The sequence below is a fragment of the endosymbiont of Acanthamoeba sp. UWC8 genome (assembly GCF_000730245.1).
In the GTDB taxonomy this organism is placed as follows: domain Bacteria; phylum Pseudomonadota; class Alphaproteobacteria; order Rickettsiales; family Midichloriaceae; genus Jidaibacter.
Map to the genome: position 1 here is coordinate 1,153,432 of NZ_CP004403.1, position 57,671 is coordinate 1,211,102.

Below are 57,671 nucleotides of genomic sequence, written 5' to 3' on the forward strand. Positions count from 1 at the left end.
ATATGGAAATATATAAAGATTCTAAAGCTAATCAATCCACGCAACATTCTACTAATTCCAGATAAATGATAAAAGGCATCGGCTGCGATATAGTTTCAATAAATAGAATAAAAAAGTTAGTCGATACATGGGGTGATAAGTTCCTTTGCCGTATTTTCACCCTCTCTGAACTTGAGTGTGCGAATAAAAGAAAATATGGGTATTATGCATATCTTGCCAAAAGATTTGCAGCTAAAGAGGCTATATCCAAAGCTTTAAAGACAGGTATAGGCTCTGCGCTCAGCTTTAAGGAATGTGAGATATTGAATGATGAAAAGGGCGCTCCTTTAGTTAATTTTTTAAGAAATGACTTAAATTTTAAAGTGCATCTATCCCTTTCCGATGAAAAAGAATACGCACAAGCCTTTGTAATTATTGTATAACAACTTTTGTATCCTCTGAATATTAACTAATTGTTAATTTATACCTGCTATATTTTTAAATAAGCGCAATACTTATTAGCAATATGAAAAATTATAGCGAAACGGAGAGTTACAGTTTAATTATAAAAGCTATTAAAGGTGAACTAAAGGAAAAAGAATTCGAAAAGTTTAATAACCTTTGCAAAGGCATTCCCTTATATAATTTTTATACATTTGCTATGTCAGTTACCGATTTAATGAGCGATAAGGCTTTGCATTTATTAATTGAAGGCATTATTAAAGAGGTTGAAATATTTGAAAAGTTCCCGCTTCATAGCAATGAGCGCTTAAAAGCATTAATGTCCGAAGAAGCTAAACGCTATAATTATAAAGTTATATTTGACGAGCAACACTCTACCTTTTCGGCTCCGCATATCCCCAAAACCGTACCAAATGCAATATTAGCACATTTTAAAACTATATTAGATGCTAATTTTGAAAAGATAAAAATTTCACTGGAGGATGGATCTATATTTAATTACGTTACAGGCTCTATAGCATCTGTCTTAAACGGATTATATTTAGAATATAACGAAAAGTTTTCTAAAGGTTTCGGTAATTTAATTTTGCAAATAGCTGCTCGTGATGCTCAGGTTAAATACAAGGTAAGATTACAAGGAAGCAGCCGCAAACACATAATGTCAAAACTCGGCCTGGATAGTGAAGGCAAAATAATTCCAAATAAAAAAAAGATAAAGCTACTTTTAGATAACACCCCAAAATGCAGCGAAGATTTAATCGAAGGAAAAGTTAATCAAATTATCGAACTATTTTTAGCTAAAAAAATTAAGCTTGCTCCTGTTAAATCTTCTTTATCCATATCTCAATTTTTTTAAACCTTTTTAACTATTCTCTAAATAGAATTAAAAATATAAGAATTACAAATCCTTCTTAAAAGTAAGATATTATTATAACCTTACAGTAAATTCAGCTTTGGTTTTAACTTTGATTTCTTCTAAGGTAACCCCGGGTGCTATTAAGGTAAGATACATTTGCTGCTCTTCGAACTCGAAAACCCCGAGGTTAGTCACCACCTTATCCACACAACCTATACCCGTAAGCGGGAATGTACATTGCTTAAGCAGTTTAGGTTCACCGGTCTTTGTTACATGATCCATAATCACAATAATTCTTTGCACTCCGGCAACCAAGTCCATTGCTCCACCCATACCTTTTACGGTTTGATTAGGAATAATCCAGTTAGCTAAATCTCCCGCTTCCGAGACCTGTAATGCTCCAAGTATTGCAACATTTATATGCCCTCCCCTAATCATCGCAAATGATTCGGCACTACTAAAGTATGAACTCTGCGGTAGCTCGGTGATTGTTTGCTTTCCGGCATTTATAAGGTCGGCATCAACCGTTTCCTTGGTCGGGAATGCTCCCATACCGAGAATCCCGTTTTCACTTTGCAAAGTTATCTGCATACTAGGAGGAATATAATTAGCAACTAAAGTTGGAAGTCCAATACCTAAGTTTACATAATAGCCATCCTTCAATTCTGAATTTGCTACGATTTTACAAATATCTTCATCAGTCCAAGCCATTATATCCTCAACTTGCTTTTTCACTTAATGTTAAACTCTCTATGCGTTTTTCAAACTTTCCTTCAACAATTCTCTTTACATATATACCGGGTGTATGAACATGATCAGGATCAATTTTTCCTACCTCAACTAATTGCTCAACCTCAGCTACCGTATATTTAGCGGCTGTTGCCATCATAGGGTGGAAATTTCTGGTAGTTTTTCTATAAACCAGGTTACCTTCAGTATCACCAATATAAGCTTTAACTAAGGCTAAATCTGCGGTTATCCCTCTTTCCATTATATATTTTTTACCATCAAATTCCCGCGTTTCCTTGCCTTCCGCAACAACAGTACCTACACCTGTTCTCGTATAAAATGCCGGTATACCGGCACCCCCTGCCCTAATTCTTTCCGCTAAAGTTCCTTGGGGTGTAAGCTCTAACTCCAATTCTCCAGCAATGTATTTTTGCTGTATTCTTTTATTCCCAGCAACATATGAAGCAATTAGTTTTTTCACTTGATTTTTTTCCAGTAAAATACCTAAGCCGAAATCATCTACCCCGCAATTATTACTTATAATAGTTAAACCTTTGATTTCCATTTCCTTAATTACTCGGATTGCATTTTCGGGTATTCCGCATAACCCGAAACCGCCGACCATGATAGTCATCCCGTCAAAGACGATATCTTCTAAAGCTGTGCTTATATTCTTATATACTTTATTCATATTTAAGATTTAAGTTTATTTATATTAAGTCTATATAATGTTTTACAAATATGTCAAATTTTATACTAGCCTATTAGGATATAACAAATTAGTTAATTAATTATATTGTTTTATAATACACAGTTGATTAACATAAAATAAAATAAGTTAAGGGGAACAAAAAATGAGGGCGTTTAATATAGTAGCTGCAGCTACCATAGGGCACATATTGGAATTTTATGACTTTACCATTTATGCAGTTTTTAGCGTTAAAATCGGAGAATTATTTTTTCCGAATAGCTCTCCTTTAATTCAAATACTTTCAAGTCTTGGAATATTTGCCGTCGGGTTTTTAATGCGCCCCCTGGGAGGGCTTATTTTCGGGCATATCGGAGATAAGCTCGGCAGAAGAACTGCTCTTACCGTATCGGTCGTAATCATGGCAGCTGCGACTTTCTTAATCGGTTTAATGCCTGATTATCAAACTATAGGTATACTGGCACCGATACTGTTAATATTATGTAGGCTCGTACAAGGCATATGCGTTGGCGGTGAAGGCGCCGGCGCTTCCATTTTTATTATGGAACACTTAAATAAAATTAAACTGGGTTTAATCGGCGGGATCGTTAATGCTGCCCTGACTTTAGGTATATTACTTGCTATAGTAACCGGGATTGTTTTAAATAATATATTCGGGGTAGAAAGCTCCGCATGGAGATATGCCTTTATACTCGGTGGTGTGTTAGGAATTGCAGGTTTATATATTAGACTTAAGGTTGAGGAAACTCCGGCATTTGAAAAAATTCTAAGCGAAAATAAAGTAGTAGAGCTTCCGATTAAAGCTGCATTAAAAACTAATCTAAAAAATGTTATTTTTACTATAGCTTTAGGTGCAATAACCAGCACTGCCGCTTATTCGGTGATGACCTTTTTAAATATTTTTCTTCATAAAATTGTGGGATATGATACCAATACGGCATTATATTACAGTGCATTTGCAAACTTAAGTTTAGTTATACTGTTGCCGCTTATGGGCGTTTTTTCCGATAGGTTCGGTTACGGAAAAACTATGGCGTATTCATGTGTATTAATGATGCTGTTTTCCATCCCTATTTATCAAATGATTGCAAGCGGGGTCATGATTACTACCCTATTCGGTATTCTTACCCTTTCAACTTTAGTTGCGATGAACTATGCACCGCTTTATCCGGTAATGATAAATCTATTCCCGCCTGAGCAAAGATATTCAGGTATTGCATTTAGCCTTAATATAGGTATAGCTATATTCGGCGGCACAAGCACAATGGTATGTTTATATTTAGTTGAGAAAACTCAAATAATATACGCCGGAGCATTCTTTCTGGATGGGGTGTGTGCACTATTCCTTACTACTCTTTACTTAACTAAAAAGGATAAATTTAAGAAATATTTCTTCCCGCGTAAAATTAAAAATTTGGAATTTTTAATAAATACGGAAAACCGGCAGAGCTCTTTATAAAAATGGACTAAAACAAATTAAAACTTTTTAATTTTAAATTTCTTTTTATTGGTTATAATGTTCTGTTAATAGCTAAAATAAGACTTATAATGTTAAGAGTTATATTATTGTTATGCGCTTTACTTCCTTTCAATTTATATGCGCAAGAAGCAAAGCTGGTCGAAACCATAATTGCAAAAAAGCAAGCTTTTACCTCGCAAGTTAGCCTGATCGGCACTATAACTTCAAAGCAGGAAACGGTATTTACCGCTAAGTATAACGGAATCTTAACTGAGATATACTTGAGTGACGGCGCTACCGCTAAAAAGGGTACTATAATCGCCGAGCTGGAAAATGAGGATACTTTAAATAATTACCAACTTGCAACTCAATCGGAGAAAATAGCTAGGGAACAATATGATCGTGCTTTAAAACTTCATACCCAAGGCTATTTAAAACGAGAAGAATTTGAAGATAAAAAGCAAAAATGGCACCTTGAAAAGCAAAACTTAACTAAAGCTAAAAAGCAATTAGAGGATAGCTACCTTAGAGCTCCCTTTGACGGCAAACTTGGAATATTTAAAGCTAAACAAGGTTCTCACTTAAAATCAGGGAGCGAGATAGTAGCTTTTTATAACCCCAATCAAATGCAGATTGAATTAAATATTCCTGAAAATTTAGCAGCTAAAATTAGTACTAATACTGAAGTCTTAGTATCGGGTAAAAAATTTAAAATTAGCTCAATTGAATATATTGTAAATAAAGAAACTCGAATGGTTGATGCTAAAATTGATTTAGACGAGGGAGATAATAATTTAAATTTTATGATTGGTAATATTGTTGAAGTTTCTATTATAATGAATAAAAAAGAAGAAGCTTTAATTATACCAAAAAATAGCTATTTTTATAAAAGAAGGAAAAAGTTATCTATTTAAAGTTAAGGAAGCTAAGGCTTTATCTTTTGAAGTAAAATTTGGAGAACAAACTGATAAGATGGTAGAAATAATTGAGGGTCTGGAGGAAGGGGATAGTGTTATCTTATACGGCCAAAGCAATATCCAAGACGGCAACCCTGTTGAAGTGTACAGCAAATGAAACTACCGGTTTTTTTTATTAAGAGACCTGTTTTTGCTACAATTATAAATATTTTAATTGTAATTATCGGGTTATTGGCCTTTAAAAATATCAGCCTACGTGAATATCCCGATATAACTACTCCTGAAATAACTATTAGAATTCCTTACCCTAATGCAAGTGCTGAAGTAGTTGAATCGGAAATAGCTTTTACTGCGGAAAATGAACTCGCAGGTATTAACGGCTTAACTAAGATTAAATCATCTTCTACTTACGGAGAAGCTAAAATATCTCTAAAATTCTCCGAAGAAGTTGAGTTCAGCAAAGCCCTTTCCGATGTTAGAGAGAAAGTTGCAACCATGCGAAGCATGTTACCTAAAGATATAAAAGAACCTCAAATTTATGAAAATAACGACGATGACGATCCTTTTTATTATATCTCAATTACTAACCCCAATAAGAGCTCGGAAGAACTAATACATTTTGCTTTTCTCAACATACAAAATAATCTAATCGGCATTCCGGGCGTAGCTGATGCTCAAATTTGGGGTGCTTCTTATTCAATGCAAATCACCCTAAACCGTAATAAATTATATTTATATAAAATTAATGTATCTGATATACTTGATAAGCTGAAATTATATGCGACCAACCTTCCGGCCGGAAAAATTAATGATTCGATTCCGATTACATTAGATATTTCATGCCTTAATGAGCAAGATTTCAGCAATATTGTTATTAAAAATCAGGGCTCAACTAACATTACCCTAAAAGACATTGCAGATATAAAGTTAAAAGGAAAAGAGGACTTTAGGATTAGAATAAACGGCAAGCCCGGAATTATGATAGCAGTTAAGAAAACTATAAATTCCAACCCCCTTAAAGTTTCCGAGCAGCTAACTAAAAAATTAGAAAAGATCCGCCAAACTCTCCCTGCCGATTATGCAATAACTTCGGAATATGATAAAAGTGATTTTATTCGCTTTTCCTTAAGTAATGTAAAAAACTCTATTATAGAAGCAGTTATTCTTGTTGTGCTTATTATATTCCTTTTCCTAAGAAATATAAGAGCAGCATTAATCCCGCTTATTACCATCCCGATATGCTTAGCAGGATGTGTTGCTATTTTGGATATGTTGGGGTTTTCTTTGAACACTTTAACTTTACTTGCAATGGTGCTTTCTATCGGCTTAGTAGTGGATGATGCAATTGTCATTCTAGAAAATATATATAAATATATTGAGGCGGGAAAATCTCCTCTTAAAGCTGCGAAAGAGGGAAGTAAAGAGATCGGATTTGCGGTTGTTGCAATGACTTTTACTTTAAGTAGCGTGTTTATACCGCTTGCCTTTATGCAAGGAAGTATCGGAAAACTATTTATTGAATTTGCAGTAGCGCTTGCAGGAAGTGTTGTGATTTCCGGAATAGTTGCACTCACTCTTTCTCCTATGCTGGCAGCAAAAGTTTTAAAACCCGGCAGTCATAATATTCTACCTAAGATTGATCTTATAATTTATCAAATTGAGACTAAATACCAAACTCTATTATCAAAAATTTTACCTAAGAAAATATTATTATCAATTACACTTGTTCTATTAATAGTAGGAAGTGCAATCATATATAACTTTATTCCGAAAGAAATGGCACCTAAGGAAGACCGAGGAATAGTGGGAGCATTCATACAAAAATTATCCGGCATTTCTTTAAATGAATTTGATGATTATAGCATTCGTGTAGAAAGAGCTTCAGATAGTATTAGCGAAATAAATAAGAAAGTTGCTTTTATTTCTAAGCATGGCAGCCAAATTGTAAATGTGCTCAACGATTGGTCGAAGCGGAAGCGTTCCGCAAAAGAAGTAAAAGAAGAATATCAGGAAAAAGCAAAATTAATACCTTCGGTGCAAACCTCCGTTTGGAGCGAAGATAGTAACTTACCGGGCATGGAATCCGATAATCGCGGAGAAATAAATTTTATTGTTAAAACAACGCTTAGCTACCTAGAGTTAATAAAAACACTTGATGGCATGGTTAATACCTTAAAGAAGAACCCTCTTTTTAAAGAAGCAACTCATAACCTGGAATTAAATAATATAGGCTATGATTTAAGATTTGATAAGTATAAATTTTCTCAACTTAATATTTTACCTCAACACATATCTGATTTGTTAGCTGTTTCTTTTGACGATAAATATGTTCAAAACTTTTTAAAAGACGGTATTTCTTATAATGTTAATTTGTCTTCAGATTATAAACCGAAAAATATCAATGAGATTTATATATTTAATAATAATATACCGGTTTCTATCGGAGGCTTTTCCGAGCTTAAATTAAGCGCTAAAGCGAATGAGTTAAGGCATCATAATCAAATGCGTGCAGCTAAAATCAATATCGAATTAAAGCCTGAGGTTAATTTTGACCAAGCATATAAAGAAATTAATAACTTTATACATAATATTAATGAGCCGGGCATTATTATTGATTTAGGTGAAAAGCTAGAAAGATTCCGGCATACTTATTTACAAATGTTATTCCTTATAGCGCTTGCCATATTTTTTATTTATGCGGTTTTGGCAATTCAATTTGAAAGCTTTATCGATCCCTTGATTATCATCTTTACCGTACCCCTCGGTTGCTTTGGAGCGCTGTTATTTACTAAGCTTAGCGGCAACAGTATAAATATTTTCAGTCAAATTGGGATTATTACTCTAATCGGTTTAATTTCAAAGCATGGTATTATGATTGTTGAGTTTGCCAATAATATTGTAAAAGAGAGAAATGCTTCCTGTATGGATGCAGTAATTGAAGCTTCAAAACTACGCTTAAGACCTATAATGATGACAACTTTTGCAATGGTTTTCGGTTCATTCCCGTTAATTTTATCCTTTGGAGCAGGCGCTGAAGCAAGAAATGCAATCGGTTATGTTCTAGTCGGCGGTTTAACCATAGGAACAATATTTACCCTAATTATAATTCCTTTCATGTATATTGCTTTAAAAGCCTTAAATAAAAAAAACTTAACCATTACTTAAATTCAGGTATTTTAGCAAAGCAATCATCCAATATTTCTTTACCGGAAGAATATTCTTTAACCGCTTTGTTTAAAACCATATATTTTTTTATATTGTCCATTGCTTTTAAATAAGGCAACGGTGAAACCAGAAAATTTAAGCTTTTATACCCTATAATAGAATTCCTGACCATCATATAGTTCTGAGCATCACTAACCTCATCTTGATAAGGTTCACCTTTCTTAAGTATCATATTTATATGCATGCTCTTGGGAATAATTATTGTATTTACCACCTCAAATCCTGCTCTCCTTGCTAACATTTTTATTGTATGGAGATTAAAATTATAAAAGTATTTAAACCGAAATCTATGGTATGGGGCAATATGCCTTGCATCAATATTAGGTACCTCAAGGTTCAAAATTCCGTCATCCTTTAAAAAACTCCAATACTTTTTTAGTACCTCTAAAGGATTTAGACATAAATTCAAAATGTGATATGCGGTTATAATGTTAAAAGTTTCCTTGGGCATTTTAATATTATCTAAAAAATGCCTTTCTATATTAATTTTAAGCTCATTTCTAGCATATTGAATAAGATAATTGTTATGTTCAACACCGATGGCATTGCTTCCTTTCTGCTCGAGTAAATAAACAAATTCCCCGATGCATGCGCTGCTATCTAAAACATTTATACCTTTTTTTAAATAATGTTTTATACGGTTATAGCGATAAATTGCTCTTAAAGCTGAACGATAAATTCTTCTTAGTTTCGGAATAAAAATTTCACCGGAATATCTCTCACTTTTTTGCTCATAGTAAAGTTCTAACCCTTCAAGGGTAGGGACGGGATTGCTATAAATTAACCCGCATTCACGGCACAGTACTTTAAAACTTTTATAATTCTCATAATCTTTACTTGTTATTAATTCATGATCAGATGAGTTACATAAGTTGCAAGTAAGTTCTAGCTTTTTATATTTGTGGTTATTATGTTTTAAATTATGCGCTCTATTCATATATTTAAGATAATTTAAAATAATTTTAACATTACCTTAAAATTTTAAATTAGTTATTTCAATATATAAATTGATTAAATATTAAAAACATTCCTAAGTTATTGCTTAGCGAGTAAAGCTTGATAAACTTCCAAGGTCTTATTGCACATAGTCTGTAAAGTAAAATTTTTCTTTACATTATTTAAAGCCTTAGAAGTTATTTCATTATATTTATCTTGGGATAGCTTTAGAGCAGATAATACTACTTTACTTGCTTCTTTTTCATTATCACTTGGAATATGAAACCCTGTGGATTTATCAACAATACTCTCTTCGGTTGCACCGCCTTCTTTGGTTGCAATGATAATTTTACCCATACTTTGAGCTTCAATGATAGTCCTGCCGAATGCTTCAGGTTTTAAGGAAGCAGATATTACAAAATCCGCTAACATGTATAGAGCAGGCATATCTTTAACTTCACCAGTAATTATAACCTTATCTTTTAAGCCATATTTGCTAATACATAACCTGACCTCTTTTAAGTATTCCTTATGCCTGCTTTCAGAAGCACCCACCATTAAACATAAGAAGTTTTCTTCCTGAAGTAGCTTAAAAATTTTAAGTAAATATAAATGCCCTTTCCAACGAGTAAACCTTGCCGGCATAATAATAATCTTTTTATTTTTAAAAAAATTATTACTAAGTTTTAAGTTTTGTTTTAAAGAAAATAATCTCTGCTCATTAACAAGAGAAGGAGAAAAATATGCTTGATCTACACCCCTATTTATAATAATCAACTTATCGTTTAAAATATTATAAGTTTTAAGTATATGATTATAAATAAATTTAGAAATAGCTATAACTTTATCGCCCTTGAGCATTATTGAGTTATAATATTTTTTAATATAATTGTCAGCATTATACGTACCATGGAAAGTGGTGACAAATTTAGCTCCAGTCAACTTACAGGCAAAATAACAGCTCCATGCCGGAGCCCTTGATCTTGCATGCACTATGTTAATAGCATTTTCCTTAATAACTTTTTTAAGTCTAAAAATATTTAATATTATATTAAGCGGATTTTTACTATGAACAGGTAAAATTATATGCTTAGCTCCCATGTGCTTTAAGTCATTTATCATCCTTCCTCCACCCCATGAGCAGACAAAAGCTTGGTAATTATTCTTAATTAAGGCACTTGCTATTTCCAAGGTGCCGCGCTCTACTCCCCCTGAAATAAGATTCGGTAAAACTTGTAGCACCCTGGGAATGTTCTCCATTTGTATCACTCTAAGTCAATTAAGATAAATCTGGTTCCATTGCCTTTATTAATTAATATCATTGCTTTTTTGTGGCCTAAAGACTTAATATTATTTATTTCATTTTCAAAATCTTTGATAGTAGTAATCTTCTTATTACCAACCTGTTGAATAAGATCTCCAGCACTAATCCCACTTTCGATTGCAGGGGAATTACGATTAATCCCTAAAACTATGATTCCACTCAAAGCAGGCTCGATTTTAAACTTGTTCCTCAAAGCGTTGTTTAAGTCGGCAACTCTTATTCCGAGCATAACCTGACCGATTTTCTCCGTATTTCCTTGCTTGGCTTCCGAATCTTCAGCTTCCTCACCTAGCGGATCACTTGTAGGCTTTTCAATAATAGTGTTAAGTACTTCATATTTACCGTTTCTAAATACCTGTATACTAACATGCTTATTAATAGGAGTCTCTGAAACCATTCTAGGTAATTTATGTATATTCTTCACTTCTTTACCGTCAAATCTGGAAATAATATCTCCGACTCTAACCCCGGCTTTGTCTGCGGGGCTATCCTTAACAACTTCAGCAACCAATGCTCCTTTAATTTTTTGTAACCCCATTGATTTCGCAACATATTCATCGACTGGTTGGATTAAAACCCCAAGCCAACCGCGGCTTATTTCACCTTTATTTCTTAATTGATCAATTATCGGCTCAACAATTGCAGAAGGCATAGCAAAGCCAATCCCTATATTACCCCCTGTTGTAGAAAGGATAAGAGTATTAACCCCGATTACTTCACCTTTCATATTAAACATAGGCCCACCCGAGTTACCTCGGTTTATTGAGGCGTCGGTTTGAATAAGATCGTCATATTGTGAACCGTTTAAATATCTTGCTTTAGCTGAAATGATACCTGCTGTAACAGTCCCTCCCAGCCCGAAAGGATTACCGATTGCTATAACATAATCCCCGACTTTTGATTCATTCGAATTACCGAATTTTACAAACGGAAGAGGGTCTTTAGTATTAATTTTAAGTAAAGCTAAATCTGTTTTTGGATCCTTGCCCAAAACCTTAGCTTTATATCTTTCAGGACTTTCATCACCCAGCATCACTTCAATTTCATCAGCATCTGCTATATTATGATAATTGGTTACAATATAACCTTGCGGATCAATGATAAAACCGGATCCTAAAGACCTTATTTTTCTAGTTTTACGCGAATTAGGATCAGGTTCGAAAAATTCGAATAAATCCTGCGGATTTTCAGGAAGGTCGTTTAAAGAAAAACTTTTATTTCTCATATCAATTTTTTGGGTTGTGGAGATATTTACAACCGCGGGTATTGCCTTTTCAACGATATCGGCAAAAGAAGCAGGCGGCTGCGCAGCCGCAGCAATTTCTCCTACACTTAAAACTATTATAAATATAAACGCAATATATCTCATCATAATAAAAAATTATCCTTTTGTTTTAAGTTTACCTAAAAATTAATTTATAACAAAATTTTATCTTTTTCAAAAGCGTATTTTAGTTTAATAGGTAAGATATGCCTTTTATAAATTAAAAAATATGTCCAAAAAAAATAGTTTAAATTCTGCTTCTCCATTGGAGCCTAAATCAAAAAATATTAAAAGCTTAAAATACTTAATTAAATATATTAAGCCTTATAAGTACCAAGTATTTTTAATGATAATAGCCTTAATTCTCACCTCATCATCAGTATTAATTATAGGTAGAAGCTTACAATATGTCATTGATTCAGGTTTAAGTCAACACAACCCTGCCATGTTGGATAGAGCCTTGATTTATTTGATTTGTACAATAGTGGTACTTGCATTTTCCACTGCTGCGAGATACTACCTCATCACCTTAGTCGGGGAAAAAGCGATCGCTGATATCAGGCGCGATATTTACCATCAAATCCTAAGATTATCACCAAGTTTTTATGAAAGTAATAAGTCAGGAGAAATTCTATCTCGTATGACTACTGATACCACCCTACTTCAAACAGTAATCGGTACCAGTTTATCAATGGCAATGCGTAACTTTTTGATGCTGATTGGCGGGGTGATATTATTAATTACCACTAGCCCTAAACTTGCCGGAATGATGGGGTTAGTTATTCCGCTAGTTATTTTACCAATAGTATTTTTCGGTAAGAAAATGCGCATTTATTCTAAGCTTTCTCAAGATAAAGTTGCAGAAGTCTCAGCTCATACCGAAGAGACGATAAACGGCATAAAAACCATCCAGGCTTATACGCATGAAGAGGCTGAAAAAGTAATTTTTAAGAATAAATTAGGTGAAGTTATAGATACCTCCTTAAAACGGATAAAAAGCAGAGCATTCCTTATTTCAATAGTTATCAGTTTAGTATTCGGTTCAATCGGATTGATTCTATGGGTAGGCGGGCACCAGGTTCTTGATGGGACGCTTACCCCGGGGGAACTTTCCTCTTTTATATTTTTAGCTGTAGTTGCAGCTGGTGCATTCGGTGCTTTAGCGGAAACTATGGGAGATTTACAAAAAGCAGCCGGTGCTACCGAACGCTTAGTAGAATTTTTAGGTATTGCTCCTGAAATAATCAACTCTAAAGATGTAATTCTTTTAAACAACTTTACCGGAGCAATTAAAGTTGAAGACCTTACGTTTTATTATCCTTCTAAGAAAAGCAAAGCAAGCTTAGAGAATATTTCACTTACAATAGCCCCGAATAAGGTAACTGCAATTGTCGGCGAATCCGGTGCAGGCAAGTCAACTATATTTCAGTTATTGCTCAGGTTCTATGACACTGAGAGAGATAAAATTCTGCTCGATGGCACTGATATAAAAGATATTCAACTTGAGAACCTAAGACTACAGTTCGCTTATGTTTCTCAGGATCCTTTAATTTTTTCTACCTCAGCATATGAAAATATACTTTACGGTAACCCCAAAGCCTCCTATGAAGAAGTCATAAATGCAAGTAAAGCTGCTGCTGCATTAGAATTTATAGAAAAGCTTCCCAACGGATTTGATACTTATTTAGGCGAGAAAGGCGTGAGGCTTTCGGGCGGGCAAAAACAACGGATTGCTATAGCCAGAGCTTTCCTTAAAAACCCGAAAGTATTGCTGCTTGATGAAGCAACCTCCTCGCTTGACAGTAAAAATGAGAAATTAGTTCAGCAAGCTTTAGAAAATATTATGCAAAACAGGACTACAATTATCATTGCTCATAGACTTTCAACAGTAAGAAATGCAAACACAATATATGTACTTAAGGAAGGCAAACTTGTTGAGCATGGAACTCATGATGAGCTCATCAATACTAATGGAGAATATAATAGGTTGGTAAGAATACAACTAACAAACACGGAGTAAAATGCCTAACCCTTTACTGTTAAACTTGTTTTGGGAAGTAAGGAAACTTAAAAACATTGGTTCTAAGAGAGCTGAGGCTTACCATAGATTGGGGCTTCAAAATATTCGTGATTTAATTTTTTATTTTCCTTATCAAATAATTGATAGACGTTATTCTCCTGCCCTATCTGAAGTTTTAAACGGCAGTATAATTACAGTAGAAGTCACGGTTGAAGAACATAAATTTAATATTTCACGTAACAAAAGAACTCCTCAGAAAATTATTTGCTCAAATGAGAGCGGCAAGCTTACCGTAATTTACTTTAATGCCAACCTGAATCACCTAAAAGAGACCTTTGGGATCGGCAGAACAATTTTGGTTAGCGGCAAAGTCGAGTACAATAATGGAGAGCTGCAAATGGTTCACCCCGATATAGTAGCTAACCCGACGGAGGTAGATAGGGTAAAAATCTTAGAACCGGTTTATCATTCTACATATGGTCTTAACTCAAGATTCTTAAATTTAACAATACAAAATACCCTAAAATTTATTCCTACCCTTCCCGAGTGGCTGCCTCAGGGTTTACTTGATAAACACGGATGGATTTCCTGGCTTAGTTCATTACAACATGCGCATTATCCCGAACATGAAGATGAAGTTACCGGAGATAGTAAATATAAGCAACGTTTAGCTTTTGATGAACTACTTGCTACTCAGCTTGCATTAAGCCTGGCAAGGAAGCATTACCAAAAGCAAAGTAAGCCGAAATTAAACTTTCATGGAGTACTAACTGATAAGCTTTACAAACAGCTTCCCTTTGACCTCACGGATGGACAAAAACAAGCGATAAAGGAAATCGAAAGTGACCAAAAATCACCATACCGGATGGCACGTTTAGTTCTAGGTGATGTCGGGTGCGGAAAAACCTTAGTCGCACTATGTGCAATGCTTAATTGTGTAGAAGGCGGGAAGCAAGCTGCGCTTATGGCTCCTACCGAAGTTCTGGCCAAACAGCATTTTGTAAAATTAACTGAGCTTTGTGAGAAGCTCGGATTAAAAGTTGAATTATTAATCAGTAAAATGCCTGCATCCAAACGCAAAGAGGTATTAGAGAGCATTGCAAGCCACACAGCTCATATTGTTATCGGAACCCATGCATTGTTTCAAGAGAATGTACAATTTGCCGCCCTAGGTCTCTCAGTAATAGATGAGCAGCAAAGATTCGGAGTAGAACAAAGAGCTTCCTTAAGTAAAAAAGGTATAGCACCAGATTTTTTAATGATGTCGGCAACTCCTATCCCGCGTACGTTATGCATGGTTAATTACGGTGATCTCGATCTCTCAATCATTAAAGATAAACCCGCCATGCGGGAACCTATTCAAACTTCGGTAATTTCATCAAATAAAATACCCGAGCTTTTAGAAAGAATAAAAGATGCGGTAGAGAGCGGAGAGAAGATATATTGGATATGTCCGCTTATTGAAGAATCCGAGTCTTTGGACCTTTCTTATATAGAAGATAGATTTTCTATTTTGGATGAATTATTACCTAAAAAAACAGGAATTATTCACGGTAAGATGCAGGGCATAGAACGTGATAAAACTATGCTTGAGTTTTTAGAGGGTAAAATTAGCGTACTAGTTGCAACTACCGTGATTGAAGTAGGCGTTGATGTTAGTGATGCAACTATCATGGTGATAGAAAATGCTGAAAGATTCGGCTTATCACAATTACATCAGTTAAGAGGGAGAATTGGCAGAGGAAATAAGAAATCACATTGTATTTTAGTATACAAATACCCGGCGACCCAAACCGCCAAACAACGGCTCAATATTATGAAAGAATCTAATGACGGATTCGTAATTGCCGAGGAAGATTTAAAAATCCGAGGCAGCGGTGAAATTTTAGGTACTAAGCAAAGCGGCTTGCCTTCGTTTAAAACCTGTAATTTAAACTATCACTATAATTTAATTCCTGAAGCTAATGCATTAGCACGAAAAGTAGCTGAAGATGACCCTGATCTTAAACATCCGGCAAATCAAAAACTTAAACTGCTCCTTAAGCTTTATGAGCAGGACAAAAGCGTTAATTATATTAAGAATAATTAACCTATAAACATTATTACTTTACGGGAAAGTCAAAATGATCTTCGGGCTTTCTTTGAAATGGTTCATTTCTTAAAGAATAATGCCACCATTCTTTAGAGTAATTCTCAAAGCCGCACTTTTCCATTATAGAGCATAATAATAAACGATTTTTTTTTGCTTCAAAAGAAATGTCGGGGTTTTGAGTACCAGATAATTTATCGATAAAATCCACCCTGGTACCCATATCTAATTCCTCTTTTCCTTCTAAAGTAATGATGGTTAAATCCACCGTACTACCCCTGCTGTGCGCTGAGTATTTGGCAACATAGCCCAACTCGAAGAAATCTTTTTTATCAACTTGCGGATAAAATTTTTCTTTCATTTTCTGGTCATTCACATCTTGCGACCATTCATAAAAATCCAAACAAGCTTGCGCCGGGCGATAGATATCATATACTTTAAGCCCAAGACCAAACTTATTTAACTCTTCTTGAACCATTTTTAAAGCAAGCGCTGCTTGGTATGTACTAATAGCTACTTCTTTTTCATATCCCTTTACTACTCTACCTGTGAAATTATCCTCCTTAGCATACATTATGTATTGCTCAATTGATGGATCTATATCATTAAGGTAAACAAAGCCTTTCGGGAGGGAATCATTAGAAAATTGTAGGTTAGAGAGCATACACCCCTTTATTATTACTTATATTCTACAACTATTATAAAAATATATAACAAAGCAATAAGAAATATATCTTTCTTACGTTGAGAAATCTCCTTTATAACATTAAGCAGAAATAATACTAACAGATACGCCAATAAATAAGGTATGTTAAGCCATACTCCTGATAATAAAATAAATCTTAAAGAGTAGTATTCAGCTACTTTTTTCCCATCCAATTTAGAAGTAATAAATGCATATATAAAGTATGCAAATAAGAACGAAGTAAGCCAGCCAAATATAGTTGCTTCATTTAACGTGCGGAATATAGAGCCTAAGATACCAACCATAAATAGAGTCTTATCAGCATCGGTTTTTACTTTATCAATTAAGAAGTATGATAAAATAAGCCCGGCTCCGGAAAATAATAATAAAATATATTTTTCTGAAAAGCCTGAAGTTAAAAAATATAAAATAAAAGCAAGTATAGATATAGAGACTTCGAGAATAGTATATTCAAAATTTATTTTGACATCACAGTAGTTACATCTGCCGCGTGTAGAAACCCAACTTAACACAGGAAGATACTCATAAAATTTTAAAGTATGCCCGCAGGTTGAGCAATGCGGTACTTTACCGAGTTTCGGATTATATCCATGTATCGGGATTTTCCTCGGAAGCCTAAAAAGCACTGTACTTGCAAAATTACCCAGTAATACGCCGATAATTAATGCAAATATATAATTTAGAATCATTTAGCTTTACGCTTTAGTTTTTGATTAGATAAAATAATAGAAGCTATAATAATTGTTGCCCCGATAATCATATGTGCTTTTAGTTGCTCCCCAAGCACAACTACACCTAAGAACATAGCACTTATAGGCACTGCATAAGTTATAAACGATACTCGTGTCGGCGTCCAATTTTTAAGTAAATAATAAAGTAGTACCAGTGAGATGGTACTTGCCACTATTCCCATCCAAATTATTGCAATGATTGTACTATTTTCCTGAGGAAAATTTATCTCAGTTTGATTTGAGAGTAAAATTATCCAAAATAAAATTGCAGAAGTTGTACTTGAAATTACTGCCAGGGTGATAAAGTTTTCTTCTTTAAAATAGATTTTTGTATATACACCTTGAGCTGCATAACAAAGTGCCGCCCCAATTATAGCAATCTCCGGCAATACATTTCCCATATCGCTACCCCCATTAAGCTTATTAGCAAAAATAAGTAAAGCACCCATAAACCCGGTTATTACACTTAATATTAACTTTGTATTAAGCTCTTTATCAGGTAAAAATATTACACTAAGTATTACAGTAAATATCGGAGTTAAGGAATTTAAAATCCCAGCTACACTTGAACTAATATAACCTATCGCCCAGGCAGATAGAATAAAGGGTAAAAAATTTCCTATAACCCCGGAAAAAGCAATTTTGGTAAAAAGATTAAAATTTTTTGGAAGCTTAGCTCTAAATATTGGCATGATGAACCATAAGCAGATAGAAGCTACCGTAACTCTATAAGTAACAAGCTCAAGTACAGTTAGCTCTCTTAAGGCTACTTTAGTCCAAAAGAAAGAAGTGCCGAATCCTAAGAACGAAATAATAAAAAAGGCTCCCCATTCTTTATAAAAATTACTGATTCGGAAGCCCTTCATAAAATATATCCGGTATTAATTATTAATTATCGGCAAATTTCCATTTCGCTGAAAAAGAAACTAATTTCGTTCTTTGCATTTTCTAAAGAATCGGAACCGTGCACAGAGTTTGCTTCGATACTTTCGGCGAAATCTTTTCTGATTGTACCGTCTGCGGCATCTTTAGGATTGGTTGCTCCCATTATTTCTCTATTTTTAGCAACCGCATTTTCCCCTTCCAGTACTTGTGCAACGACCGCTCCTGAAATCATGAAACTTACCAACTCACCGTAAAAAGGCCTATCTTTATGTATAATGTAAAATTGCTTAGCTTGCTCTTCGGTTAGCTGCAATCTTTTTTGTGCAACAATCTTTAAACCGGCTTTTTCAAAGCGCTCATTAATGGCGCCTGTTAAGTTTCTTCTAGTAGCATCAGGCTTAATAATTGACAAAGTTCTTTCTAAACCCATAATTTTCCTCAAATTTGAAATAAGGAACGTGATTATATGCTATACTATAAAGTTTTCAAGAGGTTTTCTCCTGATACACGGGTTTGCCCCTCCGGCCTCATCATTTGCCACACACGGGCTTTTTAAATCATTCCTGGTCGGATCTACCGCCGCACAAGAAGAAAGCACCATCCCGAGCATCGTTAAAAAAATCATTTGTTTAATTTTCATTTTTCCCTCACTTATCTAAACCATATCCTGCATGTAAAGCCCTTACCGCCAATTCTTTATATTCAGCATGAACAAGCACGCTAATTTTAATTTCAGAAGTTGATATTACTAATATATTTATACCTCTATCCGCTAAAATTTGAAACATCTTTTGTGCAACGCCCGAATGAGATTTCATTCCAATGCCGATTATTGAAATTTTAGCGACGTTGTCATCAACAATAATATCACGGCAGTTTATCTTCTTATTAGTCTCGATTGAATCCAAAGCCTTGTCAAGATCATTTTTAGCAATGGTGATAGTGAGGTCGGTTTTACCTCTACTGCCAATATTCTGCACAATTAAATCAACATTTACATTCTTTTCTTCCATAGAATTAAACAGCTGAGAAGCTGACCCCGGGACATCCGACATAGCTTTTAAAGTAATACTTGCAATATCACCCTTACAGGTGATTCCTGTAACCATATGCTTCTCAACAATTTGGTCTTCTCCCACGATCATGGTTCCTACTCCGTCATCAAAACTTGATAAAACTTGCATTTTTAAGTTAAATTTCATAGCGATTTCCACGCATCTTGAATGCAATACTTTCGCGCCTGAAGATGCCATCTCCAACATTTCATCAAAAGCAACCTGCTTTAATTTTCTGGCTTTCGGCACTATTCTGGGATCTACGGTATAAACCCCGTCTACATCAGTATAAATATCACACCTATCAGCCTTGAGTGCTGCTGCAATTGCGGCAGCAGTTGTATCGGAGCCTCCGCGCCCCAAAGTTATCACGCGCCCTTCGTAAACGCCTTGAAAACCCGCTATTACAGGTATTTCATCCTCTTCCAAACACTTCATCAATTGTTTAATTTCTATATGGGTTATTTTTGCATTTGAAAATATCCCGTCGGTAAATATCGGCACCTGCCATCCCAACCACGAACGTGCTTTAAGACCTGCATTTATTAACGCAAGAGCAAGCAATCCGCATGATATTTGCTCTCCTGCTGCAATAATAGAGTCATACTCAGCTAATTCCTCATTAGTTTTCATGCGAGACAAAAAAAGAGCGTCATTTACTAAATTATCAGTAACGCCGGTCATTGCCGATGCCACCACTACTATCTTATTACCCTGCTCTCTTTCCTTTTGAATAATTTTAACAACATTCTTTATTCGCTCAAGAGTTCCGACAGAGGTGCCGCCGAATTTTTGTACAACTAGCGTCATATAGATTTTAATTATTCTTCGGAATTGCTTTCTGAATTCAACATCTTCATACCCATTACATGATAGCCGCTATCAACGTGAATAACTTCACCGGTAACCCCGCTTGATAAGTCGCTTAGCAAATATACTGCAGTCCCGCCGACATCTTCCAAAGTAGTGTTTCTTTTAAGCGGGGTATTATCCTCACTCCATTTTAAGAAGCTTCTAAAATCTCCGATCCCGGAAGCTGCCAATGTCTTCACCGGCCCGGAAGAAATTGCATTCACTCTGATGTTTTTCTCGCCCAGGTCGGCCGCAATATACTTTACGCTTGCTTCCAGCGCGGCTTTTGCTACTCCCATAACGTTATAATTAGGAATAACTTTTTCGGCTCCGTAATAAGTAAGTGTTATTATGCTTCCACCGTCTTTCATTAGCTCTGCTGCACGCTTTGCGGTCGCTATGAATGAATAACAGGAAATATTCATTGTATGTAGGAAATTTTCTAAAGAGGTATCGACATATCTGCCTTTAAGCTCATCTTTATTAGAGTAAGCAATTGAGTGCACTAAAAAATCTAGCTTACCCCATTTTTCTTTAATAAATTTAAATGCTGCATCTATAGAGTTCATATCTGAAACATCACAAGCAATAAGGGTATCCGAACTGACTGATTCCGCAAGCGGCGAAATCCTTTTCTCTAAAGCTTCTCCTTGGTAAGAAAATGCAAGTTCAGCACCTTGCAAGTAAGAAGCATGAGAAATTCCCCAAGCCAATGACTTATTATTTGCCACTCCCATAATCAAACCTTTTTTGCCCTTTAAAAGCTCACCCTTCGGCAAACCTTGCACTGTAATTGCTTCAGACATATTATCCTCAAAATTTTATAAACAACTATTTACTTACTGAACAATTTGCCAAGTACCGTCCGGATTACGGCATGCCTTACCGTATGCCTCTTGAATTTTATTCCCTACCTTAACGGTTTGGGTATATTCTCTGCAATACTTTCCATGTTCTTCATAAGTTTTTGCCGGGGTAACTACACCTGATGCACCGGTATCCGGGTTGCTCCAAGTTGAAGCTACACCTGTTCTGTTTGCTTCTAAAGCTCTTTGTGCGGTATTATTATGATTAGCTACATCCGCCCTATCTAAAGAAGCACCCAGAGAACTTCCGCCTAATGCACCAAGTAAAGTTCCTGCTGCAATTGCTGCAATCTGACCTTTACCTTTACCCACATTAGATCCGACCCAAGCACCTGCAACTGCTCCGGTTAAACCGCCTATCGTTCTTTTGTTAGCATACCCTGCTTCATTGGTTAAAGCCATATTATCACAGCCTGCAAGGGTGAATACTGTTACGGCCAGCGCTGCATATTTCTTAAAAATTTTGTTCATAAATCCTCATTGCAAGGTTTGTTTTTAATAGTTAAACCAGTATTATATACTTTTTTTAATATGGGTCTAGTAGATTTAAAAACAGCATTATTTTGTTTTAAAAAAAAATTAATATATCAAGTATTGAGCTTTTCAGCTAAAACAATACAATATTCTTTATTTTTAACTAGAATCAATAAAAATTATGTTTAAAGTTATTTGTGAGTTGGATAGATTTGAAGTCTTGGGACTAATAGGCTTAAGATATAAGAACTGCCGACCGTGTGAATTTAGTGACTATCAAATGTCCGAAGGCACGTCCGATTCAGCCCTCCGTGCTGTCAAAGCTTATCATGTGGCGAAAAAATTAGAAGTTATGGCACTCGAGATTAGCACACCAGAATATAAAAGCCTCGCAAACAAACTGGAGTATGTTAGGGATTTATCCGATTACAGGCATATTTCACTCTACGATGAAAGCGATACTATTACAAACGTGATAAAAGTTTTTGACAATCCATGGATATATAGTGCAATTATAAAATTACACATACCCTCTGCTCTTGACAAAATACTTATCGCTTCACAATCCTTCCTTTCCTGGTTCGACTCTAAGCCGGCTACGGATATAAACAAAAATAAGCCTGAAGAGTTTTATACCCTATGGCAAAAATCTTATTTATTTCACATCCCTGAAACCGAATTTCATGATCGCTTATTAGGAACCATACAAAAAAGCGATTTTAATGACGGCAGTAATAAACAATATTACGGTATAGATAAATACTTTTTAACTTATCTTTTAGCAGGTAAAGAGAATTCCAAATGTATACCGCTTCATGCCGACCAGCTGGGAAATGCCCTCATATATAAAGATGAACAAGTAATTATACAACAAGAAGATATTTACGAAGACTACAAGGCTTCTTTACCTAAATTATTCGGCCTGGAGTTTTTGGAAAAATTAAGTAGGCTGAGATCCTGTATAAGCAATAATAACGAAGGAACCATATTAATCATTGATGAAGGAGATAAATTTACTTTAAAACCTAAAAATTATAAAGCTCACCCGATTACTGAAATAAAATTATGCGAAGGATTAAACGGTATGCTGGCCTCTGTTTCTATAGCCGTAAAAAACGCTCAGGCAGCATGTAAAGAGAGGATTGAAAGCAGTTACCCGGAATCGGATGATCAAATGCATACTGCACGTAATGACTTATATACATTTGATTGCCATACCATGAAGGAAGCACTGACAGCAGTCGGTAATTTTAGTGACATATATCCTTATTAATATATAAAAAAACAACGGTTAAATTATGAATAATAAAATTTCCTCACTTTATTTTTGTGATAAAATTTATTTTGAAACGGGCGCTACTCCGTTTCTTAGGGCTAGCTCAGTCAGTTTGTTCGGCTCCAGGTCAACAACTATAGCAAGAATGTTACAAGGAATTTGGCCGGGCTCAACTTCAACAACGGATAAACTATATATTGCCGGCACATTATCAAGCAACATAAGGTTATTAACCGATGCCGAAAGGTTAGGAGATCTGTTTGCTTTATCACTGATACATCGCATTATAAGCATAACCGCTTCCAGCGCAAAGCTTTACACTGATAATTCAAATATCAGGCCGCTTTTTAAATATACTACTTCCCTGGCACTCAGTGCCATACCTGCCTTATTTTTAATTTATGTTGTAGGGTATCCTGCTGAAGATTTAATCTTAAATGCATGCATTACTCAATTATCTGCAGCCGCTATTTCATTTGTTTCTCTAAGAGCAAGTAACTTTTTAAGAAGCTTAGAATTAATTTCATATGACAACGAGTTCAGTAAAACCGGTTACATAAGCAGATTACTTACTTCATCCGCTATTGATATCTTTTTATCAGCCTGCTTACACGGTATGCAGAATTATATGAACCCCGTGAATCAATTCGGTTTCCATAACACTATTGTATATTGCTTTAAGGATTACTCATCTTATAACATTCATAATGCTTCCAATCTGGAAATAATACAAATGATTTATACAACTATACCTCTTATCTCGGTTGTAGATAAGGCAGTATGGTTTTTAGGCAAAACTGCAGTCGATGCATGCATTTTAGGATTACATGTATTCGGTAAAATTCCAGAAATCAGATCTCCTTTTATCAATGCTTTCGCAAATACTAATAAGGAAATTCTGGAAGTAGATAATGAACCTAAACGCGAGTATTGGAGTAAAAAACAACGATTTGAATATAAGAAAAGGCAAGAAGTGAATAAAACGGCTGAACGGGAGATTACAGATTCAAAAAAAGACATTACTACTATTAATTATGCTAAACCCAATAAGGAACCGGACAATACACTTATACATAGAGTTAAGGAAAAAATTAAAAGTCGGCCATCAACACCAAGTGTACCTGATAATACGGTAAATGAACAACATTCCGGGAAGGAACAGGAGGAGGATTTTACAACCTCATATAAAATAACTACGAAAGATTATACTTTTTATAAAATTGATTCTGGATTACTCAAAAACACTTGGGGAGTACTTGAGCTAAAAAAATATAAAGGTGATGAAAATTTATTTGAAAGATCACTAGCCAGCGGGCATGTATCTAACCATAATTCCTCTATAAAATACATTAAATCATCGGATAAATATGAAATCAGACCACGTAGCACCGGTGACAGAATTTTAGGGAAGCTGGAAAAAGGCAAAACAGGCTTCAATGGTTTAGCCTCCCTTGGTGAAGCAATGGATTTATATGAAAAATGTAAAGCTGCCGGCAACGGAGAAGAGCCTAGCCTAATAATATTTAACCAGCGTGTTAAACACCAGGATATAGGTAGGGCTTAAAAAACTTTGTGTTTATATTCACATATATCACTAATTATACATGAAGCGCATTCGGGCTTTCTCGCCTTGCAGGTATAACGGCCATGCAGAACCAGCCAGAAATGCGCTTTAGGCCTCCATCTGGAGGGAACTTTTTTCATTAGCTCCAGTTCAGTTTTTTCTGGAGTATTAGTTTTACAAAAACCTATTCGATTGGATACGCGAAAAATATGCGTATCCACCGCTATAGTCGGCTCATTGAACACACAGTTTAAAATAACATTTGCGGATTTCCTACCTACTCCCGGAAGTGAAGTTAGCTCAATCATTGAAGCCGGCACTTCACCCCCGAACCTTTCAATTAAAGCTTTACTCATTAAAATTATATTCTTTGCTTTTGCATTATATAAACCGATAGACTTTATTATTTCTTTTAGTTTTTCTTCTCCGAGCTCAATCATTTTTTGCGGAGTGTTTGCGACTTCAAACAGTTTCGGAGTTACACGGTTCACCCCTTTATCGGTTGCTTGCGCCGATAGAACTACCGCAACTAATAATGTAAAAGGGCAAGAATAATCCAACTCAATTTTGGGGTGAGGTTTGTTAGCAAAAAATCTTTCAAAAATCTCATTGATTTGCTTAGCTTTCAACATGCTTTATTCTCAATATTCTTCCGAAAAGTTGATACGCGAGAAAACAATTCTGTACAATAAGTTTTTTGTTATATTACTATAAAAAATATTTAGGAAAGAATACATGCGGCAAGAAATATATAAAATATCCATAGTAATACCATGCTACAACGAGTCTCAAGGTGTTAAAGAGGCTTATATGAGTATTATGCAAACAATCGGTCGCTTAAAAAAGCCTTATGAAATCATATTTATTAATGACGGAAGCCGAGACGATACTATAGAAGCATTAAATGAGATATATTTAAATTATGATCATATAAAGATAATAGATTTAACCAGAAATTTCGGCAAGGAAGCGGCTTTAACCTGCGGCTTAGATTATGCAAGCGGGGATATCATTATTCCGATGGATGCGGATTTTCAGGACCCCCCTGAACTCATCCCCTCAATGATAAGTTTATGGCAGCAAGGTTATGATGTCGTTTTAGCTAAGCGCAATAACCGTGAAGGTGAGAGCTTTATTAAAAAGTTTACCGCTAAAATGTTCTATAAACTATTTTTAAAATTATCTAAAACTCCGCTACCGGAGAACACGGGCGATTTTAGGTTAATGGATAAAAAAGTAGTCGAGAAGATAAGATTATTACGAGAAAAAAATCGTTTTATGAAAGGTATATTTTCTTGGGTGGGGTTTAAAACCGCCACCATTACTTTTGATCGGCCGAAAAGAAAGCATGGGCAGACTTCTTGGGACTATAGAAAACTCTTTAGCTTCGCTCTCGATGGTATCTTTTCATTTTCTACCCTGCCGCTTAAAATTTGGCTTTATATTGGGGTAATGACCTCACTTTTCTCTTTGAGTTATGCATTATTTCTTGTACTTAGAACTATATTTTACGGTATTGAGCTTCCGGGGTATGCTTCAATAATGGTAGCAATACTTTTTATGGGAGGAGTGCAATTGATAAGCCTCGGTGTAATCGGAGAATATATAGCCCGAGTTTATAAAGAAACTAAAAACCGCCCCATTTATTTAATTAATGAAGTTTATACTAAAGATGAAAAAACAACTAAATAGATATGGTCAAATTATTGCAATTACGGGTGGAATTGGTGCCGGAAAATCTTTTATTTTAAGATGCTTCCGGCACTTAGGATTTATCACTTATTCCTTTGATCAGATAATTGCCGATATGTATAAAAAAGGCGGCAGTGCCTATCAGGCGGTCGCTACTGCTTTCCCTGAATGCACAACACCTGATATGATTGACAAGCAACTCTTGGCTAAAAAAGTTTTTAGCAATAAAGAAGATTTAATAAAATTAGAATCTATTGTACATCCTATCGTCAGAGAAGATTTATACAAGTTCGTCAAACAAATAAAAAAGCATAGTAAAACATCAATAGTAGTAGAAGTACCTCTCTTATTTGAAACTGCTCACCCGTATGGTTTTGATATTACAATAAGTGCAATTGTTAATAAAGAGACCCAACTAAATCGGGTTTTGCAGAGAAAAAATATGACTATTGATAAATTTAATGCTATTGTGGAGCGGCAAACTACGGACAATTATAGAATCAAGAATTCTGATTTTATTATTGATACAGGTGTCAGTATGGCACATACGTTTAAACAAATTAAAATTTTAGTATATGGCAGATATAAGAGAAATAGTATTAGATACGGAAACCACAGGCCTTAACCCTTATGAAGGGCATCGAATTATTGAAATCGGTTGCGTGGAACTGATTAATCGCGAAATAACCGGTAGAACCTATCACACTTATATCAACCCGCTTCGTGACGTACCTTCGGATTCATATGCAATCCACGGTATTTCATCAAAGTTTTTGTTGGATAAACCTCTCTTTAAAGATATTGTTAACGACTTTCTGAATTTCTTGGAAGGTGGCAATTTAATCATCCATAATGCCGGCTTTGATATCGGCTTTATTAACTATGAACTGAATTTAATTTCACTTAAACTTTTAAATTTTGATAATGTTATAGATACTTTAACTCTAGCTAGGCGCAAGTTCCCTAAATCGCCGGCAAGCCTTGATGCTTTATGTCAAAGATTTAACATCAGCTTGGAAAACCGTGAGAAACATGGCGCTTTAATTGACTCCGAATTACTTGCTCAGGTTTATATTGCACTTCTTGAAGGTTCCCAATCAACCTTAAGTTTTGCAGAAGATGTTGATAATATAATGAAAACAATTAAAGCGGAAAGTACCTTCCCTTATCGTAGGTTCCAAATAACTACTCAGGAAGAAAAACTCCATAAAGATTTTGTTGAAAAAATTCCTAATTCTTTGTGGAAATCTTATAATAACTAGTTAATATATCTTGTCTTCATCAAGCTTTTTAAGTATTTCTTTTCTAAGAAATAACTGCTTTGTTTCACCAATATACCCTGTAAACACTGCCCCTAGATATATTTTCAGCTTTTGTTTAATAAATTCGCTGCTAGTAATTATATAATTCTTGTTTTCTTCTATGCTGGCTATAGTTAAAAACCAATTTAGTTCATTATGCGCAAGCTCATTGATATTTAATCCTTGCAAAGCTATCTCTAATATATCATGTCGGTTAATGAATGTAACCGCATTCCATAATTCCAATTGAGCAATTAAATAATCATCATTATTAATTACTAAGCTTTTAGTATCATTAGCTATAGCTATTTTCGGTTCCGATAAAATCTCCTGCTCGGTTTCCTTATAATATTGCTGAATCCAAATATCAGGCAGGGTTATATACTGCTTTATTTCCTCCGCAGCTCTAATATCGCGAATCGAGGTAATGCTTGCCCGAAAATTGAGGGTGTTTGAGATGATAGCAGTATAGATTAAATTTGCGCCGGTCGGTGAAATCATGTTTTCTTTGTTATGCTTTTTATATTCTTCCCAAATAAGCGTGGCACACGAACCGACGGTTTCGATTTTAGCTCTGCTGCCTATTAGTTTTATCCAATATTTCTCAAAGCCATGATGGTGATCAAATACCTCAATCACCTGCTCTCTTACCACAAATTTTTCAAAATAGTTCGGATTGGAGATATCCACCAACACATAATTATAATCATGAGGGTTTTCAGGCACATCATGCGATATATCCATGTTCCATGCCAAAACACTTATAGGCACCGTTTTATTAAATTCGCCCGTGAAGACTGTCTTTGCTTTCTTTCCCCTTAACTCCAAAAGTTCTTTGTAAGCAACGGCACAAGCTAATACGTCAATATCGACATATTTACTTCCTGCACAAATAATAATCGGTTTTTCCATCATTAACCCTCATTTTCCTATTTTACAAGAGACCAGCATTATATAGGAAATAGTGCTGCATAAATCAACTTATTAATAGTTTATTATTAAAAATACAAGAAAATCTAATTATGTATTATTTTTTTAATACAAGCATGTTATAATAAATTTATAAGAGGATATTAATAATGTTTTTTAGCTATGAACTCAAAAAATACAAATATAAGCACGAACGAGATCCAAACAACTTCTATGGAAGCTAAAGAATTTGATGAATCTTTACTTCACATGCTTAACAATCTTACTGAAGACCCGGCTGAAGCTGAAGAGTTAACCGAATTAAGCAACTCCTTTTTAACCCCTTTTATTATGAATAGGCTATTAACGCTCCAGGTAAGTTTAGGTATATTTCAAGAAGAAATTAATGACCTCATGAAAGAAGGCGTAAGCCAAAATTCTTCCGTTAGAGGAAAATTACTACATGCATATAAAGCTATAATCAACCACGAGCTTGAACTGGTGCAAGATGCTTCCCCCGAGCAGGTAAGTCTGCTGCAGTTAAGCCAGATGGTAGCATACCTTGCCAGGCCTTATATAGTTGAAGTGATGCAGGAGAGTATCAAAAAACTGCTTAACCCTAATGAAGTAGAACTTGATATAAATTTACTGAGAGAAGCGATTAATCATGCCAGAATATCAAATTTATTAGCCGGCGAATACTTAGACCTAACTAATGATAAGATAATTAAGAAAGTAAGAGCAGGCAAGTTAGTGGTTATTCAACTGCATGACCTTACTCGTGATGGCGAAATTATCTCAGCTCCTAAGACTTTAGTTCTGCCTCCTGAGCAGGTTGATAAGGAAATAGCAAGACACAAAGAAAAATTAGGGTTTATAACCAAATTTTCAGACGATAAAATAACCCAGGAATATTTCCCTGCCAAAGCGGAGCTGGCCGAATGCTTGAGCTTGGCGTTTAGAAATAATGACCTTAGTTTTATAAAACTTTGTTTAGATAATAAAAAGCTCTCCAAAGGAGTTTTGGAAGGTCATATGGATCTATTTTACCAAACTTTTGAAAAAGGTAGGTTTGATCTCTTAGATATCATGGTTGAGCACGAACTGTTCGGCTTTGGTACTAATGAAATTGCGCATATAGACAGAAGACTACCTTCAGGCCTTACTCCGCTTATGGAAGCTTGTAAAAAGGGTGATTCAATTCTTGCAAGAAAGCTTATTGCTATGGGTGCCGATCCGACCCTCACTGATAAAGACGGATATAATGCTTTAATGTATACTGCTCTTTATACAAATGAGCAAATTAATGAACTGAATAAATCGAGTGAAGAGCAATCCGAAACAATAAAAGATTTAAAGATTGCTAAAAATGCTATTATTACCGCTTTACTTAAAGATAAAAGACTAGATTTAAATGCTAAAAATAAAGTAGACAGTAAAACCGCCATGCAAATTTTACTGGAGCATTCGGTTATAAAAAATGAGCAAGGTATCACTGAGCTAAGAGGGGATCACGGTGCTATTGAAAAATTAATTGCTGCCGGTGCCGACCCGAGTTTCGGTGAATTTGAACTTAGCTTTAAGGCTAAGTTTTTTATAACCCTGGGTATTTCAATAGCTCTTACTACTGCAAAGAATGCAATAATTAATTATATCGGGTTAGGTATAATCGGTAGAACCGTATTTTATCCGGTTATCAGATTAGTAGATTATGCATTAGATTTAGTTATCGCCTATAAAGCTTATCTTGATGCAAAAAACCCTCTCTATGTATTATCCAGAACTATCTTAGATACGGAATATGCTAATGATACTCTAATTAATATGGATAAAAAGCCGATGATCGGTGCATTCCATATTAATTGGTACGGCAAAGTTATAGCCGGAGATGACTTAAAAAATTATATGGCAAATCATGTAGGATATAGGAATATTAATAACGCTTTCTTTACAACTGAAAGTATTCCGACAATTTCAGGCAATCCCTCGGAATTAAGATTAAGTAAAGAATCACAGCTTATAATGGCTGAAACTTTGTTTAACCGTTATTATCGTTTAAAACAAGATTTAGGCAATCATTGGATGGCTCCTTGGACTCGTAAAGCTTTAGAAAATTTGAGCGAAGAAATTAAGCAGGCTTATGCAAAAACTAGCTATGGTTATAAAATAAACAGTACTTCTTTAGAGAAGCTAAATGCAATATTTACTCCTTTTAATCACACAAAATTAGTGAAAGAGATTTTTGCTTCGGGAGAAAAAAGAGAGTTATTCTACAAATTTCATAGCCTGGTTAAGCTCGGTGCTTTGTCAGTCGATTTAGAAACCAGATATAACTTGGAAAAATTTGAACAGTTGTTACATTCGCCTGAAAGACCTAAACAAATAGAAATTGAAAATAATCATTCAAACCAAAATATTTCTTTTGATGATTTTATAGAATTTTGCCACAGCCTAACAATTGAAGGGGTAGATTTAGATACCACTTTCAGAATTGTTGAGCATGAATTTAAAAAAGGTTTAGATAATGATTTCGAACCTAAAACTTTATTTGAATTGATCAGCGGTGCCTCGGCTAATATTATGCATGCAGTGCTTGACGGAGGGGTAAAAGGTATAGCATATGCAGCCGGGTCTTCCCGTAGTAAAGTTCATCATTATTTAGCCGAAGGAATTTCTACCCTTGGAGCTATGGGTAATTCCGCCTTACATGTAGGACTAAGGGAATTTTATGATAGCATCTATTCCTTACCTGCGATAGCTTTGGCCGGCGGTGCTTATGCTTTATACAGATGGCCTTCTCAAAGTTGGGAAGCTTGTAAATTTGTATTCAATGCAACATGCTCTTTAGCTGTTATGGCTTATAGTGTTATCTCCTATGCATTTTATGGTGTAAAAGAAGCATTTAATATGATATTAGAGGGAATTCACATAGTTAAAGAATTTGCTTTAAGTTACTTTGCAGATAATGAGAAATCATTAAAATCTCCTGAAGCTAACAAAGAAGATACCTCAACTTTAACGGGCAAAATTGAAAAAAACACATTCGGTAATATTCAAGGCAATCAGTATGCTTCAATACTTTAATTATTTATAATATAAAGAGTGATTAATTAATCTAAACTTAATATTTTATTAATTTAACTTTTTTAACTATCCTTTATACTTAGTTTCATTATTAATCAAAAATATGGAACAATAAATGGAGCATGAGTTTATATTTAGTACAAATAATACTACTTACCCTTTAGAAGATCATCCGTTAAATCATGATGATTTGAAAGTAGGAGAGGCTGTCATTTCGCTTGAAAAACAAATCGGTTCCATGTTAATAATGGGCTTTGAAGGTGTGTCAAGTACAGACCCTAATGTTCAAAAAACCATTTCTTATTTAAAAAACGGAATGCTGGGCGGTACAATCCTCTTTCGTTACAATATCGAAAATCCCGAGCAGCTGGGAGAATTAACAAAATCCCTACACGAGGCGAATCCTTATGCTTTCATAGCTGCCGATCAGGAAGGCGGGAAAGTTCAGCGTCTTATTAAGGATAAAGGATTCACAGGATTTCCTTCAGCTTATGATGTCGCAAATAATTATGATATAGACGGAGCATCCGATATATATGATAATCTTGCCAAGGAATTAAACAAAAACGGTATAAACTTAAACTTCGCCCCCGTGGTTGATATTAATGATGAAGAGAAGCCTTGCAGTGTAATAGGGGGATTAGGCAGAAGTTTCGGTGGAGATATTGAGAAAATAGTTGATTATGCAAATGCTTTTATTGACTCTCATCATAAGTTTAATACATTTACAGCCCTTAAACACTTCCCGGGTCATGGGCTCGCAAGCGGCGATACTCATAAAGGTATGGTGGATGTAACCGAGACCGCACAAGAGAGAGAGTTAAAACCTTTTTACGACCTTATTGCATCAGATAAGGCAGATATGATAATGACAGCACATGTGGTTAATACGAAGCTGGATCCGCTTCATCCGATCACTTTATCTCCTACTGCTTTAAAAACATTGCTAAGAGATAAGGATTATGATGGAGTGATTGTAACCGATGATTTACATATGGGAGCAATAGTAGGCAGCTATGGAATTGAAGAAGCAATAATACGATCTATTGATGCAGGGAATGACCTATTGGTTATTTCTAATAATAAAGCGGCCTGCGGGGGAGTTGCAAACTGTGAGCAGGATTATGACATGCCTGCAAAGTTTATAGATATTATTAAGCAAGCTATAAATGAAGGTAAAATTTCTCAAGAAAGAATCAAAGAGTCGTATAATAGAATTGATAAGCTTAAAAATAAATTGCAGTTAGTATAAATTTAAACCATTATTTTTTTTACAACCGCTTTATATATAGCAATTTCATTATAAATTAAAATTAGGATAAATGCGTATCAGGGGACAGAGCGCCCCTCCTCTACTGAGGTGGCAAGATATGTGTTTATGGATTCTTTTCCTAGCGCAATTAGAACATTTATAAATAAAATTAAAGAATACAAAGTAAATTTAAAAATAATTAAACCTACTTTATAAAATATAGCGTATTAAGTTGAATATCCTACGTACATGGAGCATAGTTGAACTATAAAAAATTAAACCGAGTTTACGAATAAATGATATAGTCATTTATTCGAGCACGCGCCATAAATGGCGGCTAGGCGCGTGCTTCTTACTATTTTTATTATCTGATTTTTAAGTTGTAGGTTATATAGTCATATTAAACTTAACTTATTGCATTTGAATAAATGTATTAGATATTCAACTTAATTTACTATATTTAATTTTATGATTTTATAGTTCATCATTTTGAAAATTATAATGTACTTTCCCTATAAACTCGCAATTTGTATTATCTGAGTGATCTTGGGCAGGTAAATATATATCTTGTGCTATTATTTTACTGCTTTTACAGTAAAACTGCTCAGCAATAAAATGAGCTTCTTTTCCTAAATGCATCTCAAAACTAATTATTTCAATTTCTAATGCTTCCAAAGAGCACTTTTCACTAACTTTTACTTTCTCTCCCTTAAGAGTAAGTAGTTTACCTGCTTTTAAATTAACAACTTTACCCGAAATTATACTGCAATACTCATTTGCTCTCATTATATTACTTTTCATCAAATAAAAAATTATATAAACATAAATTTTTCATTTCATAAGGTAGGATAGGTTTATAAAAAATACAACTATTGCAAAGACAATTAAATTAACTTTAATTTTTAACTATCTGACTTTTTCACCGTCTTTATATTCGGAGCTAATACTATAGGGCTTCATTTTTTGGGAACCGTAATAGGTTCTCATCATTAATTCTGCGATAAACCCGGTAGTAATAAACTGGAATGCAGCAATAATGCAAAGCACCCCTATAAAGAATAGCGGCCTATGCCCTATGCTCTCTCCGCAAATTTTCAGCCATAGCATATAGGTGCTGATTAAACTTCCGATACCAAACAATAATACTCCTAAAGTACCAAATAAATGCATTGGTTTTTGCTTATATTTTTGAAAAAATAGCATTAAAATTAAGTCGCTTAGCACTTTTAAAGTTCGGCCGATGCCATATTTTGATGCACCGAACTGGCGTGCATAATGACGAGTAGGAACCTCGGCAATTTTTGCTCCGTGAAGACTGGCGAGAATCGGTATAAACCGATGAAGCTCTCCATGTAAATCAAGCTTTTTAGCTAAATAGCTTTTAAAAACCTTTAAAGTGCATCCGGTATCGGTTATCTCTACTTGTGATAGTTTTCTAATTAAGAAATTTGCAACTTTACTTGGTATTTTCCTTAAGATAAACCCGTCATTTCTATTAGCTCTAATTCCGGCTACCACATCAAGATTCTCTGCTTCAAGTTTTTTCAGTAGAATTGGGATATCTTCCGGATCATTTTGCAAATCACCATCAATGGTTGCAATATATTCTCCGTCAGCTATCTCAATTCCTGCGGCAAGCGCTGAAGTCTGACCGAAATTTCTTGTAAAAACTAATAATCTTATATTTTTATCTTTAAGTTTCAAAATTTCTTCCACCGTGGTATCAGTGGAACCGTCATCTACAAATATAATTTCATGCTCAATATCGGTAAGCGCCTTATTAATACTAATTACTAAAGGCTTAATATTATCCTTTTCATTCATTACTGGAACAATAACTGATAATTTCATTAATGCTTATCTCTTCTGGTTAAAAAGCTGATTGCTATAAAGCATGTGCACATTACAACAATATATAATGCCGGTGCATTAACCCCATATTTAGTTACGAGAAATTTTGAAATTGCAGGCGTAGTTCCTCCGAACAAAGCAATTCCTATATTCCAACTTACCGCTACTCCCGAATATCTGAGTTCAGGTGCAAATGCACTGATTGCATAAGGATAAGCCGGTGCGCAAATTGCACTGGCCAGCATAGCGAATAAGAAAATTGCAAAAAATACTTTTAGAATATTATGACTTGGATCGGTAATCATCATAAATATCGGAACAACAGCTACAATAATCACATAGCAGGTTATATAAAGGAACTTCCTATACCCCACCTTATCAGCTAAGATACCGAAAAACGGCATCATAACAATCATAATAAATAATGCAAAGGAAGTAAAATACCCGGTCATTAGCTTATCGTACTTAAGATCAGTCTCAAAGAACACGTTAAAGTACCCTCTGATCATATAAGCCAGAGCTGCGGTCACCCCGCCGAGGAAGCAAACGACCAGCAATCTTCTCCAGCTTTTATTAATCGCCTCAAGTAGCGGAGATTTTACGGTTAAATTTTCATCTTTCCTGGCTTGAAACACTGGAGTCTCAGTCACGTTATAACGCATATAAAGACCGGTTAATCCCATTAACCCACCGAATAAAAAACCGTAGCGCCAAGCAAAATCACTATCCCCGAAAAAGCTGACAATTAATATCCCTACAAAATTAGCAAGCAGAGTCCCCATCATATTGGAAGCCATAACTATACTACCTACAAACCCGGGTTTATACCCTTCCAGATGTTCTAAGATAAATATCGCCGAACCTGCACTTTCACCACCGACGCATATGCCTTGCACAAGCCTTATGAATACTAACAATATAGGTGCTAATATACCTATTGTTTCATAGCCGGGCAATAATCCTATCGCCATGGTACAAGCCGCCATCAAAATAATTGATATGGTAAGCGCAAGCTTTCTTCCGAAAATATCACCGATATGGCCAAATATCATTCCACCGATCGGTCGCATTAAAAACCCGACGGCGAATACGCTTAAAGTCAAAAGTATCTGTATAGACTTATCAGCGGCAGGAAAAAACAATGCTGCTATCTTTGGTACAAAAACTGCGTAGATACCAAAATCATAATATTCTACAATATTTCCTACCAAAGCGGAGCTTACAACTTTTCTTTTTTTCATTACCAATTAAATAAATTTTTAACAGAGTGTATTATGTTGAAAGATCTTATAATTGCAATTAATATTTTGCAATCCATAATTTGCCTTGTCTTATTATAATGTTTTAAATATATTCCATTAAAAAATTATCTATAAAATAATATAATAGAAATACATGTCTGATATTATTACCAAAGCTTTAGAAAGTAATGCTTGGCCTTTTAAAGAAGCTGAAGCAATTTTAAAAAAAATAAACAATCAACTCCCGAAGAAAGGATATGTTCTATTTGAAACTGGCTATGGACCTTCCGGCCTTCCTCATATCGGAACATTCGGTGAAGTAGTTAGAACTACTATGGTAAGGAAAGCCTTTGAGCTTATTTCCGATATACCGACCAGGCTATTTTGCATTTCGGATGATATGGACGGGATGAGGAAAATTCCCGATACAATACCGAATAAAGAAGAATATAAAAAATACTTGGATTTACCTTTAACTAAAATTCCCGATCCTTTTAATACATGTGAAAGCTTCGGACATCACATGAACGCAAGGTTAAGGGCATTTCTTGATGCTTTTAATTTTGAATATGAGTTTTTTAGCTCAACCGAATGTTATAAAAGCGGCGTGTTTAATGAAAGCTTACTAAAGGTTTTAAAGCACTATGATGAAATAATGGATATAATGTTACCTACATTGGGTGAAGAACGTCGGGCAACTTATAGCCCATTTTTACCCATCTGCCCTAAGAGTGGAAAAGTTCTCCAGGTTTCAATAATTGATAAAGATGTAGAAAACGGATTAATCAGATATAAGGATGAGAGTGGAGAAATAGTCACGGTCAAAATAACCAATGGTAATTGTAAATTACAATGGAAGCCTGATTTTGGAATGAGATGGGCTGCTTTTGATGTAGATTTTGAGATGTACGGTAAGGATCACTTAGTCAATGGCCCTATTTATACCAGGATCTGTAAGGCAATCGGCGGTAAGGCACCGCATCAGATGTATTATGAATTATTTTTAGATGAAAACGGTCAAAAAATATCCAAATCCAAAGGCAATGGAATTACTCTTGATGAATGGCTAAGGTATGCACCGCCGGAAAGTTTGTCTTTATTTATGTACCAATCTCCGCAAAAAGCTAAAAAATTGTATTTTGATGTAATACCTAAAAATGTTGACGACTATTTAAATTACTTAAACAGTTATCATACTGAACAAGATGAAAAGAAAAGATTGGCTAACCCCGTATATCATATCCATAAGGGTAACCCGCCTAAATCGGAGACTACAATTACATACTCTTTATTACTGAATTTAGTAAGTGCAAGCCATCTTGAAGATCCGAAAGTAATTTGGAAATATATAAAAAGATATGATGCAAGCATAGAAGAAAAAGAAAATAGCTTCGTTGATAAAATGATAAAGTGCGCAATTAACTACTACCATGACTTTATAAGACCCAATAAAAAATTTAGAGCACCTACCGAGATTGAGAGGTCAGCTCTCATTAAATTTAAAGAATATTTATCCGGATTAGATTCTCCTTCAATCGATGAGCTTCAAACTCTAACTTTTACGGTAGGTAAAGAATTTAATTTAGAGTTAAAACTATGGTTTCAAGCGTTATATGAAGTTCTACTCGGTTCTGCGCAAGGTCCGAGGTTCGGTTCATTTATTGCTTTATACGGCATAAAGGAAACTATAGAATTAATTGATAGCAAGATTAAAAGTAATTATTAAATTTAGTAACCCCCCAGCAAATCAAATTATGAGATTAACCTTTTTAAGACACGCACATTCAAGCCCCGCCGGTGACGACAAAAACAGGATTTTGACCTCAAAAGGCATTGAACAAGCATTAACATATAAAAAGATATCGAATGATGTTAAGTATGACTTAGTAATTCATTCTTCGGCGGTAAGAACCCGAGAAACAGCTGAGATTATTCTTTATAGAGTAAGCACTAAAGTCCCTTATATTGAGATTCCTACTTTATACTTGCCCGAGGATGATAAAGATATTAGCGAAGTCAGTAAAAGTATTATGCTGCGTCCCTATGCCACCCCCAATGAAATCTTAAGCAAAGATAAAAACAATTCCTGGGAAAGGTATACTAATAAAGCTTATACTGATATATCAAGCGCTATTAAGCAATATAACCCTTCATCTGAACTTTCTCACGTGTTAATTATCGGTCACGGAACCATACTTAACTTAATCGGCTATAAATTTTCTTCTCAATTTGAGGAAATTAAAACAAGATATATCGGCTATTTAGAAGGATTTTCTTTAAATTTCAATAAAAAAACGATCTAACATTTGATATTGTTAGACCGTTTCTTTATAATAATGTTTTAGTGATTATAGATCGCTATGTACTGAAGATACATTATAAGCCGGCTCTATAGCCATATAAGAATCCGAGCTGTTTTGAGCGGAACTTAAGAGACCTTCGGCAAAATCAACCAGCTTTTTGGTATCTTCCATTGCAACAACATCATGTACAAACTTTCCGACAGCTTCAAATTTATTCTCAACCATTTCTTTAGTTTTTACAGCGACTTGTTTAACGAATGATTTGACGCCATGGTGTTCACTTGTTTCATTCTTAGCTTCGTTTATTGCTTTTTTTACAAATGCACAAAACTCTTTATCTTCAGCTATGAATGTACTTACCAGTTCTTTTCCACTATGACCCACATGGCTTAAGTAGTCCTTAATCTCAACAAAAGCCTCTTTCAATTTAGTAATTGTAGCAACCAATGCATCCTTAAGAACTATAAACGATCCGGATATTTGCTCAAAATTTTGCTCTAGTTTTACCAGATCGCTAATTATATCAACCGGGGTTTTATTATCTTTAAATTCATCAATTATACTACTGATATTACCCTTTAAGTCTTTTCTGATATCTCCGCTTTGGCTAATTAGATCACCCAACTCCACCACAAGTGTTTTAGTAGAATTCATCACTTCGTTCGGATCCATTTTAGCTGCACCTTCGGCTAATTTCCCTAAACTGTTTAATACATCTAAAACCTCTTTTACAACTCCCTTAGTCATAATTCCCCCTGTTTTTGTTATTTAGTTACAAAACATTAAATATTTGATCAAATACCTAATTTAATTGTCGCAAATTTTTAATAATTGCGCAAATACATTTTTTATAATTATTTTTCATAAAAGGGCTTGAGAATTAATAATTAATTATTATATCATTTCTTGAAAATAAATTTTAATTGATATGGCTATGTCTCAAGAAATTAGAAAATTTGATGCCGAGGTCGGCAAAGTTTTACAACTTATGATTCACTCTCTTTATACCAATAAAGATATATTTTTAAGAGAATTGATTTCCAATGCTTCAGATGCATGCGATAAACTTAGGTACGAGTCAATAAATAATCCTGCCTTTGCTACTGAAGATGAGCTAAAAATTGAAATAATTATTGAGAAGCAAAGTGGTGAACTTGTAATTCGAGATAATGGTATCGGAATGGATAAGAATGATCTTATTCAAAACCTGGGAACTATTGCAAGCTCCGGCACACAAAAATTCCTTTCTAATCTACAGGATAAAAACTCTAAAGAAGGTTTACAGCTTATCGGGCAATTCGGGGTTGGGTTTTATTCCGCTTTTATGGTTGCAAAAAAAGTTAAAGTTTATTCTACTAAAGCGGGAGAGGATCAAACTTATGTTTGGGAATCGGAAGGAAGTGGGGAATATTCCATCTCACCTTCTGTAGAACCTAAATCCAGAGGCACTGAAATCAGGCTTACTATTCAAGATTCCGACATTGAATATTTAGAAAAATATAAACTACAATATATTATAAAAACTTATTCGGATCACATTTCTTTCCCTATATATCTGGTCGATGAGAATGCTAATTCGGAACTCGTCAACTCAGCTTCCGCACTTTGGACTAGAAGCAAGGGAGAAATCAGTGAGGAGCAGTATAAAGAGTTCTACCATCATGTAGCACATGCTCCTGATACTCCTTGGGTAACTTTACATAATAAAGCGGAAGGTGCGGTTGAGTATACCAACCTACTTTATATTCCGAGCCAAAAACCTTTTGATTTATTCCACCCTGACCGTAAGGGAAGAGTAAAATTGTATGTAAAGAGAGTATTTATCACTGAAGATGAACCAAATCTTATTCCTTCATATTTAAGGTTCTTGAGGGGAGTGATTGACTCGGAAGACTTACCGTTAAACATTAGCCGAGAAACTTTTCAACATAATCAAATTATAACAAAGATAAGAAAATCTATTGTAAAACGTGTATTATCTACGCTTAAGACTAAAGCTGAGCAAGAGAAGGAAGAATATAAGAAGTTTTGGCTTAACTTTGGCGAAGTTATGAAAGAAGGCTTATGTGAAGGGGCTCTCGAGGAAAAAGAACAGTTACTTGAAGCATGCCGCTTTTATACTACTAGATCAGGTGAAAACTTAATTAGCCTTGATGAATATATAAACAATATGCTTGACGGACAGGAACACATTTATTTCTTAACCGGAATTAGCCTGGAAGATTTGAGAAAAAATCCTCAACTGGAAGGCTTTGCCAAGCGTGATATTGAAGTAATTTTATTACCTGATTACGTTGATGACTTCTGGGTAAATGTAATTAATCAATATAAAAACAAAGAATTACGCTCAATTAATACGGCAGGAATTGATTTAGACAGCATTAAGAAGATCGAAGCATCTCAAGAAGAAAAAACACCTGATGCTGAGGATAGCTCCGCCCAAGCTAACGATGAAGAACTGGTTACTTATATTAAAAGCGTTCTAACCGATAGGGTTAAAGAGGTAAAAATTTCTAAAAAATTGGTTGATAGCCCGTCATGCCTAGCTATCCCGGAAGGAGCAATGAATATAAGGATGGAAAAATATCTAATTGATCAAAAACAACTTTCTAAAAAAACTGCTAAGATTTTAGAAATTAACCCGAACCACCCGATTTTAATTAATATTAAAAAGCTACTTGGCAGTGAAGGAAATAAAGCAGCTGATTTAGTAGAAATTATATTTAACCAAGCATGCTTAATCGCCGGTGAAGCTATGGATGACCCATACGCTTTCACTAAAAAAATAAATGAGCTTATTGCTAAAGCGGTATCCGCTTAATTTTATTATATTATAAAGCCCCTTTGATAATTACTACCAGGGGCTTTAGCTATATCCCCCTCTCAAGTATTTCTTCCAATTTTCTCTGCTGCTCCTGATTCATGTAAGAAGTACTGCTCGAAGAAGATGAGCTTGAATATGCATAACTGGTCGGAGAAGATTTAAATGTATATTCCAATTCCTCATCTATTTGTAGTTGCTCATCCTCATCACTTATTAATTTATCTTTATCTTTATCTTTATCTTTATCTTTATCTTTATCTTTATCTTTATCCTTACCTTTAGCTAATCTTCTATTCTCTTTCTTAAGTTGCTCTATATAACTGTATTGAGAAGCATATTTATCAAACATAGGTTGAATAACATAATGAGAAATACAATACAGCACGGCTGAGCTAGCTAAATAAACCGGCGGCACAGTAATCAGAGCGGTTGAATGAAGTAATGTAGAAGCTGTACATACAGCTTCTAATCCGACAACCAAATATTTTGATTTATATGTAGTATTCTCTAATTTTTCCAATTCTCCAAATTTTTCCCAAGTTCTATAAGCTGACTTACCTTGAAATGCAGCTAATGCTAAACCTAAGCCGGTACTAACAATATCACAACGGCTTGGAGCATTTTGAATTGCTTCTAAAACAATATCTTTAGTATTATATACCAAGTCCAATACATTATCGCCAAGTATGGGTTTTGCTGCAAGGTAGCTACTACTTAAAAAGCTGGAAGCTAGATTGAAAGGCGGAACTATATAGGTATCAAAACTTCTATACATAAGCATGGTAGCTGAGTGCCTAATTGCTGAAAAATTTACAAGTAAACTAAAGCTTAGTAAAGAAGTGGCAAAGCAATTTATAAAAAATTCATTTTTACAATCATTAACTATTGAAGTAGCAGTTCTATACTTCTCGCTAGCCTTAAATTGTTGATATAAATCCTTAACTTTGGGATAAGAATCAATCCTTTCGATTAAATTTGCGACGGATTTAAAAGCATTAGATAAAAACATAGGTTCTCCAATTGTTTCAGCTAATTGCTGTGCGTTAGTGTTTATTTCTTCTTCTAAGCTATCATTTATTGTATCTTCTCGGGCTCTATTATTCTCATACCAAATAAAATCCGATGAATCAAGAAATTCAGAACTTTCATTATGCTCAGCTTTTGGCTCACCTTCATGCCAAAACACCCCTGCACCATATACTGGAGTTTTATCAATTTTGGGCTCGGTTCTTTGTTTTTTTACAGTAATGCCATTTAAGTTTGGCGATAAAATCTTTCTTTTATTACTTTCTCTCATATTTCCCTCATAAAGCTATAATGTATTTACTATTATTAATAAAAAACAATCATAACCTTTTTATACTACATAAATATTACACTTGCGCTTTAAAATAAAAATATTTAATAAATATTACGTAAATTATTTCACTTATATTAACAATTAAAATACTAAACCATAAAAGATTTATATTTAAAACCAAGACAGCAAAAAAGACGCGGGATACTTTCCACGTGCTTTTTTTGTTGTCTGTATAGCTGCTAAAATATTATATGCCATTATCTATGGCATTACCGACCGCTCTACGAGCATCCTCAATTAATTTCGCACCGTACCCTCCAGATGGCCTCTTATTAAATCTACGAAGATGCTCTACCTGTTGTTGCACTTCTTGTAAGCGTTCTTGAGTACGTGCTAACTGATTACTAACTTCATTTAATTGAGCTTGAGTATTTATCCCTTCCTGCACAGAGCCCGCAATTATCATACCATTTAATACACCCTGAGCAAAAACTTCACTTCTTTCACCATAAGCTTCTAAATAATACTTTTTAGTTAAAGCTAACTCAGCTTCGGTTTTATTTAAAGCATTCCTGGCTTCATATGTTTTACCTTGCTCGGCATATAGCTGTTCTGCTTTATCAGCTGCATATGCCCCGGTATTTTCAAGTCTTTTGCTTAATCTTTCCGATTCATTTCTAAGCGTCGCTATTTTCTGATTACGCTCTTGAACTCTGCCCTGTTCAACATGTAATAACTCACCCTGCTTAGCTGCAAATGCCCCGGTATTTTCAAGTCTTTCAGCTAATCTTTCTGACTCTTTTTTAAGTGCCGTTGTTTTCTGATTGAGTTCTTGAACTTTAGCTTGCACAGCATGTACCTGCTCCGTCTGCTTAGCTGCGTATGCACCTGTATTTTCAAGTCTTTCAGCTAATCTTTCTGCTTTTAGCAGTTCAGAAAGCACTTCTTTTTTCATATTAACCAGAGAATTAACCATATAATAACCACCCGCCTGAGCTGCCATACAACATAATACAACTTCAGGAGTAAACGTATAAAGGCCGGTTGATTGTAAAGCAGTAACGGATGCAGCGCCCAGCTCGGCTAATGTTACTACATATTTGCTGAATCTATAATTAACACCTAATTTTGCTAACTCATTAAAATTTTTAAAAGTACTATATGCACCATATAATTGGGCACCGGAAATAAGAAGTCCACCGGCAGTTGCATAATTAAAACTAAAATTAGAAGATACGTAATTTTGCACAGCTGTTAAAGCTTGCTTTGGATCATAGAAAGCATCAACCGCATATTTTGCTATACTATTTACCGAATCATTAGCCATATTTATAATCGGCTGAGTATAAGATAAAACAGTATTATAGTATGGTTGAAGAGCAGTAGAAATTTCTACAGAAGCAGCATTTAAAATTGAAGTTGTTTGTGTATAAACATAATTATAAGCAATAACAGCTTTCTCTGCCGCATAGCTATAAATAGAGCTTGCTTGGGATAATGCATGGTTATAAACTACTCTTGATTGATACTTTAGATCATAATACGCAAAATTAAAATAATATAATGAGATAGCATTGGTAATTGCCGCATGAACAGTTAGACCACTTATGCCTTTAGCGATATTTCCAAGCCCATTTTTACCGAAAGCATCAAAAAGGTCATTTTTAGAGCTGTAAAAAATATCTTGTGCTTTTTCTCTTAAATCAATGCCATAATTTAATATACTATCATTATGTAAAGCAGTTCCTAAGAATGCTATAGTTGATGAGGCTATCGTTAAAGACGGTAATATTACAAGATCTTTGCCTATTAAATAGGTTGTACCTTTAACGAAGCTAAACCCGCCTCTAATCACATCGGCAGTTAGAGTAACCGGATTATAATTTCTAACAAAATTTCGCATAAAATTCTTCTCACTTAGGATTAAAACATTTAATCAAATGAATAACCTTTTAATTAACAGATAATCATAAAAAGGAATTTATCCACTTTTAAATTATTGGAAAACATTAAAATTATTCATTAACTTATGATCGGGATATTATAATCTATTATTGTTACAAAAATATTATCATTTAGAAGAAAAAACTAAATTATACTAATTTTTATTACATTATATTAATAAGATATTAAGAATAATTATTTTTAATAAAAAACATCAAGAATAACAAGATTATTCAATAAAGATCAAAAATTACAGATAAAAGAAAAAATGGGGCGAGCGACGGAGATCGAATCCGCGGCCTCAAGAACCACAACCTTGCGCTCTAACCAACTGAGCTACGCCCGCCATAAAAGATATACATATATATAACTTTATTTACTAATAAATCAAACCTTTTTTACAAAAAACCATATAGAACACTCTACATTTGTTCCAGTGCTGAAATTTTTAAGATACCAAGACCGGTTGCTAAGGTATTTTTGGCCGCTATAATAAGCGCAAGTCTTGCTTTAGTAAGCTCCACATTATCAGCAATAATAACTCTAAGCTTATCATCCTCAACTCCTCTTGACCAGAGCGAATGGAACTCATTCGCAAGCTCAGATAAATAAAAAGTGATTCTATGCGGCTCATGAGCTAAAGCTGAAGCTTCAATAATTTTAGGGAACAGCATAATTTGCTTAATCAAGTTTATTTCCCCCTTATCTTTTAGATGAGAATAATTTACTTGCTCAACTTTTATATTAGCCTCTGCTGCTTTTCTAAGCACGGAGCAGGCACGGGTATGAGCATATTGCACATAAAACACAGGGTTTTCCTTACTCTGTTCTTTAGCTTTAGCAAAATCCAAATCAAGCACGGTATCCGCTTTACGGCTAAGCATGACGAATCGTAAAATATCTTTGCCCACTTCTTCAACCATATCCTTAACGGTAATAAACTTGCCCGCACGCTTTGACATCTTAAACGGCTCACCGTTTTTAAGCAGGTTTACCAGTTGGTTAATTTTTACATCCAGGTTGATTTTGCCATCACTCAAAGCATTGACCACCGCTTTAATACGTTTAACGTATCCGGCATGGTCTGCTCCAAGCAGCAATATCAGCTCATCAAAACCTCTCTGTATTTTATCCAGGTGATAGGCAATGTCAGTTGCAAAATAGGTAAAGCTGCCGTTTGATTTCTTAAGCGCTCTATCAATATCATCCCCGAACTCGGTTGATTTAAACAATTCCTGCTCGCGCGGCTCCCAGTCATCGGGAGTTTTACCTTTAGGCGCTTCTAATATTCCGCGGTAAATTAATCCCTTGCTTTTCAATAATTCAAAAGCCTCTTCATTTTTATTTTTCTCAATGATATCAAAGCGCTCAGAGGTAAAGATATCATGCTCAACACCAAGCAATTTGAGATCATCCTTAATCAACCCCATCATAGCTTTTAACGCAAATTGTTTGATGACATCCTTTCTCTCCACTTCATCAGCAAAAAGTAGTTTATCACCGAATTCATCTTTTAGCTTTTTGCCGACTTCGACCAGATACTCCCCCGGGTAATATCCTTCCGGCATAGTAACATTTTCCCCTAAAGCTTCTTTATATCTTATAAATACTGATTCACCCAGTATCTCAATCTGCCCTCCGTAATCGTTTATATAATACTCCTTAGTAACATTAAATCCGGTAAATTCAAGAAGGCTAGCTAACGCGTCACCATATATAGCACTCCTGGAATGACCGATATGCATAGGCCCCGTCGGGTTAGCTGATACAAACTCAAGGCCTATCTTTTTCCCCCCTCCGATATTAAGCCTGCCGTATTCCTCGCCCAATTCAAGCACACTCCCGACTAAATTAGTCCAAAACCCGCTTTCTAAAAAGATATTGATAAAACCGGCTCCGGCAATCTCACATTTAACAATATCAGGGTGCTTCTTTAGTTCGTCTACTATTTCTAAAGCAATATCTTTAGGTGCTTTTTTGAGCTGTTTAGTTAAAATCATTGCAGCATTAGTTGATAAATCCCCATGCGTTTTATCCCTTGGATACTCCATTGAAATTGATTGCATATCAATTCCTGAGCCATACTTCATGGTTATAATCTGATGTAATTTTTCTAAAAACTGATTAAAAATATTCATAATTTACTTGCCTAGGGAATGATATGATTTGTAGATAGGTAAAATAATTTACAATGTCTATTAATTCAATCTAAAAACTATTATATTTAATCTATATTGACTAGCTGAGAATAAAACTTATATTTATTATCATTTTCGAATATATCAGTTTTCATGTTACTTAAAAAAATATTTAATAATAAAATTATTCGTGGCGCATATCTTGCTTGGTTTGCAGGTGCTCTTTTCTATTTTTATCAATATATTTTAAGGATCTCACCGGGTATAATGGTTGACCAGCTAACCCGGGAATTCAACCTTCGAGCCGAAGAATTCGCCACCCTTGGTGCACTCGGATTATTTGCATATTCAATATGCCAGATTCCTTTAGGGATTATTGTTGATAAAGTCGGAGTTAAGCGTACCGTTCTTGTTTCCATATTGCTTTGTATCACGGGAAGCTATTTTTTTGCCGTAGCACAGGAGTTTTGGGTTGCACAATTAAGTCGAGTGCTTATAGGTATAGGCTCGGCCTCTGCTTTTATGTGCGCTCTTAAAATTGTTGCCGATCATTTTCCTCCCGGGAAGCGGGCATTCTTAATGGGTGCTACACTCACTCTCGGTACTGTCGGAGCTTTAGTTTCAGGAAAAACTATAATTTATGTTATGGAAAATTCAAGCTGGCGTCATGTTTTATTAAATTCTACGCTTTTAGGCGGAGTTATATTTATAATTGCTTTAATTTTTATTACTAAAACCAGACAGACCCCTCACACTAAATTGAACAGGCACCCATTCCCTATAGTTTTAAAAAATGTAATAAAAATAATGAAGGATAGAAATATATTAATTTATGCAATCCTTGCCATAGGTCTTTATACTCCTCTTTCCGTGTTTACCGATCTATGGGGTATATCCTTTTTAAAGCAAAAATTTAATTTAAGCCAATCATCGGCAACCTATATAGCTTTAATGATGTATGTGGGCTTGAGCGTAGGTAGTTTAGTTCTGCCTTGGCTATCTGAAAAATACAATATTCTAAATATATCAATATTTAGTTGCGGATTTATTATACTTATTATCTTTTCATATTTATTATATGGCGCGCCTCTTTCGGAATTTTCACTTTCAGTACTATTAGTTGCTTTAGGATTTTTTTGCGGGGCGGAAATGATGTGCTTTACGGGCGCATTACAATTTTCCAAGCAGGAAAATTCGGGAGAAATTATCGGAGTAGTAAACACTCTTAACATGTTAGGCAGCGCTATTTTACAGCAGCTGATAGGTACCCTTCTCGACCTGCAATGGGATCAAACCTATAATTCTTATGGTAATCGGCAATATACGGCAGCTCAATTTATTAATGCTTTATCTGTTTTAACCGGAGTCTTAATTTTTTGCTGTATAATTTCATTTGCTTTGAAAAAAATTAAGGTTACAAGATTTTAAGTTACCATTACCTATAAAGATTCAATCACATAAGGCACTAGAGTAAAACTTAATCTTTAAGATTTCATATTATTTGAATTGCATTTTTAATCTCAATTTAATAATATGACTAATATGTTGTGATTTATGTTAATATATTAAAATTAAATAATAAATTAACTTATTTTACTCGCAATGGAGCCTGCCAAGACTCCCCTTTTCACTTCTTGGTATGCTATAAAAATAATAGTTTCCAAAAGTGCAATGGTTTTTTATAAATCGACTTAGGAGTGCTGATTATGAGAAAAATAAAAAATTTTGTAAAATATTCTAAAAGCTTTTTTGAAGAAAACAATATCCAAACCGGAATATTTTTTATATCTACTTCAGTTGCTATCGGCGCTTTTTTGGGTGGTAAAGAGTATGGTGCTCAATTTGCTGCTGCCGCCGGAACTGCGAGCAGCCTTGATGTAATATTAAAATATTTTGGCGTAACTGATTCTTACTACATAACAGCCGCTATGTTAGGTGTTATGGGCAGTTATCAAGATCATAGCCACACAAAAATCCATGTTCATGATACATTAATGAGCAATATGAAAGATAGCTCGTCAGTTCCTGATTTAGTTGCAAATATCTTTACTCAAGTAGACCTAATAAAACAAATAGGAACTGGTGCTGCTACCGGAATATTGGGAGCTTCTGCTTTCAGTTGGGGCTTGAACACTGTAAGCAATAACTCCAGCGATAAATTTTTACCTTATTCTGAGTCTCGCAAAACCATATTAAGTGAAGAAGATACAATTTATACCCACGAAGGAGCATCTGCACATGATGAAATATAATTAATAATAATTTTATATTAGCTTGTTACAACCAAGATAACTTTATGAGTTATTTTAGGTTGTAGCTTAAGCTATATTCTTTATTTAACCGAATAAGTTGTATCAAGATTCAAAAATAACTAAATATTACTTTATTATAAACAACCTTTTTTTCACTACAAATTTTTGCTATCTTATTCATTTTTAAACATCTTTAAAAAATAATTGACATATTTTTCTTGAGGAATAACATCAACTCGAACTCATATTAATTCCAATACGGAGGTACTTATGCCTAGACCTAAGCAAGTAGTATACGATACTGAGAAGCCGATCAAAGATATACCCTCAACTATAAAACAGAAAGCTAAAGACGGAGCGAATGCCGTCAAAGAATCTCTTAGAGATGTAAAAGATAGCATAAAAGAAACTGCGGAAGAAATTAAAAAGAGCCCCGCAGAAACCGGTAAGGATTTTAAAAGCGGCATTAAAAAAGTCGGCGAAGATATTAAAAAGATCGGAGAAGATAATGTAGAAGACTTAAAAATAACCGGAAAAGATACTATAGAGGTTATTAAAAATTTAAAAGATTCTGCTAAGGAAACCATTAAAAATAAATTAGAACCTGCCAAAAAAATTGCGGATAACTGGACGAGCGACAAAGAGGAAAGAACAGAAGATTGCTTTAAACTTATAAGTGACAACGGTATTACTTTATGCAATCCTTATAACAATAATACCAAAATTGATTCATATTCAGCTATCGGCAGTATTGGAAGGTATAATCCTTTAACTGAAAAAGATACGCTTGATTACTGTATAAAAGCATTTGAAAAGAAAGATGCAGTTGATTGCAGTAAAATAAGTGAGTTTTTAAGCAATTTACCGATCAATGAAATTACGAGCTTTATCAATGGCCAAGCACAATGCCTTAACGGATATAAGGACATCATAAAAATTCCAACTAGCGTGGAAGCTTTTTATTCTATAGGAAAAACCATAGGAACAAGTGATAACATACTCGGTGATTGCCAAGTAATTATTAGAGATATTAATCCTAAGGAAGGTGATAAAATTGATTTCTCTAAGTTCAGCAGTAAAACCTTTAGCGATCTTAGATTTTATGATGGCACTATGAATAAACTCCCGTTAAAAGCAATAGATATTTATGAACCTGAAGCTACCCCTAAGTGTTTAGTAGGTATTTATAATTATGATGCAAATACCATACCGGAATTAACATCTGATATGTTTGTAATTGCTCCTGCCCCTACTCCTATGCCGACTATTCATATTCATACTGAATTGTAATTTCACTTTTTGATTAAAAATTAGTAAAACTCCCTTAGCTAAAATTCGGGGAGTTTTTTATCAGCAGGTTTATCTATGTGTTAATAAGCAAAGTTTTAAGCTTGCGAAGTATAGGTTCGATACCTATTTTAGCAACAGCGGAACAGACTAATACTTCTTTACCCGTCAATTGCTCTAATTGGTTTTGCTTTACTTCTATTTCCTCTTGAGAAAGGGTGTCTGATTTATTTAAGGCAATAATTTCTATTTTAGAAGAAAGGTCATTAATATAATTTTTTAATTCTTCTCTAATAGTTTGATAGGATTCTACTACATCTTCCCTTATATCAATTAAATGCAATAAAACCGAACATCTCTCAATATGTTTTAGAAATTTATCACCCAATCCATGCCCTTCACTCGCGCCCTCAATAAGGCCTGGGATATCAGCAATAACAAATTCATCCAAATCTATATATACCACACCTAATTGCGGCTTAAGAGTAGTGAAAGGATAATCGGCGATTTTCGGCTTAGCTTGGGTAGTAACTGATAAAAAAGTTGATTTTCCGGCATTAGGCAACCCAACTAACCCTACATCCGATAATAGCTTTAATTTAAGCCATACTGCTATCTCATCTCCTTCCGCACCCGGTATAGACCTTTTAGGAGCCTGGTTAACGGAAGATTTAAAAACTGCATTACCTGCCCCCCCTCTTCCTCCTTTAGCTATTATATAGCTTTGGTTCGGTTCGGTAAGATCGGCAATTAAGGTTTGACCGTCCTGCGCAAAAACTTGTGTGCCTACAGGGACATTAAGAATAAGATCTTTACCGGATTCACCGGTACAGTTTCTTCCTCTTCCCCCTTCCCCGCGTTCAGCTTTAAAATGCTGTTTATACCTAAAATCAATAAGGGTGTTAAGCCCCGGAGTAGTAATAAAAACTATATCTCCGCCTTTGCCGCCGTTGCCGCCGTCAGGCCCTCCGAATTCAATAAATTTTTCTCTTCGAAAGCTAACTGCACCATTACCTCCGTCACCCGCTTTCAGGTAAACTTTTACTTCATCAATAAAATGCATTATATACCAAAAAATAAAAAATAAAAAAGAGCTGATAAGATAATCAACTCTTCTCTTATATAACGAAAAAATTACTATTTTACAACAGTAACTCCTCTTCTGTTTTGGCTCCAAGAAGCTTCTTCATTACCCATAACTGCCGGACGCTCTTTGCCGTAGCTAACGGTAGTAAGTCTACTTGATTCAATTCCGAAACCGACTAATTGGTTTTTAACTGAATTAGCTCTTCTTTCACCTAAAGCCATGTTGTATTCTCTGGTTCCGCGTTCATCGCAGTGACCTTCTATTATGAAATTCAGATCCGGATGAGCTTTCATAAGCTCAGCTTGTCTGGCAAGCACTTCCTTACCTTCCATTGTCACATGAGAAGAATCGTATTCAAAGAAAACTTTGTCGCCGATTTTATTTTGCAGTTCATCACATACGGAAGAATATCCCGCACCTGAACCTGTTCCTGCCCCACTTCCTGTTGTTTTATGGCTACATGCTGTAACAAGAAGCAACGAGAATGCAGCTATCATTAATTTTGTCATTTTCATTTAATCAAAGGCCTCCTTACCTTTTAGTATAAAATAGTTAAGAATATATGAAAATTCTTTAGGATTTTTAATGCCTATATATAATAAGTACCATTATAAAAAACTATGGTCAAACAGTTTTGATTTTTTATAGTTTTTGTTTAATTAAAAAATTGAATAACTTGGCTATATGTTGTAATTATTCTACAGCATATAATTTATACAAATTCTAAATGCAAATTTTAAGATCAGCTGTATTTCATATATTTATCACCTTTTGGACGATGTTTATATTCACCTTCCTTTCCCCTTTACTTCTTACCTTCAACCCAAAAGCGGTAACGATTATAGGCCTGGTATGGGCTAAAGTAGTGCTTTTAGCTTTAAAAATAACTTGTAAATTAAGTTATGAAGTAAGAGGGAAGGAAAATTTGCCGCAGGCTCCTTATATAATAACCTCAAAGCACCAATCAACTTGGGAAACCGTATTTTTAACCGCATATTTTAAAGACGCAAAATACATTTTAAAAAAGGAGCTGACCAGAATTCCTTTTTACGGGTGGTATCTACTGGCAAGCGGCATGATATATATCGATAGAAGCTTAGGTTTCAGTGCAATAAAAAAAATAGTTAAAGATACCACCATATCTTTAAAAAAAGGTAATATAATAATAATTTTCCCTGAAGGCACTAGAGTTGCACCCGGAGAATCTAAAGAAATTCAACCTGGGGTAGCGGCTATTCATAAGCATAACAAGCATATTCCTATTGTACCGGTTGCTTTAAATTCAGGAATGTTTTGGCCTAAAGGGTTGAAAGTAATAAAACCTGGGAAAATTATAATTTCTTTCCTTCCTCCTTTAAACGAAGAGTTGGAAAAAGGAGAGTTGTTGAAAAAATTAAAAGAAAATATTGACTTAGAGAGTAATTTACTGGCAAATTCTAAGTAATATGAATACGAAGGTAAAATAAATGATAAAAAGAATTTTCGGGTTTGCAGGTATAATAGCAATTTTATCATTAATTACAGGCTTCCTAGTTGTTACTTATGATATCGGTGGAATAGTTAAAAGCACATTTGAGAAAAAAGCTTCTGAATTCCTGAAAGTAGATGTTAATGTCAGAGAAATAAAACTTGATATATTTAAAGGTACATTTATAGCTTCAGACATAAATATTAACAATCCTCATGGCTATACTTCTCCTCATTTCGTTGAAATCAGACAGCTATATACTAAATTTAACCCCCTCTCTTTATTCAGTGAAAATATTACAATAAATAAGGTTACTATCGAATCTCCGAAAATGACTATTGAATTTAATATTAAAAATAATAACTTCAGTCAAATTATTAAAAACTTAAAGGTTCAAACTCCTGAAATTCCTGAACACAATAAAGATAAGTTATATAAAGCAAAAGCAGACAGAAAAGCTGTTATACTTGAGCACTTGGAAATTAAAAATTTATATTTACACACTTTAGCGGGTGTAGTTGAAGCAAATTTAACGCTAAATAACATACATTTAAAAAACATTGGTAAAGACAATAATAAATTACTATTTGAGCAAGTTCTATTAATTGTTCTTGAGCAAATTTATAAAGATGCTCTTAAGGCTAATATCAAAAGCCCGAGTATTAATTTTGATAAGACTTTAAATAACCTTAGAGGGTCATTAAAAGATTCGGTTAAAAGTACGGAAGGTAAATTGAAGTCATTGTTACAATAGATACAGTTATTTATAGCTGATTTTAGATCTATTACATTTTGATTTTTATATGCTACTATAAAACTAGTGCTAATTATATAGTTAACAATATGCCTCCTGAAGATAGAAGATTTACTATTGACAAATATCTTGAGTCTTTAAACTTTAATCTTACTAAAGATAACCTTTTATATTGTTTAGAAACATTTACTAATAATAGAAAAAATCTAACCCTTTCCGGAAAAGTCAAAATTCAAAAAACGAGCTTTACCGATCAGGATATAAGAGGCATCGATCTAAATAAATTTGATATTACTCAAACCGGATTTATTAATACAAAAGTTGATAAAGAACAATTCAAGTATATTTTAACTTATGCTAAAAATGGGTTGACCGACATTCGAGGCATTGATATTAAAGGCTTGGATTTAATAGACCTAAACTTATATAACATTGATTTTACTGGAGTTAGCTTTGAACAAGTTAAACTTGATAGAAAAAATATAATTTCCCTACAGGATCAGTTAAAAAATAAAAAAGTAAATTTACGCGGAGCAGATTTACAAGGCGTAGATTTAAGCGGTGGCTATATAGTTGATAATGAGCTGGGATTTAACAGTTATTGTTATTTTGATTTAGAGGACATGGATTTTAATGAAGTTAATTTTCAAGATGCAAACCTTTCGGGAGCCAGGCTAAACAGATCTAATTTCGAAGGGGCTAACTTAAATAATGCTAAAATTGTTGCTACTTATGCCAGATATACTAATATGAAAAGAGCAAGCATGGTTGGTGCTATTTTAAAATACTCGGATTTTTATCATTCCAACTTTGATTTTGCTAACCTTAGCAATGCTAGGGTATAATACAGGGAGAGAGAATATTATATTATGGCAACTTTTCATGATAGTGAGCTAAAAGGAAACAAAACTCAGTTTGAGGGTGTTAGCTGGCATGGCGCAACCACTGAAGGAATAATTAATGAAACTAAAACTCCGTTACCCGGAAAAGAAGATTTAATGTTGGAATCTGAAATTATACAAAATAAAAGCATTTTTTCTTTTATAAGAGAGCTGTTTAGCAAACCGAAAGAAACAGAAAGATTAACTCCTTCTTTGCCTAAATTAGAAATATCTATAATAGAAGATATGCCACCTGAGAAAAATATTATAGAGGCAACGGAAGTTACACTACAGGAAATCAAGTCAGAAGCTCCTATAGTGGAAAATATACCATCCGAGCAAATTATTATAGAAGCACCGAAAGTTTCAGCACAAGAAATTTCTATGATGGAAAAGGCTACGTTAAGAGAGAAAACTATAAACTCCGATCAAATCCAAAGATAGCTTTCTTATACCAAATCAAATGTTTTTTAAAATTAGATTTAAAAATATAACTATTATTAAATTACCTACTTAAATTAACAACCACATAATCAAGCTTATTCCAATCTATTGAAGTCACAATAAATATATCATTATTAAATACTCTGGCTGTACCGACTATTGTTCCGAACGGAAATATCCCTCCCATTCCCGAAGTGATTACTTGTTCTCCTTCATGTATTATATTCGGATTTGTAATATATTTTGCGGCCAAAATATTTTTATTGTTAGGGTTACCAATTGCAATCGCTTGCTCGCCGGAATCTTGAAATATAATAGGAAGTTTTGATTGGGGATCGGCAATAGTAAGAATTCTGGAAGAAGTTTCAGAAACTTCTATAATTCTGCCGATAAGATCCTGATTATAAACTACTATATCATTTTCTTTTACACCATGCTTACTTCCCGCATTAATTAACAGGTTTACATGAAAATTATCAAAACTTTTGCTGATTACCTTAGCAGTGATAAACTCATAATTTGAAGATTCGACTACATTCAATAATTTTTTTAGTGAAACATTAAAATTAATTTCAGTTTCCATCTGTTTAAGTTGATATTTCAAGTAGGAAACTTCCTTTCTTAAAACTTCATTTTCATTAATAACGCTGGTATATCTTTCAATATCCGAAACAAGCATATTTATTGTCTCAAACGGAAAATTAATAACTTGATATACTTGTGATATTATATTGATTGCCTGCTTGTTAACAAACTTCGATACTATATTATTCGTGTTAAGAATAAGCATAAATATTAAGCAAAGTATAATTGCACCAATACTGCTGAATCTGTCGGATATTAAACTGATAATTGTTAAAATATTCCCTTTAATAGTACTTTTTGATTTAATCGGCAGCTTACTCATTTTTCAAAAGCTGCTCTCTTGCTGATCTAAGTTTAATAAAATCATCCCCGGCATGGTATGATGACCTGGTAAGCGGGCTGGCCGAAACCATTAAAAACCCTTTAAACTTAGCTATTCTTTCATAGTATTCAAATTCTTCCGGAGTAACAAACCTTTCTAATGCGGCATGAGCTGGTGTCGGTTGAAGATATTGCCCGATAGTAATAAAGTCCACTTCAGCTGCTCTTAAATCATCCATAACCTGCAATACTTCCTGCTTAGTTTCTCCTAAGCCTACCATAAGCCCTGATTTAGTAAAAATATGAGGATTAAGTTTCTTTACACTGTGCAATAAATTCAGTGAATGAAAATACCTCGCTCCCGGCCTTATTTTTTGGTATAATGACGGAACTGTTTCAATATTGTGGTTATATACATCCGGCCTGGCTTTTACTATTTTTTCTACCGCCCCATCTTTTCTTAAAAAATCAGGGGTTAAGATTTCAATAGTAGTACTTGGCGCCTTAGCTCTAATTTTATCAATGCATTCTACAAAGTGACTTGCCCCGCCGTCATCTAAGTCATCTCTATCGACTGAAGTTATAACTACATGCGCTAAATTAAGCTGAGAAATAGCATTAGCTAAATTTTCAGGCTCATGGGGATCAAGTTTATCCGGAATGCCGGTAGCAATATTACAAAACCTACAAGCACGAGTACAAACGCTACCTAAAATCATGACCGTAGCATGCCCTTTTTGCCAACATTCTCCGATATTCGGACAAGCTGCTTCTTCGCATACGGTATTAAGTTTATGCTTCCTAATCAGTTCATGGGTATTTAAAAATTCCTGTGAAGTAGGAGCTTTCACTCTAATCCAATCCGGTTTTGTCGGCTTGTTGGTTGTTTGGTTTGCTAGCATTTTCCATTACCAATTTTAAAATGGCGGAAGGAAAGGGATTCGAACCCTTGATACCTTATTCAGATATACACGCGTTCCAGGCGTGCGCCTTCAACCGCTCGGCCATCCTTCCGAATTCATAAATTCCTACTGACTATACTAAATAAACTTTTAAAACACAAGGTGAAGGATTTAGTTAAATAACATATTCCATAGTTTCTTTATTCATGTTAAATAGTAGGCTTATCCATATATAGAATGAACTTATTATGCGTTTAAGTAAATATTTTTTACCGATACTAAAAGAAACACCGATTGAAGCTTCGGTTGCCTCCCATAAATTAATGTTAAGAAGCGGTATGATTCGCCAATTAACCTCCGGTATTTATAATTGGTTACCGCTGGGATTAAAAGTTCTAAAAAATATAGAAAACATTATACGAGAAGAGATGGATGCTTCTGGCGCACAAGAGGTTTTAATGCCTTGCATTCAACCGGCGGAGTTATGGAAGAAATCAGGCAGATTCGGCGGAACGGATGACTTAAGCGAAGAAATGCTTAAAATGGAAGATCGCCATGGTAATCAATTACTATTTGCTCCGACTGCCGAAGAAGTGATCTCCGAATTATTTAATAACAATACTCAATCTTACCGGGATTTGCCGAAAAACCTATATCAGATAAGTTGGAAATTCAGAGATGAAATTAGACCGCGCTTCGGGCTAATGCGCGGAAGAGAATTCCTCATGAAAGATGCTTATTCTTTTGATACTGATAAAGAATCTGCACTTAAAACCTATAAAACTATGATGCAAACCTATATAAATATATTTAACCGATTAGGGTTAAAGGCTATTCCCGTTACTGCCGACAGCGGCTCAATAGGCGGTGACTATAGCCATGAATTTCATATTTTATCCGAAACCGGTGAAAGCACGATTTATTACGATAGAGAGCTGGAAAAGCACCTTAATAACAATTTTGATTTAGAATTATTTTCTAAATACTATGCAGCTGATAAAGATAAGCATAACCCGCAAACATGTAAAGTCAGCGAAGAAAATCTGCTGGTTAAGAAAGGAATCGAAGTCGGTCATGTATTTTATCTGGGGCGGAAATACAGTCAATCTTTGGAAGTAACGTTGCAAGGCAAAGACGGTAGCTTGATCCATCCGCATATGGGTTGTTACGGGATCGGGGTATCAAGATTAATTGCTGCAATCATTGAAGCTTCTCATGATGAGAAAGGCATTATTTGGCCGGCAAGTGTCGCACCTTTTAGCTTAGGGCTGATTAACCTTAAAGCGGAAGACGAAAAATGCAATGCAGCGTGTATGCAGGTAATTAATACAACCCCTAACGTGTTATATGATGATACCTCGGATTCGGCCGGTGCAAAATTTGCTAAAATGGATTTAATCGGCTTACCTTGGCAGTTAGTTGTAGGCCCGAGAGGGATAAGTACCGGTATGGTTGAACTTAAAAATCGTAAAA

52 protein-coding genes and 2 tRNA genes (2 of these 54 only partly in view) are annotated in these 57,671 nt (G+C 34.6%); 26 read left to right on the forward strand and 28 right to left on the reverse strand.

Annotated elements, in window-relative coordinates; all coding sequences use genetic code 11:
• The 3 genes from I862_RS05530 to I862_RS05540 form a co-directional block, all read left to right on the forward strand.
• On the forward strand, nucleotides 1-65 hold the end of the coding sequence (locus I862_RS05530; protein ID WP_038539839.1) for a hypothetical protein. It extends 613 nt beyond the left edge of the window; the window shows 65 of its 678 coding nt (coding positions 614-678); the start codon falls outside the window, past its left edge; its stop codon occupies nucleotides 63-65.
• On the forward strand, nucleotides 66-422 hold the full coding sequence (gene acpS / locus I862_RS05535; RefSeq protein WP_038539842.1) for a holo-ACP synthase: 357 nt from the start codon (nucleotides 66-68) through the stop codon (nucleotides 420-422). It begins immediately after the preceding gene.
• A gap of 83 nt (nucleotides 423-505) precedes the next feature.
• Complete coding sequence (locus I862_RS05540) at nucleotides 506-1,297, forward strand: hypothetical protein (protein WP_038539845.1); 792 nt, start codon at nucleotides 506-508, stop codon at nucleotides 1,295-1,297.
• Nucleotides 1,298-1,369: 72 nt separating this feature from the next.
• Here I862_RS05540 and I862_RS05545 read toward each other — a convergent pair whose 3' ends face one another.
• Nucleotides 1,370-2,008 (reverse strand): 3-oxoacid CoA-transferase subunit B, encoded by a 639-nt coding sequence (locus tag I862_RS05545; RefSeq protein WP_038541547.1) that lies wholly within the window; start codon nucleotides 2,006-2,008, stop codon nucleotides 1,370-1,372.
• A 7-nt stretch (nucleotides 2,009-2,015) separates the two neighbouring features.
• A complete protein-coding gene (locus I862_RS05550) occupies nucleotides 2,016-2,717 on the reverse strand; it encodes a CoA transferase subunit A (protein ID WP_038539847.1) in 702 nt (233 codons plus the stop codon).
• Between the two features lie 163 nt (nucleotides 2,718-2,880).
• Between I862_RS05550 and I862_RS05555 the strand changes: the two genes are divergently transcribed.
• From I862_RS05555 to I862_RS05565, 3 genes are all read left to right on the forward strand, one after another.
• Nucleotides 2,881-4,194 carry an MFS transporter gene (locus I862_RS05555; protein ID WP_038539850.1) on the forward strand — a complete coding sequence of 438 codons (1,314 nt, stop codon included), beginning with the start codon at nucleotides 2,881-2,883 and terminating at the stop codon, nucleotides 4,192-4,194.
• An 89-nt stretch (nucleotides 4,195-4,283) separates the two neighbouring features.
• A complete protein-coding gene (locus tag I862_RS05560; protein ID WP_038539853.1) occupies nucleotides 4,284-5,108 on the forward strand; it encodes an efflux RND transporter periplasmic adaptor subunit in 825 nt (274 codons plus the stop codon).
• A 156-nt stretch (nucleotides 5,109-5,264) separates the two neighbouring features.
• Nucleotides 5,265-8,276, forward strand: a complete 3,012-nt coding sequence (locus tag I862_RS05565; protein ID WP_038539856.1) for an efflux RND transporter permease subunit — start codon at nucleotides 5,265-5,267, stop codon at nucleotides 8,274-8,276.
• Here the strand turns inward: I862_RS05565 and I862_RS05570 are convergent.
• The 3 genes from I862_RS05570 to I862_RS05580 all read right to left on the reverse strand — a co-directional run bounded on the left by I862_RS05570 (nucleotide 8,269) and on the right by I862_RS05580 (nucleotide 11,968).
• The gene (locus tag I862_RS05570) at nucleotides 8,269-9,273 is read right to left on the reverse strand and encodes a class I SAM-dependent methyltransferase (RefSeq protein WP_038539860.1); all 1,005 of its coding nucleotides are present in this window, start codon (nucleotides 9,271-9,273) and stop codon (nucleotides 8,269-8,271) included. The two genes, I862_RS05565 and I862_RS05570, sit on opposite strands and share 8 nt — an antisense overlap.
• A gap of 98 nt (nucleotides 9,274-9,371) precedes the next feature.
• The gene (locus I862_RS05575; protein WP_038541549.1) at nucleotides 9,372-10,532 is read right to left on the reverse strand and encodes a glycosyltransferase family 4 protein; all 1,161 of its coding nucleotides are present in this window, start codon (nucleotides 10,530-10,532) and stop codon (nucleotides 9,372-9,374) included.
• Between the two features lie 5 nt (nucleotides 10,533-10,537).
• Nucleotides 10,538-11,968 carry a Do family serine endopeptidase gene (locus I862_RS05580; protein WP_084173808.1) on the reverse strand — a complete coding sequence of 477 codons (1,431 nt, stop codon included), beginning with the start codon at nucleotides 11,966-11,968 and terminating at the stop codon, nucleotides 10,538-10,540.
• A gap of 121 nt (nucleotides 11,969-12,089) precedes the next feature.
• On the opposite strand from I862_RS05580, the gene I862_RS05585 reads away from it, so the two are divergent.
• Nucleotides 12,090-13,880: an ABC transporter transmembrane domain-containing protein gene (locus tag I862_RS05585; protein WP_038539866.1), complete on the forward strand. Its 1,791-nt coding sequence runs from the start codon at nucleotides 12,090-12,092 to the stop codon at nucleotides 13,878-13,880.
• Between the two features lies 1 nt (nucleotide 13,881).
• Entirely contained in the window at nucleotides 13,882-15,969 is a 2,088-nt protein-coding gene (recG, locus tag I862_RS05590; protein WP_038539869.1) for an ATP-dependent DNA helicase RecG, read from the forward strand.
• A gap of 13 nt (nucleotides 15,970-15,982) precedes the next feature.
• On the opposite strand, the gene I862_RS05595 is transcribed toward recG, so the two are convergent.
• The 8 genes from I862_RS05595 to I862_RS05625 are packed head-to-tail and all read right to left on the reverse strand — an operon-like array spanning nucleotide 15,983 to nucleotide 21,535.
• A complete protein-coding gene (locus I862_RS05595) occupies nucleotides 15,983-16,633 on the reverse strand; it encodes a M15 family metallopeptidase (protein WP_038539872.1) in 651 nt (216 codons plus the stop codon).
• A 14-nt stretch (nucleotides 16,634-16,647) separates the two neighbouring features.
• Nucleotides 16,648-17,364, reverse strand: coding sequence for a prepilin peptidase (locus I862_RS05600; RefSeq protein ID WP_038539875.1), 717 nt, complete (start codon nucleotides 17,362-17,364; stop codon nucleotides 16,648-16,650).
• A complete protein-coding gene (locus I862_RS05605) occupies nucleotides 17,361-18,272 on the reverse strand; it encodes a DMT family transporter (RefSeq protein WP_038539878.1) in 912 nt (303 codons plus the stop codon). The genes I862_RS05600 and I862_RS05605 overlap by 4 nt, the downstream gene beginning before the upstream one ends.
• Nucleotides 18,273-18,298: 26 nt before the next feature.
• Nucleotides 18,299-18,721, reverse strand: coding sequence for a nucleoside-diphosphate kinase (gene ndk / locus I862_RS05610; protein ID WP_038539883.1), 423 nt, complete (start codon nucleotides 18,719-18,721; stop codon nucleotides 18,299-18,301).
• Between the two features lie 39 nt (nucleotides 18,722-18,760).
• Nucleotides 18,761-18,931, reverse strand: coding sequence for a hypothetical protein (locus tag I862_RS08425; RefSeq protein WP_158499284.1), 171 nt, complete (start codon nucleotides 18,929-18,931; stop codon nucleotides 18,761-18,763).
• A gap of 7 nt (nucleotides 18,932-18,938) precedes the next feature.
• Nucleotides 18,939-20,156 carry an aspartate kinase gene (locus I862_RS05615; protein ID WP_038539886.1) on the reverse strand — a complete coding sequence of 406 codons (1,218 nt, stop codon included), beginning with the start codon at nucleotides 20,154-20,156 and terminating at the stop codon, nucleotides 18,939-18,941.
• A gap of 11 nt (nucleotides 20,157-20,167) precedes the next feature.
• Complete coding sequence (locus I862_RS05620; RefSeq protein ID WP_052646496.1) at nucleotides 20,168-21,004, reverse strand: enoyl-ACP reductase FabI; 837 nt, start codon at nucleotides 21,002-21,004, stop codon at nucleotides 20,168-20,170.
• Nucleotides 21,005-21,037: 33 nt separating this feature from the next.
• On the reverse strand, nucleotides 21,038-21,535 hold the full coding sequence (locus I862_RS05625; protein ID WP_038539888.1) for an RT0821/Lpp0805 family surface protein: 498 nt from the start codon (nucleotides 21,533-21,535) through the stop codon (nucleotides 21,038-21,040).
• Nucleotides 21,536-21,719: 184 nt separating this feature from the next.
• Between I862_RS05625 and I862_RS05630 the strand changes: the two genes are divergently transcribed.
• Both I862_RS05630 and I862_RS05635 read left to right on the forward strand, forming a co-directional pair.
• Nucleotides 21,720-22,811, forward strand: coding sequence for a hypothetical protein (locus I862_RS05630; protein WP_148299499.1), 1,092 nt, complete (start codon nucleotides 21,720-21,722; stop codon nucleotides 22,809-22,811).
• A gap of 25 nt (nucleotides 22,812-22,836) precedes the next feature.
• Nucleotides 22,837-24,378, forward strand: a complete 1,542-nt coding sequence (locus tag I862_RS05635; RefSeq protein ID WP_038539894.1) for a hypothetical protein — start codon at nucleotides 22,837-22,839, stop codon at nucleotides 24,376-24,378.
• Here the strand turns inward: I862_RS05635 and nth are convergent.
• Nucleotides 24,375-25,010, reverse strand: coding sequence for an endonuclease III (gene nth / locus I862_RS05640; protein WP_038539896.1), 636 nt, complete (start codon nucleotides 25,008-25,010; stop codon nucleotides 24,375-24,377). The genes I862_RS05635 and nth overlap by 4 nt on opposite strands.
• Nucleotides 25,011-25,113: 103 nt before the next feature.
• Between nth and I862_RS05645 the strand changes: the two genes are divergently transcribed.
• From I862_RS05645 to dnaQ, 3 genes are read left to right on the forward strand one after another with little or no spacing between them, the layout of a single operon-like run.
• A complete protein-coding gene (locus I862_RS05645) occupies nucleotides 25,114-26,070 on the forward strand; it encodes a glycosyltransferase family 2 protein (protein WP_038539899.1) in 957 nt (318 codons plus the stop codon).
• A complete protein-coding gene (gene coaE, locus I862_RS05650; protein ID WP_158499285.1) occupies nucleotides 26,051-26,695 on the forward strand; it encodes a dephospho-CoA kinase in 645 nt (214 codons plus the stop codon). Before I862_RS05645 ends, coaE begins: the two co-directional genes overlap by 20 nt.
• On the forward strand, nucleotides 26,646-27,332 hold the full coding sequence (gene dnaQ / locus I862_RS05655) for a DNA polymerase III subunit epsilon (protein WP_038539904.1): 687 nt from the start codon (nucleotides 26,646-26,648) through the stop codon (nucleotides 27,330-27,332). Before coaE ends, dnaQ begins: the two co-directional genes overlap by 50 nt.
• Here dnaQ and I862_RS05660 read toward each other — a convergent pair whose 3' ends face one another.
• Complete coding sequence (locus tag I862_RS05660) at nucleotides 27,333-28,283, reverse strand: DHH family phosphoesterase (RefSeq protein WP_158499286.1); 951 nt, start codon at nucleotides 28,281-28,283, stop codon at nucleotides 27,333-27,335.
• A 180-nt stretch (nucleotides 28,284-28,463) separates the two neighbouring features.
• On the opposite strand from I862_RS05660, the gene I862_RS05665 reads away from it, so the two are divergent.
• Nucleotides 28,464-31,364, forward strand: a complete 2,901-nt coding sequence (locus tag I862_RS05665) for an ankyrin repeat domain-containing protein (protein ID WP_038539911.1) — start codon at nucleotides 28,464-28,466, stop codon at nucleotides 31,362-31,364.
• 115 nt (nucleotides 31,365-31,479) lie between these two features.
• Entirely contained in the window at nucleotides 31,480-32,616 is a 1,137-nt protein-coding gene (locus I862_RS05670) for a glycoside hydrolase family 3 N-terminal domain-containing protein (RefSeq protein ID WP_052646497.1), read from the forward strand.
• Nucleotides 32,617-33,090: 474 nt separating this feature from the next.
• Here the strand turns inward: I862_RS05670 and I862_RS05675 are convergent, their stop codons facing one another.
• From I862_RS05675 to I862_RS05685, 3 genes are all read right to left on the reverse strand, one after another.
• Nucleotides 33,091-33,402, reverse strand: coding sequence for a hypothetical protein (locus I862_RS05675; RefSeq protein ID WP_038539913.1), 312 nt, complete (start codon nucleotides 33,400-33,402; stop codon nucleotides 33,091-33,093).
• 120 nt (nucleotides 33,403-33,522) lie between these two features.
• Complete coding sequence (locus tag I862_RS05680) at nucleotides 33,523-34,467, reverse strand: glycosyltransferase family 2 protein (RefSeq protein WP_038539916.1); 945 nt, start codon at nucleotides 34,465-34,467, stop codon at nucleotides 33,523-33,525.
• Nucleotides 34,467-35,708: an MFS transporter gene (locus I862_RS05685; protein ID WP_038539919.1), complete on the reverse strand. Its 1,242-nt coding sequence runs from the start codon at nucleotides 35,706-35,708 to the stop codon at nucleotides 34,467-34,469. Before I862_RS05685 ends, I862_RS05680 begins: the two co-directional genes overlap by 1 nt.
• A gap of 154 nt (nucleotides 35,709-35,862) precedes the next feature.
• On the opposite strand from I862_RS05685, the gene I862_RS05690 reads away from it, so the two are divergent.
• Complete coding sequence (locus tag I862_RS05690) at nucleotides 35,863-37,434, forward strand: lysine--tRNA ligase (protein WP_038539922.1); 1,572 nt, start codon at nucleotides 35,863-35,865, stop codon at nucleotides 37,432-37,434.
• Between the two features lie 28 nt (nucleotides 37,435-37,462).
• Nucleotides 37,463-38,011 (forward strand): histidine phosphatase family protein, encoded by a 549-nt coding sequence (locus tag I862_RS05695; protein WP_148299500.1) that lies wholly within the window; start codon nucleotides 37,463-37,465, stop codon nucleotides 38,009-38,011.
• A gap of 45 nt (nucleotides 38,012-38,056) precedes the next feature.
• Here I862_RS05695 and I862_RS05700 read toward each other — a convergent pair whose 3' ends face one another.
• Nucleotides 38,057-38,758, reverse strand: a complete 702-nt coding sequence (locus I862_RS05700; RefSeq protein ID WP_038539928.1) for a hypothetical protein — start codon at nucleotides 38,756-38,758, stop codon at nucleotides 38,057-38,059.
• Nucleotides 38,759-38,945: 187 nt separating this feature from the next.
• On the opposite strand from I862_RS05700, the gene htpG reads away from it, so the two are divergent.
• Nucleotides 38,946-40,832, forward strand: coding sequence for a molecular chaperone HtpG (gene htpG, locus I862_RS05705; RefSeq protein WP_038539931.1), 1,887 nt, complete (start codon nucleotides 38,946-38,948; stop codon nucleotides 40,830-40,832).
• A 49-nt stretch (nucleotides 40,833-40,881) separates the two neighbouring features.
• On the opposite strand, the gene I862_RS05710 is transcribed toward htpG, so the two are convergent.
• The 4 genes from I862_RS05710 to argS form a co-directional block, all read right to left on the reverse strand.
• Nucleotides 40,882-42,132, reverse strand: coding sequence for a hypothetical protein (locus I862_RS05710; RefSeq protein ID WP_038539935.1), 1,251 nt, complete (start codon nucleotides 42,130-42,132; stop codon nucleotides 40,882-40,884).
• Between the two features lie 250 nt (nucleotides 42,133-42,382).
• On the reverse strand, nucleotides 42,383-44,038 hold the full coding sequence (locus tag I862_RS05715; RefSeq protein ID WP_038539938.1) for a hypothetical protein: 1,656 nt from the start codon (nucleotides 44,036-44,038) through the stop codon (nucleotides 42,383-42,385).
• A 310-nt stretch (nucleotides 44,039-44,348) separates the two neighbouring features.
• Nucleotides 44,349-44,425: transfer RNA gene (locus I862_RS05720), tRNA-His, on the reverse strand.
• Between the two features lie 76 nt (nucleotides 44,426-44,501).
• The gene (argS, locus tag I862_RS05725) at nucleotides 44,502-46,217 is read right to left on the reverse strand and encodes an arginine--tRNA ligase (protein ID WP_038539940.1); all 1,716 of its coding nucleotides are present in this window, start codon (nucleotides 46,215-46,217) and stop codon (nucleotides 44,502-44,504) included.
• Between the two features lie 153 nt (nucleotides 46,218-46,370).
• On the opposite strand from argS, the gene I862_RS05730 reads away from it, so the two are divergent.
• From I862_RS05730 to I862_RS05740, 3 genes are all read left to right on the forward strand, one after another.
• Nucleotides 46,371-47,645 (forward strand): MFS transporter, encoded by a 1,275-nt coding sequence (locus I862_RS05730; RefSeq protein ID WP_038539943.1) that lies wholly within the window; start codon nucleotides 46,371-46,373, stop codon nucleotides 47,643-47,645.
• A 278-nt stretch (nucleotides 47,646-47,923) separates the two neighbouring features.
• Nucleotides 47,924-48,469 (forward strand): hypothetical protein, encoded by a 546-nt coding sequence (locus tag I862_RS05735; protein ID WP_038539946.1) that lies wholly within the window; start codon nucleotides 47,924-47,926, stop codon nucleotides 48,467-48,469.
• A 270-nt stretch (nucleotides 48,470-48,739) separates the two neighbouring features.
• Nucleotides 48,740-49,759, forward strand: a complete 1,020-nt coding sequence (locus I862_RS05740; RefSeq protein ID WP_038539949.1) for a hypothetical protein — start codon at nucleotides 48,740-48,742, stop codon at nucleotides 49,757-49,759.
• 73 nt (nucleotides 49,760-49,832) lie between these two features.
• On the opposite strand, the gene obgE is transcribed toward I862_RS05740, so the two are convergent.
• On the reverse strand, nucleotides 49,833-50,819 hold the full coding sequence (obgE, locus tag I862_RS05745) for a GTPase ObgE (RefSeq protein WP_038539953.1): 987 nt from the start codon (nucleotides 50,817-50,819) through the stop codon (nucleotides 49,833-49,835).
• Between the two features lie 74 nt (nucleotides 50,820-50,893).
• The gene (gene pal / locus I862_RS05750; RefSeq protein WP_052646579.1) at nucleotides 50,894-51,352 is read right to left on the reverse strand and encodes a peptidoglycan-associated lipoprotein Pal; all 459 of its coding nucleotides are present in this window, start codon (nucleotides 51,350-51,352) and stop codon (nucleotides 50,894-50,896) included.
• 218 nt (nucleotides 51,353-51,570) lie between these two features.
• Between pal and I862_RS05755 the strand changes: the two genes are divergently transcribed.
• From I862_RS05755 to I862_RS05770, 4 genes are all read left to right on the forward strand, one after another.
• Complete coding sequence (locus I862_RS05755) at nucleotides 51,571-52,287, forward strand: lysophospholipid acyltransferase family protein (protein WP_084173809.1); 717 nt, start codon at nucleotides 51,571-51,573, stop codon at nucleotides 52,285-52,287.
• 22 nt (nucleotides 52,288-52,309) lie between these two features.
• Complete coding sequence (locus I862_RS05760) at nucleotides 52,310-53,065, forward strand: DUF748 domain-containing protein (RefSeq protein ID WP_038539959.1); 756 nt, start codon at nucleotides 52,310-52,312, stop codon at nucleotides 53,063-53,065.
• An 89-nt stretch (nucleotides 53,066-53,154) separates the two neighbouring features.
• The gene (locus tag I862_RS05765) at nucleotides 53,155-53,910 is read left to right on the forward strand and encodes a pentapeptide repeat-containing protein (RefSeq protein WP_038539963.1); all 756 of its coding nucleotides are present in this window, start codon (nucleotides 53,155-53,157) and stop codon (nucleotides 53,908-53,910) included.
• A gap of 24 nt (nucleotides 53,911-53,934) precedes the next feature.
• On the forward strand, nucleotides 53,935-54,390 hold the full coding sequence (locus tag I862_RS05770; protein ID WP_038539968.1) for a hypothetical protein: 456 nt from the start codon (nucleotides 53,935-53,937) through the stop codon (nucleotides 54,388-54,390).
• Nucleotides 54,391-54,451: 61 nt separating this feature from the next.
• Here the strand turns inward: I862_RS05770 and mreC are convergent, their stop codons facing one another.
• The 3 genes from mreC to I862_RS05785 form a co-directional block, all read right to left on the reverse strand.
• Nucleotides 54,452-55,297 (reverse strand): rod shape-determining protein MreC, encoded by an 846-nt coding sequence (gene mreC / locus I862_RS05775; protein WP_038539971.1) that lies wholly within the window; start codon nucleotides 55,295-55,297, stop codon nucleotides 54,452-54,454.
• Nucleotides 55,290-56,198, reverse strand: coding sequence for a lipoyl synthase (gene lipA / locus I862_RS05780; protein ID WP_038539976.1), 909 nt, complete (start codon nucleotides 56,196-56,198; stop codon nucleotides 55,290-55,292). The genes mreC and lipA overlap by 8 nt, the downstream gene beginning before the upstream one ends.
• Nucleotides 56,199-56,219: 21 nt before the next feature.
• A tRNA-Ser gene (locus tag I862_RS05785) sits at nucleotides 56,220-56,310 on the reverse strand.
• A 136-nt stretch (nucleotides 56,311-56,446) separates the two neighbouring features.
• Here I862_RS05785 and proS point away from each other — a divergent pair.
• On the forward strand, nucleotides 56,447-57,671 hold the 5' portion of the coding sequence (proS, locus tag I862_RS05790; protein WP_038539979.1) for a proline--tRNA ligase. Its footprint extends 59 nt past the window's final position; 1,225 of the gene's 1,284 nt are visible here — the first part of the coding sequence; the start codon lies at nucleotides 56,447-56,449; its stop codon lies beyond the right edge, outside the window.

Excerpts from the sequence above, each read along its gene's own strand:
- I862_RS05715 (WP_038539938.1), bottom strand. The coding sequence starts at position 44,038 with ATGCGAAATTTTGTTAGAAATTATAATCCGGTTACTCTAACTGCCGAT.
- I862_RS05740 (WP_038539949.1), top strand. The coding sequence starts at position 48,740 with ATGCCTAGACCTAAGCAAGTAGTATACGATACTGAGAAGCCGATCAAA.
- I862_RS05660 (WP_158499286.1), bottom strand. The coding sequence starts at position 28,283 with ATGGAAAAACCGATTATTATTTGTGCAGGAAGTAAATATGTCGATATT.
- I862_RS08425 (WP_158499284.1), bottom strand. The coding sequence starts at position 18,931 with ATGAAAATTAAACAAATGATTTTTTTAACGATGCTCGGGATGGTGCTT.
- I862_RS05585 (WP_038539866.1), top strand. The coding sequence starts at position 12,090 with ATGTCCAAAAAAAATAGTTTAAATTCTGCTTCTCCATTGGAGCCTAAA.
- I862_RS05680 (WP_038539916.1), bottom strand. The coding sequence starts at position 34,467 with ATGAAATTATCAGTTATTGTTCCAGTAATGAATGAAAAGGATAATATT.
- I862_RS05645 (WP_038539899.1), top strand. The coding sequence starts at position 25,114 with ATGCGGCAAGAAATATATAAAATATCCATAGTAATACCATGCTACAAC.
- I862_RS05700 (WP_038539928.1), bottom strand. The coding sequence starts at position 38,758 with ATGACTAAGGGAGTTGTAAAAGAGGTTTTAGATGTATTAAACAGTTTA.
- nth (WP_038539896.1), bottom strand. The coding sequence starts at position 25,010 with ATGTTGAAAGCTAAGCAAATCAATGAGATTTTTGAAAGATTTTTTGCT.
- I862_RS05675 (WP_038539913.1), bottom strand. The coding sequence starts at position 33,402 with ATGAGAGCAAATGAGTATTGCAGTATAATTTCGGGTAAAGTTGTTAAT.
- obgE (WP_038539953.1), bottom strand. The coding sequence starts at position 50,819 with ATGCATTTTATTGATGAAGTAAAAGTTTACCTGAAAGCGGGTGACGGA.
- I862_RS05665 (WP_038539911.1), top strand. The coding sequence starts at position 28,464 with ATGAACTCAAAAAATACAAATATAAGCACGAACGAGATCCAAACAACT.
- I862_RS05545 (WP_038541547.1), bottom strand. The coding sequence starts at position 2,008 with ATGGCTTGGACTGATGAAGATATTTGTAAAATCGTAGCAAATTCAGAA.
- lipA (WP_038539976.1), bottom strand. The coding sequence starts at position 56,198 with ATGCTAGCAAACCAAACAACCAACAAGCCGACAAAACCGGATTGGATT.
- I862_RS05635 (WP_038539894.1), top strand. The coding sequence starts at position 22,837 with ATGAATAATAAAATTTCCTCACTTTATTTTTGTGATAAAATTTATTTT.
- pal (WP_052646579.1), bottom strand. The coding sequence starts at position 51,352 with ATGACAAAATTAATGATAGCTGCATTCTCGTTGCTTCTTGTTACAGCA.
- I862_RS05710 (WP_038539935.1), bottom strand. The coding sequence starts at position 42,132 with ATGAGAGAAAGTAATAAAAGAAAGATTTTATCGCCAAACTTAAATGGC.
- htpG (WP_038539931.1), top strand. The coding sequence starts at position 38,946 with ATGTCTCAAGAAATTAGAAAATTTGATGCCGAGGTCGGCAAAGTTTTA.
- I862_RS05625 (WP_038539888.1), bottom strand. The coding sequence starts at position 21,535 with ATGAACAAAATTTTTAAGAAATATGCAGCGCTGGCCGTAACAGTATTC.
- coaE (WP_158499285.1), top strand. The coding sequence starts at position 26,051 with ATGAAAAAACAACTAAATAGATATGGTCAAATTATTGCAATTACGGGT.
- dnaQ (WP_038539904.1), top strand. The coding sequence starts at position 26,646 with ATGGCAGATATAAGAGAAATAGTATTAGATACGGAAACCACAGGCCTT.
- I862_RS05540 (WP_038539845.1), top strand. The coding sequence starts at position 506 with ATGAAAAATTATAGCGAAACGGAGAGTTACAGTTTAATTATAAAAGCT.
- I862_RS05555 (WP_038539850.1), top strand. The coding sequence starts at position 2,881 with ATGAGGGCGTTTAATATAGTAGCTGCAGCTACCATAGGGCACATATTG.
- I862_RS05570 (WP_038539860.1), bottom strand. The coding sequence starts at position 9,273 with ATGAATAGAGCGCATAATTTAAAACATAATAACCACAAATATAAAAAG.
- I862_RS05550 (WP_038539847.1), bottom strand. The coding sequence starts at position 2,717 with ATGAATAAAGTATATAAGAATATAAGCACAGCTTTAGAAGATATCGTC.
- I862_RS05770 (WP_038539968.1), top strand. The coding sequence starts at position 53,935 with ATGGCAACTTTTCATGATAGTGAGCTAAAAGGAAACAAAACTCAGTTT.
- I862_RS05735 (WP_038539946.1), top strand. The coding sequence starts at position 47,924 with ATGAGAAAAATAAAAAATTTTGTAAAATATTCTAAAAGCTTTTTTGAA.
- I862_RS05765 (WP_038539963.1), top strand. The coding sequence starts at position 53,155 with ATGCCTCCTGAAGATAGAAGATTTACTATTGACAAATATCTTGAGTCT.
- I862_RS05620 (WP_052646496.1), bottom strand. The coding sequence starts at position 21,004 with ATGTCTGAAGCAATTACAGTGCAAGGTTTGCCGAAGGGTGAGCTTTTA.
- I862_RS05630 (WP_148299499.1), top strand. The coding sequence starts at position 21,720 with ATGTTTAAAGTTATTTGTGAGTTGGATAGATTTGAAGTCTTGGGACTA.
- I862_RS05685 (WP_038539919.1), bottom strand. The coding sequence starts at position 35,708 with ATGAAAAAAAGAAAAGTTGTAAGCTCCGCTTTGGTAGGAAATATTGTA.
- I862_RS05690 (WP_038539922.1), top strand. The coding sequence starts at position 35,863 with ATGTCTGATATTATTACCAAAGCTTTAGAAAGTAATGCTTGGCCTTTT.
- ndk (WP_038539883.1), bottom strand. The coding sequence starts at position 18,721 with ATGGGTTTAGAAAGAACTTTGTCAATTATTAAGCCTGATGCTACTAGA.
- I862_RS05605 (WP_038539878.1), bottom strand. The coding sequence starts at position 18,272 with ATGAAGGGCTTCCGAATCAGTAATTTTTATAAAGAATGGGGAGCCTTT.
- I862_RS05595 (WP_038539872.1), bottom strand. The coding sequence starts at position 16,633 with ATGCTCTCTAACCTACAATTTTCTAATGATTCCCTCCCGAAAGGCTTT.
- acpS (WP_038539842.1), top strand. The coding sequence starts at position 66 with ATGATAAAAGGCATCGGCTGCGATATAGTTTCAATAAATAGAATAAAA.
- I862_RS05575 (WP_038541549.1), bottom strand. The coding sequence starts at position 10,532 with ATGGAGAACATTCCCAGGGTGCTACAAGTTTTACCGAATCTTATTTCA.
- I862_RS05600 (WP_038539875.1), bottom strand. The coding sequence starts at position 17,364 with ATGATTCTAAATTATATATTTGCATTAATTATCGGCGTATTACTGGGT.
- I862_RS05615 (WP_038539886.1), bottom strand. The coding sequence starts at position 20,156 with ATGACGCTAGTTGTACAAAAATTCGGCGGCACCTCTGTCGGAACTCTT.
- mreC (WP_038539971.1), bottom strand. The coding sequence starts at position 55,297 with ATGAGTAAGCTGCCGATTAAATCAAAAAGTACTATTAAAGGGAATATT.
- I862_RS05565 (WP_038539856.1), top strand. The coding sequence starts at position 5,265 with ATGAAACTACCGGTTTTTTTTATTAAGAGACCTGTTTTTGCTACAATT.
- I862_RS05560 (WP_038539853.1), top strand. The coding sequence starts at position 4,284 with ATGTTAAGAGTTATATTATTGTTATGCGCTTTACTTCCTTTCAATTTA.
- I862_RS05730 (WP_038539943.1), top strand. The coding sequence starts at position 46,371 with ATGTTACTTAAAAAAATATTTAATAATAAAATTATTCGTGGCGCATAT.
- I862_RS05760 (WP_038539959.1), top strand. The coding sequence starts at position 52,310 with ATGATAAAAAGAATTTTCGGGTTTGCAGGTATAATAGCAATTTTATCA.
- recG (WP_038539869.1), top strand. The coding sequence starts at position 13,882 with ATGCCTAACCCTTTACTGTTAAACTTGTTTTGGGAAGTAAGGAAACTT.
- I862_RS05580 (WP_084173808.1), bottom strand. The coding sequence starts at position 11,968 with ATGATGAGATATATTGCGTTTATATTTATAATAGTTTTAAGTGTAGGA.
- I862_RS05755 (WP_084173809.1), top strand. The coding sequence starts at position 51,571 with ATGCAAATTTTAAGATCAGCTGTATTTCATATATTTATCACCTTTTGG.
- argS (WP_038539940.1), bottom strand. The coding sequence starts at position 46,217 with ATGAATATTTTTAATCAGTTTTTAGAAAAATTACATCAGATTATAACC.
- I862_RS05695 (WP_148299500.1), top strand. The coding sequence starts at position 37,463 with ATGAGATTAACCTTTTTAAGACACGCACATTCAAGCCCCGCCGGTGAC.
- I862_RS05670 (WP_052646497.1), top strand. The coding sequence starts at position 31,480 with ATGGAGCATGAGTTTATATTTAGTACAAATAATACTACTTACCCTTTA.